This window comes from Streptomyces sp. SS8, assembly GCF_054072955.1.
In genome coordinates, this window is sequence record NZ_JBSVCZ010000005.1 from 57,366 (window position 1) to 115,036 (window position 57,671).

44 protein-coding genes and 1 tRNA gene (2 of these 45 cut by a window edge) are annotated in these 57,671 nt (G+C 72.5%); 27 read left to right on the forward strand and 18 right to left on the reverse strand.

The window, feature by feature from the left end; genetic code table 11:
* Both gltB and ACW69E_RS06825 read left to right on the forward strand, forming a co-directional pair.
* On the forward strand, positions 1 to 3,387 hold the 3' portion of the coding sequence (gltB, locus tag ACW69E_RS06820) for a glutamate synthase large subunit (RefSeq protein ID WP_457497281.1). The gene continues 1,182 nt to the left of window position 1, outside the view; the window shows 3,387 of its 4,569 coding nt (coding positions 1,183-4,569); the start codon falls outside the window, past its left edge; the stop codon is at positions 3,385 to 3,387.
* On the forward strand, positions 3,380 to 4,843 hold the full coding sequence (locus ACW69E_RS06825) for a glutamate synthase subunit beta (protein WP_457497282.1): 1,464 nt from the start codon (positions 3,380 to 3,382) through the stop codon (positions 4,841 to 4,843). The genes gltB and ACW69E_RS06825 overlap by 8 nt, the downstream gene beginning before the upstream one ends.
* Before the next feature lie 136 nt (positions 4,844 to 4,979).
* Here the strand turns inward: ACW69E_RS06825 and ACW69E_RS06830 are convergent, their stop codons facing one another.
* On the reverse strand, positions 4,980 to 5,450 hold the full coding sequence (locus ACW69E_RS06830; protein ID WP_457497283.1) for a PPOX class F420-dependent oxidoreductase: 471 nt from the start codon (positions 5,448 to 5,450) through the stop codon (positions 4,980 to 4,982).
* 124 nt (positions 5,451 to 5,574) lie between these two features.
* On the opposite strand from ACW69E_RS06830, the gene ACW69E_RS06835 reads away from it, so the two are divergent.
* Positions 5,575 to 5,880, forward strand: coding sequence for a chorismate mutase (locus ACW69E_RS06835; RefSeq protein WP_101257704.1), 306 nt, complete (start codon positions 5,575 to 5,577; stop codon positions 5,878 to 5,880).
* Positions 5,881 to 5,992: 112 nt separating this feature from the next.
* A complete protein-coding gene (pepN, locus tag ACW69E_RS06840) occupies positions 5,993 to 8,509 on the forward strand; it encodes an aminopeptidase N (RefSeq protein ID WP_457497284.1) in 2,517 nt (838 codons plus the stop codon).
* 55 nt (positions 8,510 to 8,564) lie between these two features.
* Here pepN and ACW69E_RS06845 read toward each other — a convergent pair whose 3' ends face one another.
* From ACW69E_RS06845 to ACW69E_RS06855, 3 genes are read right to left on the reverse strand one after another with little or no spacing between them, the layout of a single operon-like run.
* Positions 8,565 to 9,101 (reverse strand): hypothetical protein, encoded by a 537-nt coding sequence (locus ACW69E_RS06845; protein WP_457497285.1) that lies wholly within the window; start codon positions 9,099 to 9,101, stop codon positions 8,565 to 8,567.
* Positions 9,098 to 11,431, reverse strand: coding sequence for a hypothetical protein (locus ACW69E_RS06850; RefSeq protein ID WP_457497286.1), 2,334 nt, complete (start codon positions 11,429 to 11,431; stop codon positions 9,098 to 9,100). Before ACW69E_RS06850 ends, ACW69E_RS06845 begins: the two co-directional genes overlap by 4 nt.
* A gap of 25 nt (positions 11,432 to 11,456) precedes the next feature.
* Positions 11,457 to 11,912, reverse strand: a complete 456-nt coding sequence (locus ACW69E_RS06855) for a hypothetical protein (RefSeq protein ID WP_457497287.1) — start codon at positions 11,910 to 11,912, stop codon at positions 11,457 to 11,459.
* A 243-nt stretch (positions 11,913 to 12,155) separates the two neighbouring features.
* On the opposite strand from ACW69E_RS06855, the gene pyk reads away from it, so the two are divergent.
* Positions 12,156 to 13,589, forward strand: a complete 1,434-nt coding sequence (gene pyk, locus ACW69E_RS06860; protein ID WP_457497288.1) for a pyruvate kinase — start codon at positions 12,156 to 12,158, stop codon at positions 13,587 to 13,589.
* 95 nt (positions 13,590 to 13,684) lie between these two features.
* On the opposite strand, the gene ACW69E_RS06865 is transcribed toward pyk, so the two are convergent.
* Entirely contained in the window at positions 13,685 to 13,915 is a 231-nt protein-coding gene (locus ACW69E_RS06865; RefSeq protein ID WP_457497289.1) for a hypothetical protein, read from the reverse strand.
* 291 nt (positions 13,916 to 14,206) lie between these two features.
* Positions 14,207 to 14,281: transfer RNA gene (locus ACW69E_RS06870), tRNA-Leu, on the reverse strand.
* 123 nt (positions 14,282 to 14,404) lie between these two features.
* On the opposite strand from ACW69E_RS06870, the gene ACW69E_RS06875 reads away from it, so the two are divergent.
* From ACW69E_RS06875 to ACW69E_RS06900, 6 genes are all read left to right on the forward strand, one after another.
* Entirely contained in the window at positions 14,405 to 15,058 is a 654-nt protein-coding gene (locus ACW69E_RS06875) for an ANTAR domain-containing response regulator (RefSeq protein ID WP_457497424.1), read from the forward strand.
* Positions 15,059 to 15,472: 414 nt separating this feature from the next.
* Positions 15,473 to 16,633: a branched-chain amino acid ABC transporter substrate-binding protein gene (locus ACW69E_RS06880; protein ID WP_457497290.1), complete on the forward strand. Its 1,161-nt coding sequence runs from the start codon at positions 15,473 to 15,475 to the stop codon at positions 16,631 to 16,633.
* A 176-nt stretch (positions 16,634 to 16,809) separates the two neighbouring features.
* Positions 16,810 to 17,733 (forward strand): branched-chain amino acid ABC transporter permease, encoded by a 924-nt coding sequence (locus ACW69E_RS06885; RefSeq protein WP_093655306.1) that lies wholly within the window; start codon positions 16,810 to 16,812, stop codon positions 17,731 to 17,733.
* A complete protein-coding gene (locus tag ACW69E_RS06890) occupies positions 17,730 to 19,130 on the forward strand; it encodes a branched-chain amino acid ABC transporter permease (RefSeq protein ID WP_457497291.1) in 1,401 nt (466 codons plus the stop codon). Before ACW69E_RS06885 ends, ACW69E_RS06890 begins: the two co-directional genes overlap by 4 nt.
* Positions 19,127 to 20,116, forward strand: a complete 990-nt coding sequence (locus ACW69E_RS06895; RefSeq protein WP_457497292.1) for an ABC transporter ATP-binding protein — start codon at positions 19,127 to 19,129, stop codon at positions 20,114 to 20,116. Before ACW69E_RS06890 ends, ACW69E_RS06895 begins: the two co-directional genes overlap by 4 nt.
* Positions 20,113 to 20,877 carry an ABC transporter ATP-binding protein gene (locus ACW69E_RS06900; protein WP_457497293.1) on the forward strand — a complete coding sequence of 255 codons (765 nt, stop codon included), beginning with the start codon at positions 20,113 to 20,115 and terminating at the stop codon, positions 20,875 to 20,877. Before ACW69E_RS06895 ends, ACW69E_RS06900 begins: the two co-directional genes overlap by 4 nt.
* 75 nt (positions 20,878 to 20,952) lie before the next feature.
* On the opposite strand, the gene ACW69E_RS06905 is transcribed toward ACW69E_RS06900, so the two are convergent.
* From ACW69E_RS06905 to ACW69E_RS06915, 3 genes are all read right to left on the reverse strand, one after another.
* The gene (locus ACW69E_RS06905) at positions 20,953 to 21,843 is read right to left on the reverse strand and encodes a trypsin-like serine protease (protein WP_457497294.1); all 891 of its coding nucleotides are present in this window, start codon (positions 21,841 to 21,843) and stop codon (positions 20,953 to 20,955) included.
* Between the two features lie 111 nt (positions 21,844 to 21,954).
* Complete coding sequence (locus ACW69E_RS06910) at positions 21,955 to 22,428, reverse strand: PaaI family thioesterase (protein WP_457497295.1); 474 nt, start codon at positions 22,426 to 22,428, stop codon at positions 21,955 to 21,957.
* A gap of 79 nt (positions 22,429 to 22,507) precedes the next feature.
* Entirely contained in the window at positions 22,508 to 24,808 is a 2,301-nt protein-coding gene (locus ACW69E_RS06915; protein ID WP_457497296.1) for an FdhF/YdeP family oxidoreductase, read from the reverse strand.
* A 92-nt stretch (positions 24,809 to 24,900) separates the two neighbouring features.
* On the opposite strand from ACW69E_RS06915, the gene polA reads away from it, so the two are divergent.
* Both polA and ACW69E_RS06925 read left to right on the forward strand, forming a co-directional pair.
* Entirely contained in the window at positions 24,901 to 27,645 is a 2,745-nt protein-coding gene (polA, locus tag ACW69E_RS06920) for a DNA polymerase I (RefSeq protein ID WP_457497297.1), read from the forward strand.
* Between the two features lie 293 nt (positions 27,646 to 27,938).
* Positions 27,939 to 29,456 carry a lytic murein transglycosylase gene (locus ACW69E_RS06925; RefSeq protein ID WP_457497298.1) on the forward strand — a complete coding sequence of 506 codons (1,518 nt, stop codon included), beginning with the start codon at positions 27,939 to 27,941 and terminating at the stop codon, positions 29,454 to 29,456.
* Positions 29,457 to 29,497: 41 nt separating this feature from the next.
* Here the strand turns inward: ACW69E_RS06925 and hrpB are convergent, their stop codons facing one another.
* Both hrpB and ACW69E_RS06935 read right to left on the reverse strand, forming a co-directional pair.
* Entirely contained in the window at positions 29,498 to 32,047 is a 2,550-nt protein-coding gene (gene hrpB / locus ACW69E_RS06930; protein WP_457497299.1) for an ATP-dependent helicase HrpB, read from the reverse strand.
* Between the two features lie 58 nt (positions 32,048 to 32,105).
* Positions 32,106 to 32,927 (reverse strand): class I SAM-dependent methyltransferase, encoded by an 822-nt coding sequence (locus ACW69E_RS06935; RefSeq protein ID WP_457497300.1) that lies wholly within the window; start codon positions 32,925 to 32,927, stop codon positions 32,106 to 32,108.
* 425 nt (positions 32,928 to 33,352) lie between these two features.
* On the opposite strand from ACW69E_RS06935, the gene rpsA reads away from it, so the two are divergent.
* The 4 genes from rpsA to ACW69E_RS06955 all read left to right on the forward strand — a co-directional run bounded on the left by rpsA (position 33,353) and on the right by ACW69E_RS06955 (position 37,472).
* Entirely contained in the window at positions 33,353 to 34,861 is a 1,509-nt protein-coding gene (gene rpsA, locus ACW69E_RS06940) for a 30S ribosomal protein S1 (protein ID WP_457497301.1), read from the forward strand.
* Positions 34,862 to 35,135: 274 nt separating this feature from the next.
* Complete coding sequence (locus ACW69E_RS06945; RefSeq protein ID WP_457497302.1) at positions 35,136 to 36,122, forward strand: PAC2 family protein; 987 nt, start codon at positions 35,136 to 35,138, stop codon at positions 36,120 to 36,122.
* A gap of 116 nt (positions 36,123 to 36,238) precedes the next feature.
* A complete protein-coding gene (coaE, locus tag ACW69E_RS06950; protein ID WP_457497303.1) occupies positions 36,239 to 36,844 on the forward strand; it encodes a dephospho-CoA kinase in 606 nt (201 codons plus the stop codon).
* Positions 36,845 to 37,100: 256 nt separating this feature from the next.
* Complete coding sequence (locus tag ACW69E_RS06955) at positions 37,101 to 37,472, forward strand: tetratricopeptide repeat protein (RefSeq protein WP_457497304.1); 372 nt, start codon at positions 37,101 to 37,103, stop codon at positions 37,470 to 37,472.
* A gap of 110 nt (positions 37,473 to 37,582) precedes the next feature.
* On the opposite strand, the gene ACW69E_RS06960 is transcribed toward ACW69E_RS06955, so the two are convergent.
* Positions 37,583 to 38,371 (reverse strand): hypothetical protein, encoded by a 789-nt coding sequence (locus tag ACW69E_RS06960; protein ID WP_457497305.1) that lies wholly within the window; start codon positions 38,369 to 38,371, stop codon positions 37,583 to 37,585.
* A 176-nt stretch (positions 38,372 to 38,547) separates the two neighbouring features.
* Between ACW69E_RS06960 and ACW69E_RS06965 the strand changes: the two genes are divergently transcribed.
* The 3 genes from ACW69E_RS06965 (at position 38,548) to ACW69E_RS06975 (ending at position 41,541) form a co-directional block, all read left to right on the forward strand.
* The gene (locus tag ACW69E_RS06965; RefSeq protein ID WP_457497425.1) at positions 38,548 to 39,306 is read left to right on the forward strand and encodes an HNH endonuclease family protein; all 759 of its coding nucleotides are present in this window, start codon (positions 38,548 to 38,550) and stop codon (positions 39,304 to 39,306) included.
* Positions 39,307 to 39,421: 115 nt separating this feature from the next.
* The gene (locus tag ACW69E_RS06970; RefSeq protein WP_457497306.1) at positions 39,422 to 40,123 is read left to right on the forward strand and encodes a S1 family peptidase; all 702 of its coding nucleotides are present in this window, start codon (positions 39,422 to 39,424) and stop codon (positions 40,121 to 40,123) included.
* A 122-nt stretch (positions 40,124 to 40,245) separates the two neighbouring features.
* A complete protein-coding gene (locus ACW69E_RS06975; protein ID WP_457497307.1) occupies positions 40,246 to 41,541 on the forward strand; it encodes a hypothetical protein in 1,296 nt (431 codons plus the stop codon).
* Positions 41,542 to 41,551: 10 nt separating this feature from the next.
* Here the strand turns inward: ACW69E_RS06975 and ACW69E_RS06980 are convergent, their stop codons facing one another.
* Both ACW69E_RS06980 and ACW69E_RS06985 read right to left on the reverse strand, forming a co-directional pair.
* A complete protein-coding gene (locus ACW69E_RS06980) occupies positions 41,552 to 43,192 on the reverse strand; it encodes an IS200/IS605 family accessory protein TnpB-related protein (protein WP_457497308.1) in 1,641 nt (546 codons plus the stop codon).
* Positions 43,185 to 43,763, reverse strand: coding sequence for an IS607 family transposase (locus ACW69E_RS06985; RefSeq protein ID WP_457497309.1), 579 nt, complete (start codon positions 43,761 to 43,763; stop codon positions 43,185 to 43,187). Before ACW69E_RS06985 ends, ACW69E_RS06980 begins: the two co-directional genes overlap by 8 nt.
* 273 nt (positions 43,764 to 44,036) lie before the next feature.
* Between ACW69E_RS06985 and ACW69E_RS06990 the strand changes: the two genes are divergently transcribed.
* The 3 genes from ACW69E_RS06990 (at position 44,037) to ACW69E_RS07000 (ending at position 46,112) form a co-directional block, all read left to right on the forward strand.
* A complete protein-coding gene (locus ACW69E_RS06990) occupies positions 44,037 to 44,423 on the forward strand; it encodes a hypothetical protein (RefSeq protein ID WP_457497310.1) in 387 nt (128 codons plus the stop codon).
* A gap of 428 nt (positions 44,424 to 44,851) precedes the next feature.
* Complete coding sequence (locus tag ACW69E_RS06995; protein WP_457497426.1) at positions 44,852 to 45,310, forward strand: type II toxin-antitoxin system PemK/MazF family toxin; 459 nt, start codon at positions 44,852 to 44,854, stop codon at positions 45,308 to 45,310.
* Between the two features lie 85 nt (positions 45,311 to 45,395).
* Positions 45,396 to 46,112 carry a PIG-L deacetylase family protein gene (locus ACW69E_RS07000; RefSeq protein ID WP_457497427.1) on the forward strand — a complete coding sequence of 239 codons (717 nt, stop codon included), beginning with the start codon at positions 45,396 to 45,398 and terminating at the stop codon, positions 46,110 to 46,112.
* 48 nt (positions 46,113 to 46,160) lie between these two features.
* On the opposite strand, the gene ACW69E_RS07005 is transcribed toward ACW69E_RS07000, so the two are convergent.
* From ACW69E_RS07005 to ACW69E_RS07015, 3 genes are all read right to left on the reverse strand, one after another.
* Entirely contained in the window at positions 46,161 to 47,447 is a 1,287-nt protein-coding gene (locus ACW69E_RS07005; protein WP_457497428.1) for an MFS transporter, read from the reverse strand.
* Positions 47,448 to 47,660: 213 nt separating this feature from the next.
* Positions 47,661 to 48,221, reverse strand: a complete 561-nt coding sequence (locus ACW69E_RS07010) for a methylated-DNA--[protein]-cysteine S-methyltransferase (RefSeq protein ID WP_457497311.1) — start codon at positions 48,219 to 48,221, stop codon at positions 47,661 to 47,663.
* 102 nt (positions 48,222 to 48,323) lie between these two features.
* Complete coding sequence (locus tag ACW69E_RS07015; RefSeq protein WP_457497312.1) at positions 48,324 to 49,364, reverse strand: glycerophosphodiester phosphodiesterase; 1,041 nt, start codon at positions 49,362 to 49,364, stop codon at positions 48,324 to 48,326.
* A 226-nt stretch (positions 49,365 to 49,590) separates the two neighbouring features.
* On the opposite strand from ACW69E_RS07015, the gene uvrB reads away from it, so the two are divergent.
* The 4 genes from uvrB (at position 49,591) to ACW69E_RS07035 (ending at position 55,831) form a co-directional block, all read left to right on the forward strand.
* A complete protein-coding gene (gene uvrB / locus ACW69E_RS07020) occupies positions 49,591 to 51,747 on the forward strand; it encodes an excinuclease ABC subunit UvrB (RefSeq protein WP_457497313.1) in 2,157 nt (718 codons plus the stop codon).
* Between the two features lie 157 nt (positions 51,748 to 51,904).
* Entirely contained in the window at positions 51,905 to 52,483 is a 579-nt protein-coding gene (locus tag ACW69E_RS07025; RefSeq protein ID WP_093848354.1) for a TerD family protein, read from the forward strand.
* Between the two features lie 157 nt (positions 52,484 to 52,640).
* Positions 52,641 to 54,632, forward strand: a complete 1,992-nt coding sequence (locus ACW69E_RS07030; protein WP_457497314.1) for a TerD family protein — start codon at positions 52,641 to 52,643, stop codon at positions 54,630 to 54,632.
* Positions 54,633 to 54,844: 212 nt separating this feature from the next.
* A complete protein-coding gene (locus ACW69E_RS07035; protein WP_457497315.1) occupies positions 54,845 to 55,831 on the forward strand; it encodes a TerC family protein in 987 nt (328 codons plus the stop codon).
* Between the two features lie 63 nt (positions 55,832 to 55,894).
* On the opposite strand, the gene ACW69E_RS07040 is transcribed toward ACW69E_RS07035, so the two are convergent.
* Positions 55,895 to 57,671 carry the 3' portion of a phosphodiester glycosidase family protein gene (locus tag ACW69E_RS07040; protein WP_457497429.1) on the reverse strand. 1,493 nt of this gene lie beyond the right edge of the window, so 1,777 of the gene's 3,270 nt are visible here — the last part of the coding sequence; its start codon lies beyond the right edge, outside the window; its stop codon occupies positions 55,895 to 55,897.

Consider the following 57,671-nt stretch of genomic DNA (forward strand, 5'->3'; position numbering starts at 1 on the left):
GACAGGGTCGTCCGCAAGGGCCGCCTCCAGCCCGGCCGCATGTTCCTGGTGGACACCGCCGAGCACCGCATCATCGAGGACGACGAGATCAAGGCCTCCCTCGCCGCCGAGCACCCCTACCAGGAGTGGCTCGAGGCCGGGATCATCGAGATCGAGGACCTGCCCGAGCGCGAGCACATCGTCCACACCCACGCCTCGGTCACCCGCCGCCAGCAGACCTTCGGCTACACCGAGGAGGAGCTGCGCGTCCTGCTCGCCCCGATGGCCCGCACCGGCGCCGAGCCGATCGGCTCGATGGGCACCGACTCGCCCATCGCCGCGCTCTCCACACGCCCCAGGCTGATCTTCGACTACTTCACCCAGCTGTTCGCCCAGGTCACCAACCCGCCGCTGGACGCCATCCGCGAGGAACTGGTCACCTCGCTGATCTCCTCCCTCGGCCCCCAGGGCAACCTGCTGGAGCCCACCGCGGCCTCCTGCCGCAGCGTCACCCTGCCCTTCCCGGTGATCGACAACGACGAACTCGCCAAGCTCGTCCACATCAACGCCGACGGCGACATGCCGGGCATGAAGGCCGTCACCCTCTCCGGCCTCTACCGCGTCGGCGGCGGGGGAGCGGCCCTGGCCGAGCGGATCGACGAGATCTGCGCCGAGGCCGAGGCCGCCATCACCGACGGCGCCCGCCTGATCGTCCTGTCCGACCGCCACAGCGACGCCGAGCACGCCCCGATCCCGTCGCTGCTGCTCACCTCCGCCGTCCACCACCACCTCATCCGTACCAAGCAGCGCACCCAGGTGGGCCTGCTGGTCGAGGCCGGAGACGTCCGCGAGGTCCACCACGTCGCCCTGCTCATCGGCTACGGAGCCGCCGCGGTCAACCCCTACCTGGCCATGGAGACCGTCGAGGACCTCGTCCGCGCCGGCACCTTCCTGCCCGGCGACACCGACCCCGAGACCGCCATCCGCAACCTGATCAAGGCACTCGGCAAGGGCGTGCTGAAGGTCATGTCCAAGATGGGCATCTCCACCGTCGCCTCCTACCGCGGCGCCCAGGTCTTCGAGGCCGTCGGCCTGGAGCAGGACTTCGTCGACACCTACTTCCACGGCACCGCCACCAAGATCGGCGGCGCCGGCCTGGACGTCGTCGCCAAGGAGGTCGCCGCCCGCCACGCCAAGGCCTACCCGGCCTCCGGCATCGCACCGGCCCACCGCAACCTGGACATCGGCGGCGAGTACCAGTGGCGCCGCGAGGGCGAGCCGCACCTGTTCGACCCGGAGACGGTCTTCCGCCTCCAGCACGCCACCCGCACCCGCCGCTACGACATCTTCAAGCAGTACACCCGGCGCGTGGACGAGCAGTCCGAACGCCTGATGACACTGCGCGGCCTGTTCGGCCTGAAGTCCGAGCGCCCCTCGATCCCCGTCGAGGAGGTCGAGCCCGTCTCCGAGATCGTCAAGCGGTTCTCCACCGGCGCCATGTCCTACGGCTCCATCTCCCAGGAGGCCCACGAGACCCTCGCCATCGCCATGAACCGGCTGGGCGCCAAGTCCAACACCGGCGAGGGCGGCGAGGACCCCGAGCGGCTGTACGACCCGGCCCGCCGCTCCTCGATCAAGCAGGTCGCCTCCGGCCGCTTCGGAGTCACCTCCGAGTACCTGGTCAACTCCGACGACATCCAGATCAAGATGGCCCAGGGCGCCAAGCCCGGCGAGGGCGGCCAGCTGCCCGGCCACAAGGTCTACCCCTGGGTCGCCAGGACCCGGCACTCCACCCCCGGCGTCGGGCTCATCTCCCCGCCGCCGCACCACGACATCTACTCCATCGAGGACCTCGCCCAGCTCATCCACGACCTGAAGAACGCCAACCCCGCCGCCCGCATCCACGTGAAGCTGGTCTCCGAGGTCGGCGTCGGCACGGTCGCGGCGGGCGTGTCCAAGGCCCACGCCGACGTCGTGCTGATCTCCGGCCACGACGGAGGCACCGGCGCCTCCCCGCTGACCTCCCTCAAGCACGCGGGCGGCCCCTGGGAGCTGGGCCTGGCCGAGACCCAGCAGACCCTGCTGCTCAACGGCCTGCGCGACCGCATCGTCGTCCAGACCGACGGCCAGCTCAAGACCGGCCGCGACGTGGTCATCGCCGCCCTGCTGGGCGCTGAGGAGTACGGCTTCGCCACCGCCCCGCTGGTCGTCTCCGGCTGCGTGATGATGCGCGTGTGCCACCTGGACACCTGCCCCGTGGGCATCGCCACCCAGAACCCGGTGCTGCGCAGCCGCTACAGCGGCAAGGCCGACCACGTGGTGAACTTCTTCGAGTTCATCGCCGAGGAGGTCCGCGAGCTCCTGGCCGAACTCGGCTTCCGCAGCCTGGACGAGGCCATCGGCCACGCCGAGGTCCTCGACGTCAGCCGCGCGGTCGACCACTGGAAGGCCCAGGGACTCGACCTGGCCCCGCTGCTGCACGTCCCCGAACTGCCCGAGGGCGCCGCCCGCCACCAGATCGTCCCCCAGGACCACGGCCTGGCCAAGGCCCTGGACAACCAGCTGATCAAGCTCGCCGCCGACGCCCTGTCGGCCGACACCGCCGAGGACGCCCGCCCGGTGCGCGCCCAGGTGCCCATCCGCAACATCAACCGCACGGTCGGCACCATGCTCGGCCACGAGGTGACAAGGAGGTTCGGCGGCGCCGGCCTGCCCGACGACACCATCGACATCACCTTCACCGGCTCCGCCGGCCAGTCCTTCGGCGCCTTCCTGCCGCGCGGAATCACCCTCCGCCTGGAGGGCGACGCCAACGACTACGTCGGCAAGGGCCTCTCCGGCGGACGCGTCGTCGTCCGCCCCGACCGCGGCGCCTCCCACCTGGCCGAGTACTCCACCATCGCGGGCAACACCCTCGCCTACGGCGCCACCGGCGGCGAGATGTTCCTGCGCGGCAGCGTCGGCGAACGCTTCTGCGTCCGCAACTCCGGCGCGCTGGTGGTCTCCGAGGGCGTGGGCGACCACGGCTGCGAGTACATGACCGGCGGCACGGCCGTCGTCCTGGGCCGCACCGGCCGCAACTTCGGCGCCGGCATGTCCGGCGGCACCGCGTACGTCATCGACCTCGACGCCGACAACGTCAACCCCGACATCGCCGCGGCCGTCGAACCCCTCGACGACACCGACCGGCAGTGGCTGCACGACGCCGTGCGCCGCCACCACGAGGAGACCGGCTCCACCGTCGCGGAGAAGCTGCTCGCGGACTGGGAGACCGCCGCCGAACGCTTCAGCAAGATCATCCCCCGTACCTACAAGGCAGTGCTCGCCGCCAAGGACGCCGCCGAGCGAGCCGGACTCTCCCAGGCCGAGACCCACGAGAAGATGATGGAGGCGGCGACCAATGGCTGATCCCAAGGGCTTCCTCAACACCGACCGCGAGGTCGCCGAGACCCGCCCCGTACCCGAGCGGGTCAAGGACTGGAACGAGGTCTACGTCCCCGGCTCCCTGCTGCCGATCATCGGCAAGCAGGCCGGCCGGTGCATGGACTGCGGCATCCCCTTCTGCCACAACGGCTGCCCGCTGGGCAACCTCATCCCCGAGTGGAACGACTACGCCTGGCGCGGGGACTGGCAGGCCGCCGGCGAACGGCTGCACGCGACCAACAACTTCCCCGAGTTCACCGGGCGGCTGTGCCCGGCCCCGTGCGAGTCCGCCTGCGTACTGGGCATCAACCAGCCCCCGGTGACCATCAAGAACGTCGAGGTCACCATCATCGACAAGGCATGGGAGGCCGGCGGCGTCACCCCGCAGCCGCCCGAGCGCCTGTCGGGCAAGACCGTCGCCGTCATCGGCTCCGGACCCGCCGGCCTGGCCGCCGCCCAGCAGCTCACCCGCGCCGGACACACGGTCGCCGTCTACGAGCGCGCCGACCGCGTCGGCGGACTGCTGCGCTACGGCATCCCCGAGTTCAAGATGGAGAAGCGCCACATCAACCGCCGCATCGAGCAGATGCGCGCGGAGGGCACCAAGTTCCGCACCGGAGTGGAGGTCGGCCGCGACATCGACGCCGCCGACCTGCGCAAGCGCTACGACGCCGTCGTCATCGCAGCCGGCTCCACCACCGCCCGCGACCTGCCCGTCCCCGGCCGCGAACTGAACGGCGTCCACCAGGCGATGGAGTACCTGCCCCTGGCCAACAAGGTCCAGGAAGGCGACTACATCACCCCGCCGATCACCGCCGAGGGCAAGCACGTCGTCGTCATCGGCGGCGGCGACACCGGCGCCGACTGCGTCGGCACCGCCCACCGCCAGGGCGCGGCCTCCGTCACCCAGCTGGAGATCATGCCCCGGCCAGGCGACGAGCGCGACCCGGTCGGCCAGCCCTGGCCCACCTTCCCCATGCTCTACAAGGTCACCTCCGCCCACGAAGAAGGCGGCGAGAGGGTCTACTCCGTCTCCACCACCCACTTCGAGGGCGACGAGGACGGCAACGTCCAGGCCCTGCACCTGGTCGAGGTCGAGTTCATCGACGGCAGGCCGACGCCCAAGCCGGGCACCGAGAAGCGCATCCCGGCCCAGCTCGTCACCCTGGCCATGGGCTTCACCGGCATCGACAAGGACAACGGCCTGGTCGAGCAGTTCGGCCTGGAACTGGACCAGCGCGGCAACGTCGCCCGCGACGCCGACTACGCCACAGGCGTGGACGGCGTCTACGTCGCCGGCGACGCCGGCCGCGGCCAGTCCCTGATCGTGTGGGCCATCGCCGAAGGCCGCTCCGCGGCCAGGGCCGTGGACCGCTACCTGACCGGCGCCAGCTCCCTGCCGGCCCCGGTCAGGCCGACCGACCGCGCACTGACCGTCTGACCCACCCCGACCGTCCGTACGGCGCGGACCGGCCGGCCACCCCGGCCGACCGGTCCGCACCGCCACGGAGGCACACCCCGCGGCGCCGACCCCCTCCCCGACCGGGGGCCGGCGCCGCGGCATGTCCGAGCACGGATCAGCCGCCCTCCGCCAGACGCGCCGGGAAACCCCCCGTGGCCACCGGACCCCAGCGCACCGGAGTGATCCGCAGCAGCGACTTGCCCTGCCGCACCATCGCCTCGCGGTACTCGTCCCAGTCCGGATGCTCACCCGCGATCGCCCGGTAGTACTCCACCAGCGGCTCCACCGCCTCGGGCACGTCCAGCACCTCGGCGGTGCCGTCCACCTGCACCCACGGGCCGTCGAAGTCCTCCGACAGCACGATCACGCTCACGGCCGGATCACGGCGCGCGTTGCGCGCCTTGGCGCGCTCGGGATACGTCGACACCACGATCCGCCCCGCGCCGTCCACCCCGCACGACACCGGCGACCCCTGCGGAGAGCCGTCGGCACGGCGGGTCAGCAGCACCGCCCGGTGGCGGGGACGCACGAAGTCCAGCAGCTCGTCGAGTCCGACACGGGTGTTGGTGGCGATGGAAGGGCTCATGACCCGACCCTATGCCGCACCGCACGGAGCACCGCACCCCCGGCACGCCGCGGCTCGCGCGGCCCGTATCCGCCCACCGGAACGGGCACGGAGGCGAAGCCGGAAACGCATAGAGTCGGTGACCATGACGAACAGCGAGATCGACCCGTCGGTGCAGGCAGAGCTCACCCGGCTGCGCGACAGCATCGACAACATCGACGCCGCCGTGGTGCACATGCTCGCCGAGCGGTTCAAGTGCACCCAGCAGGTCGGCCGCCTCAAGGCCGAACACCGACTGCCCCCCGCCGACCCCGCCCGCGAGGCCCAGCAGATCGCCCGGCTCCGCTCCCTCGCCGAGAACGCCAAACTCGACCCGGCCTTCGCCGAGAAGCTGCTGAACTTCATCATCGCCGAGGTCATCCGCCACCACGAGACCATCGCCCGCTCCTGACCGCCGGCGGCCGCACGGCTTCGGCCACGAGGTTGCGGCCGGAAGACCCGGCGGAAGGCACGGCTGGGATACCCGGTGCGGCCCGCACGGCCGATACGGCAGCATGAGCGGCATGCCCGCACTGACCCGAGAAGAGGCGCGGAGCCGAGCCCGGCTCATCGACGTCCGGCACTACACCGTCGACCTGGACCTGACCCGGGGCGAAGAGACCTTCGGCTCCACCACCACCGTCCGCTTCACCACCCGCGAAGCGGGCGACACCTTCGTCGAGGTACGGCCCCACACCCTCCACCGGGCCGTCCTCGACGGACACGCACTCGACACCGCCTCCCTCGCCGACGGGCGCCTGCCGCTGACCGGCCTGAACGCGGGCGAACACGAACTGCGCATCGAGGCCGACATGGCCTACTCGCGCACCGGCGAGGGCATGCACCGCTTCACCGACCCCGCCGACGGCCGCACCTACCTCTACACCATGTGCTTCCAGACCGAAGCCCCCCGCGTCTTCGCCGCCTTCGACCAGCCCGACCTCAAGGCCCCCTTCACCGTCACCGCCACGGCCCCCGAGGAATGGACCGTCCTCGGCAACGGCACCGCCCACCGCGTCGAAGGAGAACCCGGCCGCTGGGAGTGCGCCACCACCCCACCGCTGAGCACCTACTTCATGGCACTGGCCGCCGGCCCCTGGCACTCGGTGCGCACAGAGCACGCCGGCATCCCCTTCGGCCTGCACGTACGCCAGTCCCTGGGCAGCCACCTCGACGACGACGCGCAGGAACTGCTCGACATCACCCGCGCCTGCTTCGACCGCTACCACCAGATCTTCGACGAGCCATACCCCTTCGACTCCTACGAGCAGGCCTTCGTCCCCGAGTTCAACGCCGGCGCCATGGAGAACCCCGGACTGGTCACCTTCCGCGACGAATACGTCCACCGCTCCGCCGTCACCGACACCCAGCTCCAGAACCGTGCCGTGACCATCGCCCACGAGATGGCCCACATGTGGTTCGGCGACCTGGTCACCCTGCGCTGGTGGGACGACATCTGGCTCAACGAGTCCTTCGCCGAGTACATGGGCTACCAGATCATCACCGAGGCCACCCGCTTCACCGGCACCTGGACCGAGTTCGCCGTCGACCGCAAATCCTGGGGCTACGACGCCGACCAGCGCCCCTCCACCCACCCCGTCGCCCCCGAACCCGAGGCGGTGCCCGACACCGCCACCGCCCTGCTCAACTTCGACGGCATCTCCTACGCCAAGGGCGCCTCCGCACTGCGCCAGCTGGTCACCTGGCTCGGCGAGAAGGCATTCCTCGCCGGCATCAACGACCACTTCGCCCGCCACCGCTTCGGCAACGCCACCCTCGCGGACTTCCTCGACTCCCTCGCCCGCGCCTCCGGCCGCGACGTCCACTCCTGGGCCGACCGCTGGCTGCGCACCACCGGCGTCGACACCCTCACCCCGCACATCACCGCCGACGGCCGCCACTGGCACCTGGAGACCGCCCACACCGGCAACCGCCCCCACCGCCTCACCGTCGGCCTCTACGACCTCGACGGCACCGGAGCGGCGAGCCGTCTGACACCCCGCGAACCACTCACCGCCGACATTCCCGCCGACAGCGGCCACACCCTCACCGCCGACGGCCCCCGCCCCGACCTCGTCCTCCTCAACGACCGCGACCTCACCTACGCCAAGGTCCGCCTGGACGCCGACTCCTGGCGTACCGTGCGGCGCGCCCTGACCCACCTGCCCGACCCGCTCACCCGCGCCACCGTCTGGAACGCCGCCCGCGACATGGTCCGTGACGGCCGGCTGCCGCCCGCCGACTACCTGGACACCGCACGCGCCCACCTGCCCCACGAGAAGGACGACGCCGTCGTCGCCGGCGTCCTGGACTTCGCCCGCCACGAGATCGCCGACCGCTACCTGCCGCCGGAGCAGCGCACCGCCGCCCTGGAGACCCTCACCGACCTCGCCCGCGCCCTGCTGGAGCACGGACCGGCCGGCGGCGGACGCGACGGGGGAGTCCGACTGACCGCCGTACGCGCCGCCATCGACAGCGCCACCACCCCCCGCGACCTCCACCACTGGTGGACCACCGGCACCCTCCCCGGCGGACACCCCCTCGACCACGAACTGCGCTGGCGGCTCCTGCACCGCCTCGCCGTTCTCGGCGCCGTGAACACCTCCGACATCGGCGCCGCCCACGACGCCGACCCCAGCGCCACCGGCACCGAGGGAGCCGCACGCTGCCGCGCGGCCCTGCCCGACCCCGCAGCCAAGGAAGCCGCCTGGCAGGCGGTGTTCGACGAGGCCGACACCCTCTCCAACTACCTGCTCAAAGCCACCTTCCAGGGCTTCTGGCACGCAGAGCAGCAGGACCTGCTGCGCGACTACGTCCCCCGCTACTTCGACCAGGCCCCCGCCCTCGCCGCCCGCCGCGGCCCCGCCATCGCCCAGGCACTGGGACGGCACGGCTTCCCCCGCCCCTTCACCGACCCCGGCACCCTGGACCTGGGGCAGCGGTGCCTGGCCGACGACTCCCTCACCCCCGCCCTGCACCGCTCCCTCGCCGACGAACTCGACGACCTCGCCCGCGCGTTGCGCGTACGCGCGGCGCACTGACGGGTTCGGCCGGGTGGGGCCGCAGCCAGGCGGCCCCACCCGCAACAGCCCTGTTTCACTCCACCTCATCGCAAGGAGTGCGTTTCATCAGAACTTCGCGGTACTCGATAAGGAACTCAAGCATGGCCTCTTCGTCGGCCGTGTTCTCGCTTGACTTGACCACGATGAAAAGATCTTGATTGTCTCTTTTGGGGGAACAGCGCATCACGCTGAGGCCACTGTCCTTTGAATACACATATTTTTCATCGGCCGTCTGATGGTCGGGCTTCACGTAGGCATGGACGGTGGCGAAGCGCCTGGTCGACCACCCATCCTCCCACCACTCCCGCTTCACCTCGAAGGCTACTTCTCCGTCTACCGAAGCGCTGCACACCTTCCTGAAGTCTTCGTCGCCCTCCTCGTTCAGTTCAATCTCCTCCCCTGGCGGCAAGAAAGGTGCTAGCTTGTCCGGCCTTACGTCTACGTCACACAGCATTTCGGGAATCTTGTATTCGCGACTCTTCCGCTCTTCTTCGCAAGCTGTTATCGACAAACACATGACCGCAGTCGCGGCAGAGACAACGCCAACGGCTCGGAGGGATGATATGTTCACGATGCATCACCGGAAGATCTCAAATTAGCCCCTTCGCTGTGGCTGCTTCCCGTCTGATCGCGAGCTGCCCTCTTTAGACCTTCAAGAGTGGCATCATTTACTTCCGGGTGATCTCGCGCTGCACGCGCAACGGCTGCCATGGCGGAATCAACCGCTGCGTCACGCCCGTTGGAGTAGTCCCGCATGCCGTTATCACCAATTTTGTTGGCGTCCTTCTCGGCACTCTTCACCACGCTCTCCGTGATGTCCTCTGCCAGCCAGTTGATGACCTCTCCCACCACCGGAACCCGCTCCGGGATGAGGGAAGTGCCCAGTTCAACGGTGCGGGTGGCCCACTTGCCCTTGTCGCCCGCGGCCTCGTTGAAGTCCTTGGCGGCCGCGGTGTTGTAGTCATGAACGGCGTCGGCACGGGCATCGCTCATGATGCCCGCCATCACGGCGCCGGGAGCGACCGCGCTGCTCACCCTCTGCTCCAGGGAGACCTTTGATCTTTCTTCCTCCGGTTTTTCCTGCTCGCTGGAAAACTCATCGAAGACCCTGTCCACCATCAGCGTCGTGTACGACTGCTGAGCGCTGGTGATCGTGGCGTACGCGTCCGGGTTCTGACCCACCTCGCCGAGGAAGGTCACCACGTGGCTGGTGTTGTCGAAGACCGCCGGTACACCGTTGACCGGGAAACTGTCCGATGCCGGGGAGTCCCCGTACATCGACCGCTGGAAGTCGCCGATGTACTCCGCCGTGATGTTGCCCAGGCTGTCCCGCAGCACATGGAGCGGTCCGGACTTAAGATCCTCGAACTTCTCGTCCTTCAGGTTCTCGTTGTGGCGGATCAGCTCGGGGTGCTCGCCGAAGTGCGCCACCAGGCGCTCGGTGAACTCCGCACGCTCGGAGGTGTGCTCGATCGGATCCGTCGACTGGCTGTCGTACGCGCGCCCGGTCGCCGCCGCCTCCAGCGCGTGCCCCAGCGCGTTCGGCCCGTGCTCGAGAACATCCTCCGATCCGGGCGCGCCCGGCTTCGCCAGGCTGTCCGGCGGCCACACGAAGTCCTCCTTGAGGAACTCGTCGAAGTACTGGTAACCCAGCTTGGCGCCCTTGTCGGCGGTGCCGTCCTCCCGGTACACCGTCGGATCACCCGTGAAGAACCTCTCCGCGGCCTCCGGGCTGTGCCCCAGCGCCTCCAGCACACTCGTCAGCGGGTCGTAACCGGCCCCGCCCCTGCCCGACGGGTTGTAGCCGAGATCCGCGTCGCCCATGCCCGCCGGCCTGTTCGACGTGAACCGCATGGGCTCGTCCTGGTGGAGCTGGGTGATGTGCTCCGCGATCGGAGTGAGGAAGTCCGCGTCGTAGTTCCCGTAGCGCATGATCCCGCCGAGAACCTGGTAGCCGTACGGCTGCGGGCCGAACGGGCCCGGCTCCAGATCGATCTGCCGGGTGCCGAGCCTGCGGAACTCCTCCCCCCAACTGGCGGGCAGGTGCGTCTTGTTGTCCGGGTCGGTGGCGGTGGCCAGCGCGATGCCCATGTTCCGCTGGAGATCCCGGGACAGCCCCAGCCGCTCCTCGTTCTCCTCCCCGTCCCCCAGGGTGCCGTCGATCGACATCCGGGCGTAGAACCGCAGGACCTCCTCGGGGCCGCCCAGCCCCTTGTAGAAGGCCGTGGAGAACTCCGGGTCCTCGGCGTTCGCGCCCACCAGACCGTTGAACTCGCGGTACTGGGCATCCGACATGTCCGGGCCCAGCTTCGCCAGCTCCACGGCGCGCTCGGCCTCGACCTCGTCCAGGGAGCTGTACTGGACGTGCCCGAAGTCGTGGGAATCGCCGCCGTGGACCCTCTTCAGCGCCCGCGCCGCCAGACCGTCGATCTCCTCGGCCCGCGCGATCAGCCGGTCGATCCGGTCCGCCAGGTCCCTGCCGGCCCGGCGCTGCTCCTCGGAGGGGGCGCTGTTGTCCGGCTGGCGGTCGAGGGAGAACCCCACCGTCCCGTCGCCGTTGTCCCTCACCCGGATGCCCTGCTCACGGCCTCCCTCGACCTCCTTGATCAGGTCGGCCTGGACGGACTTCAGATCCGTGTGCGCGTCCCTGAGAATGTTCCTGATGCTCCTGGCCTGGGCCTCCGCGTCGTCGAACTCCTTGGCCGTCTTGCGGACGAACGGCTTGGTGACGGTGGCGTTCTCGCCCTTCCAGTCGGCCTTCTCGGCTTTGGCGGCCATACCGGTGCGGGCCTCGTCCGCCAGCTCCCCCAGCTTGGTGACCACCGAATTCCAGTCCGAGACCGCATCCGACAGGCCGGAGAAGGAGACCCCGTACAGATCGGTGAAGGTCAACTTGGCCATGGTGCCGTTTCCCCGTTCCCCGTGCTTACTCGTAGTAGCGCTCGATCTCCGACACCGACATGGCCGAGCCGTCGCGGTGCCGCATCTGCGCCTCGATCTCCTTGTCCTGCTTGGTGTAGGACTTCGCGCTGTAGTCGAGGTGGTTGGAGATGTGCGCACAGGACTGCAGCAACGTCCTGAGCTGGGAGTCCCACACCCCGACGGTGAGGGCGAGTTCCTCGCCCAGTGCGAGGTTGGCGTTCTTCAGAGCGGTGGCGGCGCCGTCGCTGGACTCGCGGGCGAGGTCACCGTCCTTCCGCAACCGCCCGAACAGCATGTAGGCGTCGTGCCCGATGGCCCCCAACTCGTCCTGGGCGGCCGACAGATCATGCCCGCCACCCCCGCCGCCACCCGGGCCGGCCGCCTCGTTCAGCCGCGTCCCGGTGCCACCCCCCTCCGAGGCCCTCGCCACCAGAGCGGCCCACTCCTCGTCGAACGACACACGCCCTCCCCCGAGTCGGTCGATGCACTGTGTGACCAGACGATAACAGGCGGGAGCGGGCGCGGGCGGCGGCCCGAGCGCAGGCCCGCGCACGCCGTCATATGCCGCCGCGGAAAACGGAAATGCTCATCCGAGCAAGCTCGCGCCCATTTCACAAGTTGTTAACGGCCCTATATGGAACGGCCGTTGAACAGTTCCCTCCCCACAGTTCCCTACCCGCGGGTAAGTCATAGGCTCGCTGACATGCGCCGCGCGAAAATCGTCTGCACACTGGGCCCCGCCACCGACTCGTACGAGCAGATCAAAGCACTCGTCGAAGCCGGAATGGACATCGCCCGCCTCAACCTCAGCCACGGCGCCCACAGCGAGCACGAGGAGCGCTACCACCGCGTGCGCCGCGCCTCCGAGGAGACCGGCCGCAGCGTCGGCATCCTCGCCGACCTTCAGGGCCCGAAGATCCGGCTCGGACGATTCCGCGAAGGCCCCGTACTTCTCGAACGCGGTGACGAGTTCACCATCACCACCGAGGACGTCGAGGGCGACCGCGAACAGTGCGGCACCACCTACGAAGGACTCGCCGACGACGTCACACCCGGCGAACTCGTCCTCGTCGACGACGGCCGCGTCGCCCTCAGGGTCACCGCCGTCGACGGCCCCCGCATCCGCACCGAGGTCACCGAAGGCGGCATGGTCTCCGACCACAAGGGCCTCAACCTCCCCGGCGTCGCCGTCTCCGTGCCCGCCCTCTCCGACAAGGACATCGACGACCTGCGCTGGGCCCTGCGCACCGGCGTGGACCTCATAGCCCTCTCCTTCGTCCGCAGCGCGCGCGACATCGCCGACGTCCACCGCGTCATGAAGGAGGAGGACCGCCACCTCCCCGTCATCGCCAAGATCGAGAAACCCCAGGCGGTGGAGAACCTCCCCGAGATCGTCGACGCCTTCGACGGCCTCATGGTCGCCCGCGGCGACCTCGGTGTCGAGATGCCTCTGGAAGCCGTCCCCCTGGTACAGAAACGCGCCGTCGCCCTCGCCCGGCGCAACGCCAAACCGGTCATCGTCGCCACCCAGATGCTCGACTCGATGATCGACTCCTCCCGGCCCACCCGCGCCGAGGCCTCCGACGTCGCCAACGCCGTCATGGACGGCACCGACGCCGTGATGCTCTCCGGCGAGACCAGCGTCGGCAACCATCCGGTCGAGACGGTCAGGACCATGGGCCGCATCGTCGCCGCCGCCGAGGAGGACATGCTCTCCCAGGGCCTGCGTCCGCTCGCCGAGAGCGCCAAACCCCGTACCCAGGGCGGCGCCGTGGCCCGCGCCGCGGCCGAGATGGGCGACTTCCTCGGCGCGGAGTTCCTCGTCGCCCTCACCCAGTCCGGCGACACCGCCCGCCGCCTGTCCCGCTACCGCTCACCGATTCCCGTCCTCGCCTTCACCCCCGACCCGGCCACCCGCGCCCAGCTCAGCCTCACCTGGGGCGTGGAGACCTTCCTCGGACCCACCGCGCGCAGCACCGACGAGATGGTGGAGCAGGTCGACGAGCGGCTGCTGGAGACGGGGCGCTGCGCCAGGGGCGACAAGGTGATCGTCACCGCCGGCTCGCCGCCCGGTGTCTCCGGCACCACCAACATGGTCCGCGTCCACCGCATCGGCGACGGGCACCCCGCCCGCTGAACGGGCCCCGTGCGGCCCGACCGGCCGCCCCGAACCGGGAAGCCCCGGCCACCGCCTCGCGCCAGCGGCGGCCGGGGCTTCCCCCGTACCGGCCGTCAGCGCTTCGGCCCGATGTGCGCGTCCATCAGCGCCACGGACGCCCGGCGGGCGACGGAGACGTTGTACGCCCCGGTGGGGCGGCGTACGGCCCGCCACTCGACTCCCAGCCGGTCCAGGGTCTCGCCGTAGACGCGCACGATGTCCCCGGAGGTGTTGATGACGCGCCCCTGCGCCTGTACGAGGCAGGCGCTCCGGTCCGGCAGGACGGCGGTGATCGTCCCGCGCACGCGGTGATCAGCCCGGGCCAGGCGTCAGCACAGGCGATCCGGGGATAGTGGCCGTCGCGCCGGGGGTGCGCGCTGACGCAGCCGTCGCCCAGGTAGAGGCCGAGCGGGTAGGCGTAGGCGGGCCGGTCGGCGGGAAGGGACGGCTCGGATCCGCAGCGGAAGCGGTCCGTCTCCCGGGAGATGCCCGCGAGCGCGTACGAGAGACTGGCCCCAGGGGAGGATCGGAGGGGCATTCCCTCTGATCAGTGAATTTTTCCCGCTTTGCTTGCGACCTTGGAAGTAAAGGTAAAGTGCCCCGGGTCGGATTCGAACCGACACTGTATGGGTTTTGAATCCATTGCCTGCTGCCAATTGGGCTACCGGGGCCATATGAATCGAAGGCTGGGGCCTCCCGACGTAGGTACACCTTACAGGAACTAGGTAGGCTCTTGTGGTCCACCTGGCCGGAAAACGAGGAGCCCAGTGAGCACCGCGGACATCCCCGAGCCCATCAGCACCGACGGCGGCGCCGACAGCACGGCCGGCGCGGCCGGCGAGCGGGCGCATGTGCCTCCGGAGACGACGCGGGTCGTCATCGCGGAGGACGAGGCGCTGATCCGCCTGGACCTCAAGGAGATGCTGGAGGAGGAGGGCTACACCGTCGTCGGCGAGGCCGGGGACGGGCAGCGGGCCGTCGATCTGGCCCGGGAGCACCGGCCGGATCTGGTGATCATGGATGTGAAGATGCCCGTGCTCGACGGGATCTCGGCGGCCGAGAGGATCGCCGAGGAGTCGATCGCCCCGGTGCTGATGCTGACCGCCTTCTCGCAGCGCGAGCTGGTGGAGCGGGCGCGGGACGCGGGTGCGATGGCGTATCTGGTGAAGCCGTTCAGCAAGAGCGATGTGGTGCCCGCCATCGAGATGGCGGTGTCGCGGTTCAACGAGATGAAGGTGCTCAGCCGGGAGGTCGCCGACCTCGCGCAGCGGCTGGAGACGCGGAAGCTGGTGGACCGGGCCAAGGGGGTGCTGCAGACGCAGTACGGGCTGACCGAGCCGGCCGCGTTCCGGTGGATCCAGAAGACCTCGATGGACCGCCGGCTGTCGATGCGGCAGGTGGCCGAGGCCGTGATCCAGGACGCGGAGGAGAAGAAGCAGCAGCGGTGACGCCCGTGCGGGACCGCGCCCGGCGGCCCACCCGGCGGTCCCGCACGGGTGGGCCGCCGGGCGCGGTCCGGTTCCGGCCGGGGGTGTTGGCGGGGGACGGGGGGTTCGGGACCCTCGCGCGGGCAGCGTGAGGTCGCGGGCGGGGGCGGTGGCGGGCATTTGCGGTCCGTGGTACGGGAATTCACGAGTCCGACCCCTGATGATCTTTCCCTTTCTGTCCGTTCTTCGGTAAGGAGTGTTCTGTTTCCGGCGCATGGCGCAGGTCACAGGGAGATCACATCTGCCGCTCTCACCTATCTGGTCTGCTTCTGGGGCAATAGATTCCGGGCCACGCCGCACGTACGTACGTGCGGACCGCGACGCCGGAACGGTACGGCGATCGTCGTGATCTGAGCAGGCTCCAGGGGGTTCCACGTGCTCAACAAGACCATCGTCAAGCTGGCCATTCCCATGGCCGTCGGCGCGCTCGCGCTGACCGGTTGCGGCGGAGGGGACAGCGGCAGCGGCGACGCGTACAAGATCGCCTTCCAGGGCCCTCTCTCCGGCGACAACGTGCAGCTCGGCCAGAACATGGAGAACGGCATCAAGCTGGCGATCGACCAGGCGAACGCCGGGGGCGACCTCGGCTTCGAGGTCGAGTACGTGCCGGTCGACGACCAGGGCCTGCCGGACAAGGCGACGGCGGCCGCGCAGAAGGCGATCGACGACGAGGACGTCGTCGCGGTGATCGGTCCGGCCTTCTCGGGTCCGGCGGACACCGCCGCCGAGGTGTACGGGGCCGCGGGCCTGGTGGCGCTGTCGTCCTCGGCGACGCGCCCGGACCTGACGACCAAGGGTTACGAGACGTTCCTGCGCGCGGTGCCCAACGACAGCGCCCAGGGCGCCGGGATGGCCAAGTACCTGTCGGGCAAGGTCAAGGCCGAGAAGGTCGTGGTGGTCGACGACAAGACCGACTACGGCATAGGCCTGGCGGACGTCGCCGAGAAGGACCTGAAGGCCGCCGGTGTCGAGGTGGTGCGCCAGAGCGTGCCGCAGAAGACCCCGGACTACAGCGCCGCGGCGAAGAACGTCACCAAGAACAAGCCGGACGCGCTGATCTACGCGGGCTACTACCAGGACGCCGGCCCGTTCGCCAAGAAGCTCAAGGAGGCGGGCTTCAACGGTGTGGCGATGTCGGGTGACGGCACCAACGACGCGCAGTTCATCCAGCTGGCGGGCGACGCCTCGGACGGCTGGCTGCTGACCTGCCCGTGCACGGACGCCACCAAGGAGGACGCGACGAAGAAGTTCGCCGCGGACTACGAAAAGGAGTTCAAGCAGGCTCCGGGTACGTACTCGGCCGAGTCGTACGACGCCGCGATGATGATCATCGAGGAGATCAAGAAGCTCCACGAGGACGGCGGTGTCGAGCGCCAGGCGCTGGTGGACGCTCTGCGCGCGGCGAAGTACAAGGGTCTGACGAAGGAGTTCTCCTTCGACGACAAGGGTGAGTTCACCAACCAGACCATCTACCTGTACCAGGTCAAGGGCGAGGGCATCGAGTACCAGGGCAGCGTCGACGAGCTGGCCGGCTGAGCCGGCCGACGCTTCCGGCCGGCCGGCGCGGTGGGTTCGCTCCCGCGCCGGCCGGTGTGACACCCGGCGGACGCCGCCCCCGTGCCGGGCGCCCGCCTCCGTGATCCTCGCGCCGCCCGTTCCCCGAGTGCTGAACGCACGGCCGGGCGGCACATTCCCACAAGGAAGACAGTTCGATGTCCCTCAGTGAGTTCTGGGACTTCCTCGTCCTAGGGGTGGTGCTCGGCAGTCTCTACGCCGTCATCGCCATCGGCTACACGCTGGTGTACGGAGTGCTCCAGCTTCTGAACTTCGCGCACAGCGAGGTCTTCATGTTCGGCGGTTACGGGGGCCTGCTGGCCCTGACCGCCCTGATTCCCGAGTCGACGCCCTCCGGCATGGGCTCGGTCGCCTACGTCCTGATCGGCATGCTGGCGGGTGCCGCGCTGGGCGGTGCGGTGGCCTTCGGTCTGGAACGGGTGGCGTACCGGCCGTTGCGCAGGCATCACGCGCCGCGCCTGGTGTTCCTGATCACCGCGATCGGCGCCTCGTTCTTCCTGTACAACCTGGCGGGCAAGCTGTTCGGCCGCAATCCGCTGCCGATGCCGTCGATGTACGAGAACAAGAAGGTGCTGAGCGTCTTCGGAGCCGAGCTGACGATCACGCAGGTGCTGATCCTGGTGTCGGCGGTGGCGATGATGGTCGGCCTGGACTACGTGGTGAACCGCACGAAGATGGGTTCGGGTATCCGCGCGGTGGCGCAGGACCCGGAGGTCGCGTCGCTGATGGGCGTGGACATCGACAAGGTGGTGTCCCGGACGTTCGTGCTCGGCGGTCTGCTGGGCGGTGCGGCCGGCTTCCTGTTCGGCACCAACAGCCAGGTCTGGTACACGATGGGCTTCCTGCCCGGTATCACGGCCTTCGCGGCGGCGGTGCTGGGCGGTATCGGCAATGTGCGCGGCGCGATGCTGGGCGGCCTGGTGCTGGGTGTGGTGGAGACCATGACGGTGGGCCTGTGGGGTGACGACTGGCGTTACGTCGGGGCCTTCGTGGTGCTGGTGCTGGTGCTGATGGTCCGTCCGACCGGCATTCTCGGCGAGCGTGTGGGGAGGACGGCGTGAGCATCAAGACCTCGACCGCGAAAGGGGCCGGGCAGGACTCGCCGAAGAGCGCCACGGCGCCGCTGTCGGCGGCGGCCCGGCTGCGGAGGGTGCGCTGGTACCAGGAGCCGCGCTGGCGGCGGCTGGGGGCCCTGCTGGCGCTGGCGGTGACGCTCAGGCTGATGACGGGCGAGGAGGGCACCACCCGGGACCTGTTCCTGGCGCTGCGCGAGGACTTCACCGGTGTGGGTCTGTGGGTCTGGCTGGTGATCGCGGTGGCGGTCTGGGCGGTGCGGGAGTTCCTCGCCGACCAGACCTCCCGTGCGGTGAAGGGGACGAGGAAGGTCTCCGCCGGTCCGCTGGAGCGGGTCCGGCAGGTGTGGTCGGCCGACAAGCGGGTCCGTATGGGCGTGCTGACGGCCGTGCTGGCGCTGGTGGTGTTCGGGCCGCTGGGGGTCGAGCGGTACTGGCAGCAGGTGCTGGTGGACCAGATCGCGATCTTCGTGCTGCTGGCGATCGGCCTGAACGTGGTGATCGGCTGGGCGGGTCTGCTGGACCTGGGCTTCATCGCGTTCTTCGCGATCGGCGCGTACAGCGCGGCGTACTGGACGGGTTCGCTGCCGGTCCAGCCTCCGGTGGCGCTGAACAACTTCCTGGTGCTGCCGATCGCGGTGCTGACCTGTCTGGTGGCGGGGGTGATCCTGGGCGCTCCGACGCTGCGGCTGCGGGGCGACTACCTGGCGATCGTGACCCTGGGCTTCCACGAGATCGTCTACCTGGTGGCGAAGAACGCCGACGGGGTGACGGAGGGCGCGCGCGGTGTGAAGGTCGACCGGTTCAGTGTCGACCTGGGCTTCTTCTCCTACGAGTGGAAGCTGGATCCGATGCCGTACTACTGGCTGCTGGTCGGCTTCGTGGTGCTGGCCATCTTCCTGTTCCTGCGGCTGGAGCACTCCAAGGTGGGCCGGGCGTGGACGGCGATCCGCGAGGACGAGGTGGCCGCGGCGGCCACGGGTGTGCCCACGGTGCGCTACAAGCTGATGGCGTTCGCGATCGGTGCGTCGACCTCGGGTGTGGCGGGGGTGGCGTACGCGAGCAAGGTCGGGTACTTCAACCCGGAGAACTTCGCGATCCTGCTGTCGATCCTGGTGCTGGCCTATGTCATCTTCGGCGGCATGGGGTCGATCCCCGGGGTGCTGTTCGGTGCCGCGTTCCTGGTGTGGCTGCCGGAGTACCTGCGCGAGTGGGTGGATCCCAAGGACCGGTACATGTACCTGGGCGCTCTCCTCGTCATCATGATGATCTACCGGCCGCAGGGCGTGCTGCCCTCCCGTCGCCGCAAGCGTGAGCTGCAGATGGCGGAGGCGGGGATCGGCGGAGCCGACGCGACCGGCCCGGCGGAAGGCAGGCAGCCGTGACCACCGAGACGGTGAAGAAGGAGCAGGGGCCGGCGGGCGGTTCGGCCGGCGCCGGTGAGCTGGTGCTGGAGACGTCGGGCGTGACGCTGCGGTTCGGCGGCCTGACCAGTCTGGACAACGTCGAGCTGCGGATGCGGCGCGGTGAGGTGCTGGCGGTCATCGGGCCCAACGGCGCGGGCAAGACGTCGCTGTTCAACTCGCTGACGGGCGCGTACGTGCCGCAGGAGGGGCGGATCGTCTTCCGTCCGCGCAAGGGCGGTGAGCACTCGCTGCTGGGCGCCAAGCCGCATGTGGTCAGCCAGTGGGGTCTGGCGCGCACGTTCCAGAACATCAGGCTGTTCGGGGCGCTGACCGCGCTGGAGAACGTCAAGATCGCGGCGGAGACGCGGCTGAAGGCCGGCCCGGTGTCGATCATGCTGGGGCTGCCGAACGCGCGGAAGGCCGAGCGGGCCAGCGACCGCCGGGCGCACGAGGTGCTGTCGTACGTCGGCCTGCTGGGGAAGATGAACGAGCTGGCGGGGTCGCTGAGCTACGGCGACCAGCGGCGGCTGGAGATCGCGCGGGCGCTGGCGACGGACCCGGAGGTGCTGCTGCTGGACGAGCCGGCGGCGGGCACCAACCCGACGGAGAAGCTGGAGCTGGAGGAGCTGATCCGGCGGATCAACACCGAGCTGGGTGTGAGCGTGCTGCTGATCGAGCACGACATGCGGCTGGTGATGTCGGTGGCGGACCGGGTGATGGTGCTCAACTTCGGCAAGAAGATCGCCGAGGGGTCCCCGTCGCAGGTGCAGCAGGACCCGGCGGTGATCGAGGCGTATCTGGGCGCGGTGGCCGAGGAGGACGAGGCCGCGGTGGCCCAGGTGGTCGCCGAGGACGCCTCCGGCCCGGCCGGGCGGAAGGCCGGCACGCAGGAGGACGCCGGTGCCGGGACCGGGGCCGGGACCGGGGCCGAGGCAGCGCGGCGGGACACCGAGGAGCACGAGTGAGCGTCAGCACGGATCTGAAGAAGGAGCCGCAGGGCGGCGAGCCGGCCGCGCCGGTGGTGCTGGAGCTGCGCGATCTGCGGGTGTTCTACGGCGCCATCGAGGCGCTCAAGGGCGTCAATCTGACGGTCCGCCGCGGGGAGGTGGTCGCGCTGCTCGGCGCCAACGGCGCGGGCAAGACCACCACGCTGCGGACGGCGTCGGGGATGATCGCGCCGCGCGAGGGGCAGGTGCTGCTGCACGGGGAGCGGATCGACGGCATCAAGTCGCACGATCTGGTCCGGTTCGGCATCGGCCATGTTCCCGAGGGGCGCGGGGTGTTCCCGCGGATGACGGTCCGGGAGAACCTCCAGATGGGGGCGTACCGGTTCAAGTCGGTGGACAAGGCCGACATGGACCGGGTGTTCACGCTGTTCCCGCGGCTGGGGGAGCGCAAGAGCCAGCTGGGCGGGACGCTGTCGGGCGGTGAGCAGCAGATGCTCGCGATCGGCCGCGCCCTGATGGGCAAGCCGGAGGTGCTGCTGCTGGACGAGCCGTCGATGGGCCTGGCGCCGCTGATCGTTCAGCAGATCTTCGAGATCGTCAAGGAGATCAACGAGCAGGGCACCACGGTGCTGCTGGTGGAGCAGAACGCCGCGCAGGCGCTCCGGATGGCCGACCGCGGCTATGTGCTGGAGACCGGTGCGGTGGCCATGGAGGGTGAGGCGTCCGGGCTGCTGTCCGACCCGCGGGTGCGGGCGGCCTATCTGGGCGAGGGCGCCTGACGGTCCCCTGAACCGGGTACGGCGGCACCGCCGTTTCCGTCCCCGGTCCGGAGGCGGCCGGGGACGGTGTGCCGGTCAGGGCAGGTCGGTGTAGGGGGAGAGGAAGGCGCGGGCGCCGGGTGCGTCGAGGCGGTAGGCGACGTTCGTGGCGTAGCAGGGGGCGTCGCCGGTGATGGTGGTGCCGACCAGGAGGCGCTCCCCGTCGATCTCGGCGAAGTTGGGACCGCCGGAGTCGCCGTAGCAGGCACCGCCGTTGCCCTGCGGGGCGGTCATGGCCACGCGTATCCACGCCTTGTTGAGGGCGTTGAAGGAGGTGGGGGCCTTCATCCGGACGCCGCCGCCGGGGTGGGTGTGGCCGCCGGGGCCGCGCTGGGCCTCCTGGGTGCCGTAGCCGGCGACGGTGAAGCCGGCGCCGTCCAGTGCCCGGGGGCCCAGGGCGTCGAGCCGTCCGGCGGTGGGCAGGGTGGCCGGGGTGAAGTCCCAGCGTCCGGCCATCCGGTCGGCGGGGACCTCCACGACGGAGATGTCGCGGGTGTCGGTGGCGGGGCCGGGGTACTCCGGGTGGTTGTGCGCGGTGCCCTCGACGGCGACGGCCGCGGCGACGGCGGCCGGGTCGCCGGGGTGCTCCCGCGCGGCCGCGTCGAGGGCGGCCTCCACGTCCTGCTCCAGGGAGACGTGGAAGCGGGCGCCGGCCGGCCAGTCGGTGGTGCAGTGGGCGGCGGTGAGGAAGGTGTCGCGGTCGATCATGGTGCCCGAGCAGAACCAGTCGACGCGGTCGGGGGTGGCGGGGTCCTCGTCGTGATCGTAGGTGACGACCAGCGCCCCGACCTCGGTCCGCTCCGGGGCGGGGGAGGAGTTGTAGGTGCTGATGGCCGCCGCGGGAAGCGCGGCGGCCATGGCCAGAGCGACCGCGGCCGTGGTGGTGGCGGCGGCGCGCTTCCGGGATGTCAGGCGTGTGGCCCGCACGATCGGTGCCCTTTCTGCCCTGGCCGCCCCGGTGGCGGCCCGGACCGGTATCAAAGCGCACCGGCTGTGCTCAGCAGAACCCTGTGACCTGTGGTTTTTCGGTGAGGGTCGTCAGTTGCCGTATGCGCCGACGGGTGCGTCGCGCAGCAGGCAGGTGAGCCGGGCGCTGCACACGCGGCGGTCCCGCTCGTCGGTGACGGTGATCTCGTAGGTGGTGGTGGACCGGCCGCGGTGCACGGGGGTGGCGGTGCCGGTGACGGTGCCGGAGGTCAGCCCGCGGTGGTGGGTGCAGTTGAGGTCCACGCCGACGGCGAGCTTGGTGGGGCCGCCGTGGAGCATGGCGCCGACGGAGCCGAGCGTCTCGGCCAGGACGGCGGAGGCACCGCCGTGCAGCAGACCGTAGGGCTGGGTGTTGCCCTCGACGGGGAGGGTGCCGACGACCTTCTCGGGGGCGGCGTGGGTGATGACCAGTCCCATGCGCTCGCCGAGGCGGCCGGCGGAGAAGAGGGCGGGCAGGTCGATGCCGAGTCCGGCCCACTGGTCGAGGATCTCCTGGGGGAAGACGGTGCTGGTCGGCTCGCCCATGGGCGCGTGGCTCCGATCGTCGTGCCGGGGCCGGCGGGGCACGGCCGTGCGGCGGGTGATGGGTGTGCTCTACACCGTCTTACTTATCAGAGGGGCCGGCGGGCCCGGGGGCGGGGGTGAGGCGGATCACCACGGACTTGCTGGCGGGGGTGTTGCTGGTCTCGGCGGTGGCGTCGAGGGGGACCAGGACGTTGGTCTCGGGGAAGTAGGCGGCCGCGCAGCCGCGGGCGGTGGGGTAGTGGACGACGCGGAAGCCGGGCGCGGTGCGCTCGCGTCCGTCCTCCCACTCGCTGGTGAGGTCGGCGTAGGAGCCGTCCGCCAGGCCGAGCGCGGCGGCGTCGCCGGGGTGGACGAGGACCACGCGGCGGCCCCCCTTGATGCCGCGGTAGCGGTCGTCGAGGCCGTAGACGGTGGTGTTGTACTGGTCGTGGGAGCGCAGGGTCTGCAGCAGCAGGCGGCCGGGCGGCAGGTGCGGCCAGGTCAGCGGCGCGGCGGTGAAGTTGGCCTTTCCGGTGGCGGTGGGGAAGCGGCGCTCGTCGCGCGGGGCGTGGGGCAGGGTGAAGCCGCCGGGGCGGGCGGCGCGGGCGTTGAAGTCGGCGAAGCCGGGGACGGTGCGGGCGATGCGGTCGCGGATCGCGGCGTAGTCGGCCTCGAACTCCTCCCAGGGCACGGGGTGATCGGGGCCCAGGACGCGACGGGCCAGCCGGCAGACGACGGCGGGCTCGGACAGCAGGTGCTCGCTCGCGGGGGCGAGGCGCCCGCGGGAGGCGTGGACGACGCCCATGGAGTCCTCGACGGTGACGAACTGCTCACCCGAGGCCTGTACGTCGCGCTCGGTGCGGCCGAGGACGGGCAGGATCAGGGCGCGGGCGCCGGTGACGCAGTGGGAGCGGTTGAGCTTGGTGGACACGTGCACGGTCAGCCGGGCCCGCCGCATCGCGGCCTCGGTCACCTCGGTGTCGGGGGAGGCGGCGACGAAGTTGCCGCCGAGGGCGAAGAACACCTTCGCCCGCCCGTCGCGCAGGGCGCGGATGGAGTTCACCACGTCCAGGCCGTGCTCGCGCGGCATGGGGACGCCGAACTCCGCCTCCAGCGCGTCCAGCAGGGCGCCGGAGGGCTTCTCGACGATGCCCATGGTGCGATCGCCCTGGACGTTGCTGTGGCCGCGCACCGGGCAGACCCCGGCGCCGGGGCGGCCGACGGCGCCGCGCAGCAGCAGGAGGTTGACGATCTCGCGGATGGTGGGCACGGCGTGCCGGTGCTGGGTCAGGCCCATGGCCCAGCACACCACGGTGCGCTCCGAGGCCAGCACCAGTTCGGCGGCGCGGTCGATGTCGGCGGGGGCGAGCCCGGTGGCGCGCAGTACGTCGGCGGGGTCGGTGGCGCGGGCCGCGGCGGCGAACTCCTGGTAGCCGTGGGTGTGTTCGCGGACGAAGTCCTCGTCCACCCCGCCGTCGGCCTCCAGCACCCGGCGGCACAGCTCGCGGAAGAGGGCCTGGTCGCCGCCGATGCGGATCTGCAGGAACAGGTCGGTCAGCGGGGTGCCGGAGCCGGCCAGGCCGCGCAGGGTCTGGGGGTTGTCGAACCGCTCCAGGCCGGCCTCGGGCAGCGGGTTGACGGTGATGATCCGCGCGCCGCCCCGCTTGGCCCTCTCCAGCGCGGAGAGCATCCTGGGGTGGTTGGTGCCCGGGTTCTGCCCGGCGACGATGATCAGGTCGGCGCGGTGGAGGTCTTCCAGCAGCACGCTGCCCTTGCCGACGCCGAGGGTCTCGGTCAGCGCGGCGCCGGAGGACTCGTGGCACAGGTTGGAGCAGTCGGGCAGGTTGTTGGTGCCCAGGCAGCGGGCCAGGAGCTGGTAGAGGAAGGCGGCCTCGTTGCTCGTACGGCCGGAGGTGTAGAAGACGGCCTCGTCGGGCGAGTCAAGGGCGCGCAGTTCGCCGGCGACGATCTCGAGGGCCTCGTCCCAGCCGATCGGCTCGTAGCGGGCGGAGCCCTCGGCCAGGTACATCGGGTGGGTGAGGCGGCCCTGCTGCCCCAGCCAGTACCCGGAGCGCCCGGCCAGGCCGGACACGGGGTGCTCGGCGAAGAAGGCGGGGGTCACCCGCCGCAGCGTGGCCTCCTCGGCGACGGCCTTGGCGCCGTTCTCGCAGAACTCCGCGGTGTGCCGCCGCTCCGGCTCGGGCCAGGCGCAGCCGGGGCAGTCGAAGCCGTCCTCCTGGTTGACCCTCAGCAGGGTCAGCGCGGTGCGCCGCACCCCCATCTGCTCACCGGCCATGCGCAGGGAGCGGGCGACGGCCGGCAGCCCGGCGGCGCTCCGGCGCGGGGCGCCGACCCGGGGTGCGTCCTGGACGGGATCGGTGGCGGGCGGCCTGCGTCTCATGGCCGCAGATCCTGCCACGCTCCACCGGGACGCGACAGTGGCTCCAGGACGGTCCGTGATCCGGTGTCGGTGGTGCGTGGCAGGATCGGGGCGTGGCCAACAAAGCATCGAAAGCGACCGCAGCGAACTCCTCCGAATCGCGTGCGCCCCAGGACAGGCGCCTGCTCCTGCTGGACGGGCACTCCCTCGCCTACCGGGCGTTCTTCGCGTTGCCCGAGGAGAACTTCTCCACCACCACCGGGCAGCCGACGAACGCGATCTACGGCTTCGCCTCGATGCTGGCGAACACGCTGCGCGACGAGGACCCCACCCATCTGGCGGTCGCCTTCGACGTGTCGCGCACGACCTGGCGCACGAAGGAGTTCGCCGACTACAAGGCGAACCGCTCCAAGTCCCCGGACGGCTTCAAGGGACAGGTGGAGCTGATCGGCGAACTGCTGGACGCGATGGGCATCCGGCGGTTCGCGGTGGACGGCTTCGAGGCGGACGACATCATCGCCACCCTGGCCACGCAGGCGGTGGCCGAGGGCTTCCACGTCTCGATCGTCACCGGCGACCGCGACTCCTTCCAGCTGGTCAACGACGCGACGACGGTGCTGTACCCCACGCGGGGAGTGTCGGAGCTGACCCGCTTCACCCCCGGGAAGGTGGAGGAGAAGTACGGCCTGACCCCCGAGCAGTACCCGGACTTCGCGGCCCTGCGCGGCGACCCGTCGGACAACCTGCCCGGCATCCCCGGGGTGGGCGAGAAGACCGCCGCGAAGTGGATCAGGCAGTTCGGCTCCCTCTCCGAGCTGCTGGAGCGGGCCGACGAGGTCAAGGGCAAGGTCGGGGAGAAGCTGCGCGACCACCTCGACAGCGTCCGGCTCAACCGGCGGCTGACGGCGCTGGTGTGCGACGTGGAGCTGCCGGCCGGCCCGGCGGACCTGGCGCGGGCGCCGTACGACCGGGGGGCGCTGGATGTGGTGCTGGACGCGCTGGAGTTCCGCAACACCGGCTTCCGCGACCGGCTGTACGCGGTCGACCCGGGTGCGGCCGGCCAGGAGGCGGCGGCCCCGGCGGACGGAGTGGAGGTCGACGGGGTGGTCGCCGGCGCGGGCGAGCTGGCCCCCTGGCTGGCCGAGCACGCCGCCCCGGGCACCGGTCCGCTGGGCGTGGCCACCGTCGACAGCTGGAAGCTGGGCTCGGGGAGCGTCGGCGAGGTCGCCCTGGCGACCGGGCAGGGCCCGGCGGTGTGGTTCGACCCCGCCCAGCTGGACGAGGCCGACGAGCGGGCGTTCGCGGAGTGGATCGCCGACGGGGAGCGGTCCAAGGTCATGCATGACGCCAAGGCGGTGATGCGGGTCTTCGCCGAGCACGGCTGGAGCGTCGCCGGCGTCACGATGGACACCGCGCTGGCCGCCTATCTGGTGCAGCCGGGACGCCGCTCGTTCGCCCTGGAGGCGCTGTCGGTGGAGTTCCTGGGCCGGGAGCCGGCCCGGCCCGCCGAGAGCAGCGGGCAGCTGGCGCTGGGCGCGGACGAGGAGGCCGAGGCGGACGCGCTGATGGCCCGGGCCCGCACCACCTTGGACCTGGGCGAGGCGCTGGCCGGGCGGCTGACGGAGGTCGGCGCGTCCGGCCTGCTCCAGGACATCGAGCTGCCGACCTCGGGCCTGCTGGCGCGGATGGAGCGGGCGGGCATCGCCGCGGACCGCGAGTGGCTGGGCCGTATGGAGCAGCAGTTCGCCGCGGCCGTCCAGCAGGCGGTGCGCGAGGCGCACACCGCGGTGGGCCACGAGTTCAACCTCGGCTCGCCCAAGCAGCTGCAGGAGGTGCTCTTCGGCGAGCTGGGCCTGCCGAAGACGAAGCGGACCAAGACCGGATACACCACGGACGCCGACGCGCTGACCTGGCTGGCGACGCAGACCGAGCACGAGCTGCCGGTGATCATGCTGCGCTACCGCGAGCAGTCCAAACTGCGCACCACCGTCGAGGGCCTGATCAAGACGATCGCCGCCGACGGACGCATCCACACCACGTTCAACCAGACGGTCGCGGCCACCGGCCGGCTGTCCTCGACCGACCCCAATCTGCAGAACATCCCGGTGCGCACCGACGAGGGCCGGGCCATCCGACGGGGCTTCGTGGTCGGCCAGGGGTACGAGTCGCTGCTGACGGCCGACTACAGCCAGATCGAGCTGCGGGTGATGGCGCACCTGTCGGAGGACGAGGGCCTGATCGAGGCGTTCACCTCCGGCGAGGACCTGCACACCACCGCCGCCTCCCAGGTCTTCGAGGTCCCCAAGGACCGGGTGGACCCGGAGATGCGCCGCAAGATCAAGGCCATGTCGTACGGGCTGGCCTACGGGCTGTCGGCCTTCGGCCTGTCGCAGCAGCTCGGCATCACCGCCGACGAGGCGCGCAGGCTGATGGACGCCTACTTCGAGCGCTTCGGCGGGGTGCGCGACTACCTGCACCGGGTGGTGGAGGACGCCCGGGCCACCGGCTACACCCACACCATCCTGGGCCGCCGCCGCTACCTGCCCGACCTCAACAGCGACAACCGCCAGCGCCGCGAGATGGCCGAGCGGATGGCGCTCAACGCCCCGATCCAGGGCACCGCCGCGGACATCGTGAAGATCGCGATGCTGAAGGTGGACCGGGCGCTGGGCGAGGCGGAGCTGCGCTCGCGCATGCTGCTCCAGGTGCACGACGAGATCGTGCTGGAGATCGCCCCGGGCGAGCGGGAGGCGGTAGAGGAGCTGGTGCGCCGGGAGATGTCCGGCGCCGTCCACCTGAGGGCGCCGCTGGACGTCTCCGTGGGCTCCGGCGAGAACTGGGAGGACGCCGCCCACTGAGGCGGTCGCGCGGAAGGCCGTGTGCCGCCCGGGGGGCCGGACGGCGGCCCGGACGGCACACGGCGGTGAACATCCGGTGGAACGGCCGTGTGCGTTGCCGCGTCCTCTTCGGGTGTGGTGGATCGGGTGCCGAACTTGCCGTAGTGTCCCGCTCGTTACCCCTCGTGGAGAGGCGGTGCGGCCGGAGCGCGGACATACGGCGGGTGCCGGGCGAACCGGACACGCACAGGGCGTGCACAACCGTACGGAGCGTCTGAGGGGCGCCGTATCCGACAGGAGCGGCGCGGCAGCGCGTGACAACAGCGTGGAGGGTCTGGCAGATGGCGGCTCGGCGGCTCGTGGGCAGGGTCCGAAGGGGCGTTACCAGCACCGCGGTGGTGGCGGCGGCGATGGCCGCGCTCACCGCGTCCCAGGGGCCCGGCCTGGAACTGGTGCAGCCCGGCGGCAGGGAGGCGGCCGGCTCCCCGGAGTCCCCCGACCTTCCCGCGGACGGCAACTCCCCCTACCACACGGAGTTTCCTCCGCTGGTCAAGCCGGACAAGCCGGGATCCTCCAGTGACCTGCCGGATGTCACCGGTCCCGCCGAGTCCGGCATACCCGCCACCGTTCTGGCCGCCTACAAGAGGGCGGAGCGGACCCTGGGCGAGGAGCGGCCCGGCTGCAACCTTCCCTGGCAACTCCTGGCCGCGATAGGCAAGGTGGAGTCCGGGCAGGCGCGCGGCGGAGCCGTGGACGCCCAGGGCACCACCCACAGGCCGATCCTGGGGCCCGCGCTCAACGGCGTGGGTTTCGCACACATCTCGGACACCGACGGCGGCGCGTACGACGGCGACACCCGCTACGACCGGGCCGTCGGGCCGATGCAGTTCATCCCGTCCACCTGGGCCGGCTGGGGTGCGGACGGCAACGGCGACGGACGCAAGGACCCGAACAACATCTACGACGCCGCCCTCGCCGCCGGGCGCTACCTGTGCGCGGGCGGCAGGAACCTGTCGGACCCGGCCGATCTGGAACGGGCCATCCTCAGCTACAACCAGTCGCGGGAGTACCTGCGGACGGTGCTGTCCTGGCTGGACTTCTACCGCAAGGGCGTCCACGAGGTGCCCGACGGCGAGGGAACGCTGCCCGACAGCCCCGGCGCGGGCAACGAGTCGAAGCCCGCGCGGCCGGGCGGCGAGCCCGCCGGCGACTCCACCGGGCGTCCGGGCGACAAGGCCGACGGCCGCAAGGGCGGCGACGGCGGTGGCGACGGTGGGAAGGACAAGAGCAGGAAGCCCTCGCCGAAGCCCCCCGTCTCCGAGGGCGGTACGGTCAAGCCTGTCCCGCCCGGGGACTCCGGGGAGCCCGGGGAGGAGCCCGAGAAGCCGGACGCGCCGGAGGAGCCGGACAACCCGGAGGAGCCCGAGAAGCCGGACACGCCGGAGGAGCCGGACGACCCGGAGGAGCCCGGGGAGGAGCCGGACAACCCCGAGGAGCCGGGCGAGGACCCGCAGTGCCCGGTGGACCCGGAGGCCCCCGAGGAGCCGGAGGACTCGGAGGAGCCCGGCGAGAGCGCCGAGGAGCCCGCGGGCTCGCCCTCCCCGGCCCCGGCCGGGCAGCCGGGTGAGGACTCCGGTGGACCGGAGGGCTCCGAGGACCCGGAGGACCCGGAGAACCCGGAGGAGTCCGAGGAGGACCCGCAGGACCCCTGCGGGGACGAGGACCCGGAGGAGCCCGGGGAGGGCGAGGACGGCAGCGGTCAGCAGGGCGGCGGGGAGCAGACCCCCGCCCCGGCCGCCGGCGCCACCGTCCAGGCCCGCCAGGAGGACTGAACCGGCGGCGGGGTCCGGTGCCGACCGGGCCCCGCCGCCGCTCAGCTCCCCCGCCCGGAAGCCCTCCGTGCCGCGGCGGTCGTACGCCCGGTCGGCCGGGCGGTCGCCGGATCCTCGGGCCAGGGGTGTCTGGGGTAGCGGCCGCGCAGCTCGGCCCGCACCGAGCGGTAGCCCTCGCGCCAGAACGACGCCAGATCCGCGGTCACGGCCGCCGGCCGCCCCGCGGGCGACAGCAGATGAACCAGCAGCGGCACCCGGCCGTCCGCCAGGCGGGGCGCCTCCTGCCAGCCGAACAGCTCCTGGAGCTTGACCGCGAGCACCGGCCGCTCCCCGCCGTAGTCCACCCGTATCCGCGAGCCCGAGGGCACCTCGATCCGCTCCGGCGCCAGTTCGTCCAGCCGGGCGGCGTCCCCCGAGGCCCAGGGCAGCAGCGCGTTCAGCAGCCGGCCGGCGTCCGCGCGCTCCAGATCGGCCCGCCGCCGTGCCGGGCCCAGCACCCCGTCCAGCCACTCGTCCGCCCGCGCCAGCAGCGCCTCGTCCGACACGTCCGGCCACGGCTCGCCCAGCTCCCGGTGGAGGAAGGCCAGCCGCTGCCGCAGGGACACGGCCTCCCGCGTCCAGCGCAGCAGTCCCACGCCCTCGCGCCGCAGCCCCTCCAGCAGGGCCGCCCGCACCGCCGCGGGGCCGGGGTCCGGCAGGGGACGGGAGGACAGCTCGATCGAGCCCAGCCGTTCCACGCGCCGGGCCACCACGTCGCGCCGCCCGGCGGACCAGCCGACCTCCTCGGCCTCCGTGTACAGCGCCCCCGCCGCCTCCCGCGCCGTCTCCTCGTCGACCGCCGCGGCCAGCCGTATCCGCGCGGAGGCGGCCCCCGCGGGCCGGTCCGCGACGGCGACCGCCAGCCAGGGGGCGTCGCGCAGCCCGGAACCCGGTGCGAGTTCGGCGCGGGTGCCGGAGGCCATCAGGTACGCCCGTTCGCCGCGCGAGCGCGCCACCCGCTCGGGGAAGGCCAGCGCCACCACCAGGGCGGCGGCCGCGTCGTCGGCCGCTTCGGCGGAGCCCTGCCCGCCGGGCCCGCCCGGCAGGGCGCCCTCCAGCCGGCGCGCCTCCCGGTGCCAGCGGGCGTGGTAGGCGTCCCGGCCCCGGCGCGCGGCACGCCACACCGCCGCCACCTCGTCGCCGTACTCCCGGGGCGGTTCCTCGCTCAGCAGCGCAACCACCTCGGCCGCCCGCCGCGCCCCCACCAGGGGAGCGGCGTCCAGCAGGGCGCGCGCCAGCCGGGGGTGCAGGCCCAGTGAGGCCATCGCCCTCCCGCGTTCCGTGGCCCGGCCCCGTGCGTCCACGGCGCCGATCGCCCGCAGCGCCTCGCGGGCCGCCGCCATCGCGCCCTGCGGGGGCGTGTCGGGCAGTGCCAGCCCGCGCACGTCCGGATCACCCCAGCAGGCCGCGCGCAGCGCGAAGGCGGTGAGGTCGGCGACGGCGATCTCGGGGGAGGGGAAGCGCGGCAGCCGCTCGTGCCCGGCCTCCGGCCAGCAGCGGTAGACCACCCCCGGCGCCTCGCGCCCGGCCCGTCCCGCGCGCTGCCGGGCCGAGGCCCGCGAGGCCCGCACCGTCGCCAGCGAGCTCAGTCCCCGGGCATGGTCGGTGCGCGGTTCGCGGGACAGCCCGGCGTCCACCACCACCCGCACCCCCGGCACCGTCAGGCTGGACTCGGCCACCGCCGTGGCCAGCACCACCCGCCGCCGCCCGGCCGGACCCGCCAGTACCGCGTCCTGGACGGCGGCCGGGGCCCGCCCGTGCACCTGGAGCACCTCGGCGCCGGCGCCGCCGTCCAGCAGGGCGGCCACCCGGGCGATCTCCCCGGTCCCCGGCAGGAAGCACAGCACGTCGCCCTCCTCCTCCCGCAGGGCCCGGCGCACCGTGTCCGCGACGTGCTCCAGCAGAGCCGGGTCGACCCATGTGCCGTGGGCGGGGCGCACCGGGCGGGCCAAAGGCGCCCACACCACCCGCACCGGATGGGAGGCGCCGGGCGCCTCCACCACGGGCGCGTCCAGCAGCCGGGCCCAGGCGTCGGCGTCGGTGGTGGCCGAGGCTGCGACCAGGCGCAGCTCCGGCCGCAGCGCGGCGCGTACGTCCAGCAGGAAGGCGGCGGCGGTGTCCGCGTCCAGATGCCTCTCGTGGCACTCGTCCAGCACCACCGTGTCCACCCCGGGCAGTTCCGGGTCCCGCTGGAGCCGCTGGAGCAGCACCCCGGTGGTCACCACCTCCACCAGGCACCCGGGCCCCACCGTCCGCTCCCCGCGCACGGTGAACCCGACCTTCGCCCCGACGGATTCGCCCAGCAGCCAGGCCATCCGCCGCGCCGCGGCGCGCACCGCGATCCGGCGCGGTTCGGCGACCAGCACGCGCCGCGCCGGGGCCTCCTCCAGCGGACCGGCGAGCCCGGCCAGGGCGAGCGGCACCAAGGTGGTCTTGCCGGTGCCCGGCGGGGCGCACAGCACGGCCGCCCCGCGTGTTTCGAGGGCGTCCTCCAGTGCGGGCAGGACGGTGCGTACGGGAAGTCGGCTCAGGGCGTCGGTCCGCAGGGGCATGCCCCCATCCTCGCAGCGCCCTGAGGACGCTGTGAGGAGCCCCGAGGAGCCATGAGGATCACCGGTCCCGCTCGCAGACGAAGATCGCGGTGCCCGGGATCAGCCGGCCGCGCAGCGGCGACCAGCCTCCCCACTCCTGCCGGTTCCACTCGGGCCACTCCGGCTCCACCAGGTCCACCAGGCGGAACCCGGCGGCGACGAGGTCGCGCACGCGGTCGCCGAGGGTGCGGTGGTGCTCGACGTAGACGGCGCGCCCCCGCTCGTCCTGCTCCACGTAGGGCGTGCGGTCGAAGTAGGAGGCGGTGACCGTCAGCCCCTCCGCCCCCGGTTCGTCGGGGAAGGCCCAGCGGACCGGGTGCGTCACGGAGAACACCCACCGGCCGCCCGGCCGCAGTACGCGGCGCACCTCGCGCAGCACCCGCACCGGGTCGGCGACGAAGGGCAGCGCCCCGTACGCGGAGCAGGCCAGGTCGAAGGAGCCGTCGGCGAAGGGCAGTGCCCCGGCGTCGGCCTGCACCAGTGGGAACGCCGGGGCGGCGCCGTCGATGCGCAGCGCGTGCCGGAGCTGGCGGTGCGAGATGTCCAGGGCCACCGGGCGCGCCCCGCGCGCGGCCAGCCAGCGCGAGCACTGTGCCGCCCCCGCGCCGACCTCCAGCACCGGGCGGCCGGCCAGCCCCTCGGCCGGGCCCAGCAGACCAGCCTCCTCCTCGTCCAGGCCCTCCGGGCCCCACACGAAGCGGTCGTCGCCGAGGAAGCCGCCGTGCTCGCGCTGGTACTCGTCGGCGTTCCGGTCCCACCAGCCGCGGCTGGCCCGGCTGCTCTCGGCGGCGTCCGCGTCGCGGCGGGCGGCCTCCGGCTCTGGTCCACTGTCCTGGTTCATCTCGCCCGTCGTCGTAGTCTTCGGTTCCGGCGCGCGGCCGGGGAGGGGGCGCCGAAGAGGTGCCGTGCGGGTGCCCGGAGCCCCGGCATCCGGGCGTCGGCGGGCCCCGCGAGGAGCGGGAACGGGACGCGTGGCCGGCGACTTGTGCCGGATTTGGGAGCAAAGTCCCGTGTGTCCTCGTTCGCGCATTGACCCCGCCCGGCTGCCCCCGTATGCTACAAGTTGCGCTGCGGGCCTGCGCGCCTCGGACGGAGCAGGTCGCGCTCGCATCTGTTGTATGTCCCCTCGGTTGTCGAGGTGCTCGTGGTTTCCTCGGAGATCTTCGGTGAAGCACCTCTCAGGCTGTCCGGCTTCGGCAGTGCGATACGGGCTCTCGGCGTAGCAGTACCTACGACTTCAATGTCCGTACCGGAGCCCTTTTCCACATGACGAGCAGCACCGAGACCACCGTGACCACCCCGCAGGTTGCGGTTAACGACATCGGTTCCGAGGAAGCCTTCCTCGCCGCGATCGACGAGACGATCAAGTACTTCAACGACGGCGACATCGTCGACGGCGTCATCGTGAAGGTCGACCGGGACGAGGTCCTGCTCGACATCGGCTACAAGACCGAAGGCGTCATCCCTTCCCGAGAGCTGTCGATCAAGCACGATGTCGACCCGAACGAGGTCGTCGCCGTCGGTGACGAGATCGAGGCCCTGGTCCTCCAGAAGGAGGACAAGGAGGGCCGCCTGATCCTCTCGAAGAAGCGTGCCCAGTACGAGCGGGCCTGGGGCACCATCGAGAAGATCAAGGAAGAGGACGGCATCGTCACCGGTACCGTCATCGAGGTCGTCAAGGGTGGTCTCATCCTCGACATCGGCCTCCGTGGCTTCCTGCCGGCCTCCCTGGTCGAGATGCGTCGCGTCCGCGACCTCCAGCCGTACGTCGGCAAGGAGCTCGAGGCCAAGATCATCGAGCTGGACAAGAACCGCAACAACGTGGTCCTCTCCCGCCGCGCCTGGCTGGAGCAGACCCAGTCCGAGGTTCGCCAGACCTTCCTCACCACCCTCCAGAAGGGCCAGGTGCGGTCCGGCGTCGTCTCCTCGATCGTCAACTTCGGCGCCTTCGTGGACCTGGGCGGCGTGGACGGTCTGGTCCACGTCTCCGAGCTGTCCTGGAAGCACATCGACCACCCGTCCGAGGTCGTCGAGGTCGGCCAGGAGGTCACGGTCGAGGTCCTGGACGTCGACATGGACCGCGAGCGCGTCTCCCTGTCGCTCAAGGCGACCCAGGAAGACCCGTGGCAGCAGTTCGCCCGGACCCACCAGATCGGCCAGGTCGTGCCCGGCAAGGTCACCAAGCTGGTGCCGTTCGGCGCGTTCGTCCGGGTCGACGAGGGCATCGAGGGCCTGGTCCACATCTCCGAGCTGGCCGAGCGCCACGTGGAGATCCCGGAGCAGGTCGTCCAGGTCAACGACGAGATCTTCGTCAAGGTCATCGACATCGACCTGGAGCGCCGCCGCATCAGCCTCTCGCTGAAGCAGGCCAACGAGTCCTTCGGCGCCGACCCGATGGCGGTCGAGTTCGACCCGACCCTGTACGGCATGGCCGCGTCCTACGACGACCAGGGCAACTACATCTACCCCGAGGGCTTCGACCCGGAGGCCAACGACTGGCTGCCGGGTTACGAGAAGCAGCGCGAGGAGTGGGAGCGCCAGTACGCCGAGGCGCAGCAGCGCTTCGAGCAGCACCAGGCGCAGGTCCTCAAGTCCCGCGAGGCCGACGCCCAGGCCGAGGCCGAGGGTGCCGGCGGCGGTGCCCCGCAGGGCGGCGGCACCGGCGGCGGTGGCGGCGGCTCGTACTCCTCGGAGTCGGACGACAACTCCGGCGCCCTGGCGTCGGACGAGGCCCTGGCGGCCCTCCGCGAGAAGCTCGCGGGCGGCCAGAGCTGACCCGTCGGGCCACCGCGGCCGGCAGGCCGGCGCGCGGTAACCCGAGGTAGCGCGACAAGGCATGGCCCCCTCCCCGCCCGGGGAGGGGGCCATGCGGCGTTCCCGCCTCCGCATCGGCCCCCGCAGGGGTGCCGGGCGGCCCCCCGGTGCCGGGGCCGTGCCGAAGATGGCACGATGCGTTGCCGAAGAGGCCTTCCGGTCACCCGGCCAGGGGAATGCGCACACGGCGGCGGATGTTGCCGACAGACGGAAGCGACACGGAGGAGCGGCGAAGGTGCTGGACCCGCAGGGTTTGTACGCATGGGATCCGACCGGCCTGGCGGAGGCCGAGGCGGTCATCGGTGAGCCGGGCAGTGCAGGGCTCGTCATGCTCTACCACTTCGAGGGCTTCATCGACGCCGGCGAGACCGGCGGGCAGATCGTCCAGGGGCTGCTGGACGGCGGCCCGCGCACGACCGTCGCCCGCTTCGACGTGGACCGCCTCGTCGACTACCGCGCCCGCCGGCCGGTGATGACCTTCCGGCGCGACCACTGGGCGTCCTACGACACCCCCCGGCTGGACCTGCGGCTGCTGCGGGACGCCACCGGCACCCCCTTCCTGCTGCTGGCCGGACCCGAGCCGGACGTCGAGTGGGAGCGGTTCACGGCCGCCGTGCGCGAGATCGTCGACAGGCTCGGCGTGCGGCTGTCCGTCGGTTTCCACGGCATCCCCATGGGCGTGCCCCACACCCGCCCCGTCGGCCTCACCCCGCACGGCAACCGCCTGGACCTCACCCCCGTGCGGCAGACGCCCTTCGACGAGGCACAGGTCCCCGGCAGCGCCGCCTCGCTGCTGGAGCTGAGGCTGGCCGAGTCCGGCCACGACGTGCTGGGCTTCGCCGCGCACGTCCCGCACTACGTGGCCCGCTCCACCTACCCCGAGGCCGCCCTGACCGTGGTCGAGACGATCACCGCGGCCACCGGGCTGGTGCTGCCGGAGATCACCCGGTCGCTGCGCACGGACGCGCACCGCGTACGGGAGGAGATCGAGCGGCAGCTCGCCGAGGGGGACGGCGAACTGGTCGCGGTCGTCCGCGGCCTGGAGCAGCAGTACGACGCCGTGGCAGGGGCCGAGACCCGCGGCAGCCTGGTCGCCGAGCCCGTCGAACTGCCCTCGGCCGAGGAGCTGGGAGAGGTCTTCGAGCGTTTCCTGGCCGAGCGCGAGAGCGGAGGCGGGACCGGGGACGGGGACTCCGGGGAGGCCGGCGGCCCCCTGTCCTGACCGGGCCACGCCCCGCTTGGATAGGGTGACGGCAGCCGCCGCGGACGAACCCGTGTGCGGTACGCGGCCCCGGCGCGGGGCGCGGTGCGGGCACGGACACATATGGAGGCGCGGCCATGCTCTCCGTGGGGCTGACGGGCGGAATCGGCGCGGGCAAGAGCGAGGTCTCGCGGCTGCTCGACTCGTACGGCGCCGTGATCGTCGACGCCGACCGGATCGCCCGCGAGGTCGTCGAGCCGGGCACCGAGGGGCTAGCCGCGGTGGTCGCCGAGTTCGGCGAGGAGGTCCTCGCCCCGGACGGCACCCTGGACCGGCCGAAGCTCGGCTCGATCGTCTTCGGCGACCCCGGGAGGCTGAAGGCGCTCAACGCGATCGTCCACCCGCTTGTCGGGGCGCGCTCGGCCGAACTCCAGCGCGCGGCCGGCGAGGACGCGGTGGTCGTGCACGACGTACCGCTGCTGACGGAGAACGGCCTGGCGCCCCTGTACGACCTGGTGGTCGTCGTCGACGCCTCCCCGGACACCCAGCTCGACCGGCTGGTGCGGCTGCGCGGCATGGACGAGGAGGACGCCCGGGGCCGGATGGCCGCCCAGGCGACACGCGAGCAGCGCCTGGCGGTCGCGGACATCGTCATCGACAACGACGGCCCCCTGGAGAAGCTGGAGCCCCAGGTCGCCGAGGTCTGGCGGCGGCTGAGGGAACGCGCCGACCGGTGGGCCTGAGGCCGCCCGGACCGGGCGCGGCGGGTTGTCCGCGGCCGCCGCGGTGTGCTTGACAGCCCCTCGCGCCGGGAAGGATCCCCGTACAGGGCAGCGGGAATATGCCCGCGCGGCGGGTGCGTTGCCGTGGCGGTACACCAAGGCGCCGCGGGACGTTCCCGGGCCTTCCGCGACGCCCCCGTAAGCACCCCCGTACCCGAAGGACCCGTGATCCCGCGGCCAGTGCGGTGCGGCCGATCCCGGTCGAGGAGGCGTCGACGTGCCCGAGACCACGCCCGAGACCCATGTCATCCAGTACCGCGCCGCGGAGCAGCTGCTGGCCGCCCGCGATCCCAGGGGCGCGCTGAAGCTCCTGGAGTCCGTCGTCGAGGCCTTCCCGGAGAAGACCTCCGTCCGGCTGCTGCGTGCCCGCGCGTTCTTCCTCGGCGCCCAGCTGCGCGCCGCCGAGGAGGAGTTCCAGATCGTCCTGGAGCGCGAGCCGGACAACTCCTTCGCGCACTTCGCGCTCGGCCGCACCCTGGAGCGCGCGGGCCGCGACGAGGAGGCGCTGCGCCACTTCCGCCTGGCGGCGGCGCTGGACCCCCGGCCGGACTTCTGGGAGGCGGCCCGCTTCGGCGACCGCGCCGCCTGACCGCCCCCCGGCCCCGGCCCGGCGCCCGTCCGCGCGGCTTCCTCCCGTGAAGCCGCACGAGCCGCCCGCCGCGCCCGTTCCCGGTGTCGCGGTGGGCGGCTCGCGTCCTGTCACCGGTCCGCGCCCCGGGGCATCCCCAGCCCCAGCGAGCCGGTCATGAAGAAGGCCCCCTCCACCCAGCGGCCCACCCAGCCGTCCGGCGCCGGGGCGTGCGGGAGCTGAGCGTCGGAGGCGGCGACGTCCACCTCGACCCCGCCGAGCGTTCGCACCCTCAGGCGGTGGAAGACCCCGCCGCCGATCTCGCTCTCGACGCGCTCGGCGGCCACCACACCGCCCGCGAACAGGGCCTGCGCCGCGGGCGCCCACTCCCGGCCCGAGTCCTCGGGGCGGAAAAGCCCGGAGGGGATGAGGTACTCCGGCGCGAAACGCGGCTCGCGCCCCCGCTGCGCCGCGTCGTACGCCGCCCGGTCCGCGTACACGCCGATCCGCTCGGCGAGCGCGCTCAGCCGCACGAACCCCTCGGTGGGCGCGCCGCCCCGCTCCCTTCCCAGCGCGCGCAGCTCCGCGCGGTCGGTCAGCTCCACCGGCAGCGGGCACAGTGTCCGGCCGTCCTCGCCGTCCAGCAGCTCCAGGTGCGCGACCCCGTCCGGGGCCAGGGCGATGCCGCGTACCGGTACCGGCGCCCCCCGGGGGACCAGGGCGGGCAGTACGTGTGTCAGCGAGCCCTCGCCGTCGATCTCCAGTTCGACGCGGGCGCCGCCCGCGCCGGTCCACACCACCCGCACCGCACCCCCGCCGACGGGCTCCGCACTGCCGAGGGCGTACAGTCGCCGCAGCAGTTCGCCGTACTCCTGCCTGCTGCCCGCCTCGAGGCCGATGGCTTCGAAGTGACTGGTCATGGCGCACCCCCGTGGGATCGATCGGCTTCGACAGCCACCCACCGTCCTCCGTCCGGCCGGGGGCGGCAATCGGATTTCGCCCCGGGCACCGGGGAAGGATGGACGGTGGACCGGCCCCGTCCGCAGCGGCGGGCCCGCCGCCCGTACCCGCCCCGACCCCTGGACAACCCGTGCCGATACCAGTCCTCCGCCCGGTCTCCGCCACCGCCCTCGTGCTGAGCGCCGCCCTGTCCCTGACGGCGTGTGAGTCGATCGACCTCGAATCCCCCTCCCCGGGGACGGAGTCCGGCTCGTCCGCCGGACGCGCCGTCAGCCCGCTGGAGAACGAGGAGGGTACCGAGCCCGGGCTGGCACCGGTGGCCTCCGCGGCGGACCGCGAGAGGGCCCGCGAGATCGTGTCGGAACTGGCGACCAAGGGGCGCGGGCCCAGGACGGGGTACGACCGGGACGAGTTCGGCTACGCGTGGATGGACACCGCCGACGGGGTGCCGCTGGCGCGCAACGGCTGCGACACCCGCAACGACCTGCTCGCCCGTGACGGCCAGGAGTTGCGCTTCCGCTCCGGCTCCGACTGCGTGGTCGTCGCCATGACGCTGGCCGACCCCTACACGGGCAAGGAGATCGACTGGAAGAAGCAGGACGCCGCCGAGGTGCAGATCGACCATGTGGTGCCGCTGTCCTACGCCTGGCAGATGGGCGCCTCCCGGTGGCCGGAGGACAAGCGCAAGCGGCTCGCCAACGATCCGCTGAACCTGCTGCCGGTCGAGGGCCGCGCCAACTCGGCCAAGGGTGACTCCGGTCCGGCCTCCTGGCTGCCGCCGAACAAGCCGGTCCGCTGCGCCTACGCGGTGCGCTTCGCGCAGGTGGCCCTGGAGTACGAGATGCCGGTCACCGAACCGGACAAGAAGACGATGCTGCGGCAGTGCGGGGGCTGAGACCGCCCGGCGCGGGGCGGACGGCCGGGCCGGGCGGTCTGGCGCAGGGGGCAGCTCCTCCCCACCATCGGTGTACCGGCGCCATCCGCCGGCACCGTCCCCACCGGGAGGAACCATGAGACGCCCGCCCGCCCCCGTCCCCGCGACCGTCCTGGCGTTACTGGCCGCTCTGGCCGCCGTGCTCCTCGGCGCGCCCACGGCCGCCGCCGCCCCCGTCCCGGCCGCCTCCACCACGCCGACCGCCATACGCGGCGGCGATGTGCTGTACGGCGGCGACGGCCGCCGATGCACGGTGGCCTTCAACGCCCGCCGCGACGGCGCGTACCACGGCCTCGTCGCCGGCCACTGCGCGGGTGGGGTCTCCACCTGGTACGCCGACGCGGCGCGGACCGTGCCGGTCGGCACCACCGTGGGCAGCAGCTTCCCCGGTGACGACCACGGGGTCGTCCGCTACACCAACACCTCCCTGTCCTACCCCGGCGAGGTGAGCCTGGGCGGCGGGGCCGTCCGGGACATCACCGGGGCCGCCTCCCCGCGCGTGGGCCAGGCCGTCTGCCACGTGGGCCGGACCAGCGGGCTGCGCTGCGGCACGGTCACCGCGGTCAACCTCACGGTCAACTACGGCGGCGGCGCCGTCCACGGACTGTTCAGGTCGAACGCCTGCTCGGAGCCGGGCGACGCCGGAGGCCCCGCGTTCTCCGGCACCACGGCCCTCGGCGTCATCGTGGGCGGCAGCGGAAACTGCGCCTACGGCGGCACCACGTACTACCAGCCGGTCACCGAGGTCCTGGCCGCGTACGGCCTGAGTCTGTACTGAGGCACTGAGGCCCACGGGAGCCCGGACGGGAGGGGCCGGGCTCCCCCAGGCGCACTTGGCAGGGGAGACGACGCCTTCTAGCTTGACGGTGTCCATTCAAATCGGAGGTGCCGTCACAAGCGGTGCCCCCGACTGCCGAGGAGGACCGCATGTTCGGCTGGAGAAGACCCGGAGCCCGTCGGATCACCGGCATCACCACCGCAGTGCTGACCCTGGCGGGGGCGCTGTCCCTGGCCGCCCCGGCGGGGGCCGCCGCCGGCGACCGGCAGGGCGCCGGACCGGAGGCGGCCGTGGCCGAACGCCTCGCCGAACGCGGGCGTGCCGGGGCCGAAGCCGCGTCGGCGCACGACACTACGCGCGTCAACGTCACCCGTGACGCGGGAGGATGGGCCTTCGGCACGGCCGTGCTGGCGACCGAGCCCGGCTCGGAGCGGATGCCCAGGGGCTGGCTGTTCCTGGCCGAGCGACGGGGCGGGGCATGGCGGGTCGCCCTGGAGGGAGAGGAGCGTTTCGCCGAGCTGTCCCGGCGCTCCCCGCTGGTCGAACCCCGGGAGAAACCCCTGTTCGCCGGGCTCGACGGCAGACAGGACAGGCAGGACGGACAGGGCGGTCGGAACAAGGCTCCTGGAGACGGCGGCCCGGGCGACGGCGAGGCCGTCGCGTACGGCGCGGGCGACTACCGCACCGGCATGGCGCTGCCGACGACCGTCGGCGCCAACACGGTCATGACCAGCGGCCCCCACGGCTGGAGTGGCAGCGCGGCGCCGTGGAGCTCGCTGGACTTCGCCGGGGGCGACGAGGTGGTGCGCGCCGCCCGGCAGGGCACGGCCTACACCATGTGCCGGGGCTGGATACGGGTCGTCCACGACCGCGGCTACGCCACCGACTACTACCACCTGTGGAACAACATCAGCACCGACGGCGGCTGGGTCGGCGCCGGCGCGTTTCTGGGCTACACGGGCACGGACGTCACCTGCGGAGGCGCCGCGTACGGCCGCCACGTCCACTTCGGCCTGATCCAGAACGGCTCGTACATCCCGATCGCGGGCCACAACCTGGGCAAGTGGGTGATCTACAACGGCTCCGCCGCCTACCAGGGCTCGGCGATGCACGGAAGCGTACGGGTGGGCGCCGGCGGGACGCTGTACAACTACGGCGCGCTGGGCCTGAACCAGGCCGTGATCGACGCCAACGGGGGCGGTTACGTCAACAGGCGCACCGGTCCCGGCACCGGCTACGCGGTCGCGGGCTCGGCCGCGGACGGAGCCACGGTCACCGTCTCCTGCTCCGCCTCCGGCACCTCGCACACCGGCCGCTACGGCACCACGAGCCTGTGGAACAGACTGAGCGACGGCACCTGGATCAGCGACGCCTATGTGTGGTCGGGCGTCAACGGTCCGGTCAGCGGCTGGTGCTGAGACACCGTTCCTAAGCAGTGTCCAGGAGTGACATCTGATGCCGGCTCCCGGAACTGCACGCATCCCGAACGGTGTTGGATGCGCTGGGTTCCCGCGTTCGCTGTTCCCCGATCCGGCGACGTGCATCGTGTGCACGCTCCGTGACGGGTGGGCGGGTTCCCTCACGCCCTCCGGCTCCCGGTCCGGCCTGGGCGGTCCGATGCCCACGACGATCACTCCGGTCGTCGTGGGGCGGTGCCGTCCGTCGCCGGACCGGGTGCCCGAGGGCGCGTCGCCCGATCGCGATGCCGGCGGCATCGTGACGGGACATCTTCCTGTTCTTCGAGGTGAGGGGCTTGGCCCAGTGCTGAGCTCCCCACATCGACGTGTAAGCCGGATCGACGGCCACGATCGACAGGCCGTGCTCGGCGGCCATCGAGACGAGCCGGGCCTTGAGCCTGCCGGTGGGGATGCCGCAGATGAGTTGCCGGAACCGCTTGCGGCGCCCGTGCTTCTCGCGGGTCTTCTCGGCGGTGAAGTCCAGGTTCTCCAGCCCGATGGTCTTCACCCCGCACCGGCCGGCCCAGTGCAGCAGCCGGCTGATGGCGTGCCGGATCTGGGCGTCTCGGTGGCCGGCCGAGCCGGTGAGGTCGTAGAAGAACCGGCGCGGGTTGCCGATCGGGTTGCCGTGTGGGTCGAGGTGGTAGGCGGCGAGGTGGTCGGCGTTGGTGTCCACACCGATCATGCCCTGAGCGCGGGCGGTGTCCAGCGGAACCGTCCTGACCGCGGGCCGGGTCCACGAGGTGGTCAGGTACCAGCGTCCGCGTTCCACGTCCAGGTGGATGCGGTAGGCCACCGCCTTGTTCTCACTGATGCGGTCGCGCCACTCCCCGCCTCGGTGGGCGAAGGCGACGCGGGAGGCGAGGACGTACCGGCCGTTGCGGGCGTTCGCCAGGTGGGCCAGCGGTGCGGGCAGCTTGAGGGAGACCTCGCCCTCCGGGGTGACGCGGATGGTCTCGTTCCCGTACCGCTTGCCGGACTCGCCGCCGGCGGCGAGGAACCAGCGCTCGGCCTCCCACCGCTTGCGCCACGCGGTCTCGGTGAGCTGGGCGGCTTCGAGGTTGTGACGGTTGCCCAGCAGGCGTCGGCCGCCGCGCACGACGTGCACGACACCGGCCTCACGCTCCGCACGAGCCACATCGAGGCGGTGTTCCAAGGCAGCCAGGCGCCGGGACTTGTGGAACCACTCGCCCCTGGACCGGTATCCGCCGGGGGCTCGCCTGGTGCCCCTCTCCCCGATGGGCTGGGACAGGCGGTGCGTCAGGGTGCGCACACCGGCCTCGAGACCGTGGATGTGGGCGAGCCGGCAGCGCCGGGAGAGCGCCCACTGATCGTGGGTGGCCTTCGTGATCGCCCCGGCCCACCGCGAGGACGAGGAGGCCGTCAGGCCCTGCTTGCGGGCCGCCCACGTGTCCGTAATGTGGTCCAGGCCATCGGCGCACCGGGTCTTGAGGTCTTGGGAGGCCAGGCGCCCCAGGTGTCCGCCGACGAGTCGCAGCACCTTGTCGTCTTCGGTGGTGAGGTGCTTGAGGCGGTCGCGTATCGCCACCCCGGACGGCCCCGGCGCGACGAACGGCGCCTCGATCGGTCGCGGCTTCTTGGGTTCACTCACCGGCGGCCGCCGCCTCCAGGGCCTTGCGGGCGCGGTTCTTCGCGGAGCGACGCCCGTACAGGCGGGCGCAGAACGACGTCAGCACCTCCACCATGTCGCGCACGAGGTCGTCTTCGGCTTCGCCCCCGTCCAGGACCACCAGGCGGCGGCCGGAGGCGGACAGCGCGGCTTCGATCAGTTCGACGTTCATCCGGCCGAGGCGGTCTTTGTGCTCGACCACGACCGTGGTCACCCTCGCATCCGCCAGGAGCCGCTTCGCCTTCGGCCGGCCGCCGTTCATGCCCGACCCGATCTCGGACTCGATACGGACGACCTTGTGGCCGGCCTTCGCCGCCCACGCCGACAACCGGGCGGTCTGCCGCTCCAGATCCGGCTTCTGATCATGGGAGGAGACGCGGGCGTACAGGCCCGCGCCACCGGTCACGGTGGGTGAGGTGTTCGCGTCGATGTTCACCAGGATCGTGCGAGGCCCCACGCGTTCCGCGGGGACCGGCAACGTGCCCTCACGGAACCAGCGGTACGCCGTGCGGGGCGCAATGCCCTGTGCGCGTGCCCATTCCGTCAGGTTCATACGCAGGAACGTATGTCACTCGTGACGCCTGGAGAGCACTCATGGACACTTATTCGAGAGCTGTTCGCAACCCCGCCCGCCGCACCGCCGGAGCGCGGTGCGGCGCGGACGCCCGGCCGCGGTCGTAGACGGCGTACGCCGACAGGGGCCCGGTCGGGGAGACGAACTGACCGACTTTCCCGCGTAGGCGGCCGTATTCACGCACACCGCCGTCGTCACGGTGATCGCGGGGGTACCGTGCGTCGCCGAACGAACGGACTGGAGGCGGGGGTCGTGAGCACGACACGGCGAACGGTCGCGGCCGCACTGGTGGCGACCGGTGTGCTGCTGGGCGGATGCGGTCAGACGGACGGCACCGGGGGGCCGGACGGCGCAGCCGCCGGGGAGGCCGGCGCCGGCGGCCGGTCCCTCCCCGCGGAACTGGTGGGCAGTTGGAGCACCGAGCGGTCCGCCAACTTCGACACGACCGTCTTCAGCTTCTACGAGGACGGCTTCTTCACCCAGGAGGCCGGGACGAGCATGGTCACGGGCCGCTACGAAGTCAGGGACGGCACGCTCGTGACCTTCCCCGAGGAGGGGAAACCGAAGGAGTACACCTGGCGGATGGGGGAGGGCGGCTGCCTGCATCTCGACGGAGTCCGCCACTGCCCCTACTCCTGAGCCCGCGGCCGGTGCGGCTCCCGCGGCCGGCGGTCTCAGTGGGACGCGGGCGGCGGTGGGGGCGGCAGGTGGCCGCACAACCGCGGGCAGACGACCGTCCGTCCGGGCGCCGCGCCGGCCCCGGCGGGCGGGCGGACGGCGTGCTCCTTCCGGGCCGCCGGACGGCACCGCGCCCGCGGGGGGCGCCGGTGGAGGGACCCGTTGAAACAGCAGAGCCGGTGCGGGGACCGGGACAGAAAGCGGGAGGAAGGCAACACGCTCACACCGTATCGGCCCCGGCCCGTTTCCGGGCCCGCCGTGTGAGTACCGGCACACCGGCCCTGCCGCGCACGGGACTTCCGCCGCGGCGGCCGGGCCCCCGGCCGCCGCGGCCGGCGGACCGCGCGGCGGGGGAGCGGCGGCGGTGCCGATAGCGTGAGCCCATGGCGATGGACGAGGTGAGGGCGGCCGACGGGTTCGGGGACGCTCCGGGGAGCGCGGGGCCGACCGCGACGACGCAGGCGCGGGCGGACGAGGTGGGCGCCGTCCGGATGGTCTATGCACCCGATCCGGACGGCGACCCCGACCCCGGCGAGGTCGTCTGGACCTGGGTGCCCTACGAGGAGATGGACGGACGGGGCAAGGACCGGCCCGTCCTGGTCGTGGCGCGCGAGACGACCGGCACCCTGCTGGCCGTCCAGCTCTCCAGCAGGCGGCGGGACGGCGAGCACGACTGGGTGCCGCTCGGCTCCGGCCCCTGGGACCGCTCCGGGCGGGACTCGTGGGCGGACCTGGACCGGGTGCTGCGCGTCCACCCGCGGGGGATGCGGCGCGAGGCGTGCGCGCTGGACCGGGCGAGGTTCAACCGGGTCGCACACAGCCTCCAGCGGCGGTACGGCTGGCGCTGACCCGGCCGCATACTGGCCCGGTACGGCACAACCGGCTCACAGCGCTGCCGCGAAGGAGGCCACCGTGGACGGTCGGCTCAGCCCCATGCCCGAGGACTGGAACCGCGCGCTCGCGATCGTCGCGCACCCCGACGACCTGGAGTACGGCGCCGCCGCCGCGATCGCCCGGTGGACCGCCGCCGGGCGGGAGGTGGCCTATCTGATGGCCACCCGGGGCGAGGCCGGGATCGACACCATGGAGCCCGAGCGGGCGGCACGGGTGCGGGAGGCGGAGCAGCGGGCGAGCGCGGCCGTGGTCGGAGTGGAGGAGGTGGAGTTCCTGGACCACCGGGACGGGGTCGTCGAGGAGGGCGTCGCCCTGCGCCGCGACCTGACCGCCGCGATCCGCCGCCACCGGCCCGAACTGCTCATCACCCTCAACCACCACGAGACCTGGGGCGGCGTCAACTGGAACACCCCCGACCACCGGGCCGTCGGCCGCGCGGTGCTGGACGCGGCCGGGGACGCGGGCAACCGCTGGATCTTCACCGACCTGGCGGACCGGGGCCTGGAGCCGTGGGACGGGGTGCGCTGGGTGGCGGTCGCGGGATCGCCGCGGCCGACGCACGCCGTGGAGGTGGCGCGGGAGGACGTGGACCGGGCCGTCGCCTCCCTCGCCGAGCACCGCGCCTACATCGGGGCGCTCAGCGACAAGGAGCCCGCCGAGTACGCCCGCGAGTTCGTCACCGGCGTGATGGACATGCTCGCCGAACAGACCGGCGGGCGGCGGGCCGTGGCCTTCCAGGTGTACCCCAGGGGGTGACCGCGGGGCCCGGCCCGCGCGCCGCGGTGGTGCGGCGGGCCCGGGGCGTCACCGGCCGTCCGGGGCCGGCGGGCGGAGCCTCAGGCGCAGGGCGAGTGCGACGACCGGCAGGAGCAGGGCCGCCCCCATCGCGTTGAGCCAGCCGTAGCCCGCCTGCGCGACGACCAGGCCGGCGAGCGCGCCGCCCGCTCCGGCCGCGGCGTTCATGGACAGGTCGGACAGCCCCTGGACGGCCGCGCGGGCGCTGTGCGGCACCGAGTCGGTGAGCAGCGTGGAACCGCCCACCAGCCCCGCCGACCAGCCCAGCCCGAGGAGGAACAGGCCCGTGGCGCTCAGGACGTGGTCGCCGTCCGCCGTACCGGCGACCAGCGCCGCGCACGCCAGCACCGCGACGCCGGCCAGGATGACGGAGATCCGGCCGATCCGGTCGCACAGCCAGCCCATCAGCGGGGAGAAGGCGTACATGCCCGCGATGTGGATGCTGATGACCAGACCGATCAGCTCGATGCCGGCGCCGTGGTGGCCGAGGTCGACCGGGGTCATCACCATGATCGAGACCATGGTGGCGTGGGAGGCCGCGACGGCCACCAGGGCCAGCCGGGCCCGCGGCGAGGCCGCCACGGCACGGAGCCCGGCGCGCAGCGAGCGGCTCTCGGCGGACTCCGGCGCGTGCCCGTCGGCGGCGGCCAGGGCGCGGGCGGTGAGCAGGGGGTCCGGCCGCAGCAGGACGAACACCAGCGCCGCGGCCAGCAGGAAGACGCCCGCGCCCCACAGGAACGGGCCCGCCGCCTCGGGGATGCCCAGTCCCTCGACGCTCCGCCCGGCCGGGGCGGCGATGTTCGGACCGAGGACGGCGCCGACGGTGGTGGCCCACACCACCGTGGAGATGGCCCGTCCGCGGTGGGCGGGCTCGGCCAGGTCGGCGGCGGCGAAGCGGGCCTGGAGGTTGGCGGCGGAGCCCGCGCCGAAGGCCGCCGTGCCCAGCAGCAGGAGGGGGAAACTGCCCAGGACGGCGGCGAGCACCACCACGCCCCCGCCCGCCGCTCCGACCAGATAGCCCAGGGTGAGGCCCGCGCGGCGGCCGCGCGCGGCGGTCAGGGCGGCGAACGGCAGGGACAGCACGGCCGTGCCCAGGACCGACGACGTCATCGCCAGACCGGCCAGCCCTTCGGAACCGCTGACGTCCTCGGCCAGCACGGCGGCCAGCGCGATGCCCGTGGCCACACCCAGCCCGCCCAGGATCTGGCCCGCCACGAGTACGGCGGTGGTACGGCGGCGCAGCGCGGCCAGGTCGGCCGCGCGGGGGACCGCGGCGGTGCCGCGGGGGCCGGGTATGCCGGGGAGGCCGTCAGCGGCGTCGGCGGTTTGGGAGGTGTCCTTCACGAAAGGGCAGTCTGCCAGCCGGAGGCGGCCGGGGGAGGCCCGCGGGGACACACGGGAAGCGAGGTTCGCCACAGGGGGAACCGGGGCGGGAGCCTCCGCTCCGGACCCCGGACCCCGGACCCCGGATCGCGGACCCGGCCCGGTGCGGGAAGACCGTGGGACGGCTCAGAACAGGGGCGCCGGAAGGATCCCCTCCAGCGCGAGCAACGTCCGCTTGGTCTCCAGTCCGCCGCCGAATCCGCCCAGCCCGCCGCCGCTCTCCACCACCCGGTGGCACGGAACCACGACCGGCAGCGGGTTGGAGCCCATGGCGACGCCCACCGCGCGTGCCGCGCCCGGCTCGCCGACGCGGTCGGCCAGGGTCTGGTAGCCGACGGTGCTGCCGTAGGGCACGGAGCCGGCCAGTGCCCGCAGCACCCGCTCGTTGAACCCGGAGGTCAGAGACCAGTCCAGGGGCAGGGAGAACTCCCGCAGACCGCCGCTGAAGTACGCCTCCAGCTCCCGGGCCGCTTCGGTCAGGACCGGATCGTCCCCGCCGGGGGCCGGCTCGGCGCCCAGCCGTGCGGCCAGCCGGGCCAGGCACCGGCGCACCGTCCGCTCCCCGGCGTGGAAGACGACGGTCACCAGCCCCCGTCCGGTCGCCGCGAGCAGCAGCGGGCCGACCGGGGTGTCCCGTACGGTCCAGGCCGTGGCCGTGGCCGCGCTTCCGGCCGGTGTCTCGGTCATGGGGCGAGTCTACGGAAACGGCCCCCGCCGCGGGCCGGTGTGCGGACGCGGCCCGCGGCGGGTCCTGCTGCGGGCCCGGCGTTGGGCCCGGCGGTGGGCCGGTCAGGCGGCGGGGAAGGCGACCCCCGCTTCACGCACCGCCTCCCGCGCTTCCTCCATCGCCTCCTCCAGTTCCTCTCCCGGCTCCTCCTCCCGGGACTCCTGCCGCGCTTCCTCGCGGGCCGCCTCCGGCGAGTCCTCCCGCCCGCCGTCCCGGGCGGCGTCCCCGGCACCGGACCGGGTGGCGTCCCGGACGACGTCCGGGTAGTTGGAGATGATCCCGTCCACGCCCATGGCCGCGACCCGGCGGGCCGCCTCCGCGCTGTTCACCGTCCAGGTGAAGACCTCCAGCGGCTTGCCGTGGGGGCCCTTCAGGGCCTGGACCCGCCGCACGTACTCCCCGGTCAGGGTGGTGTGGGGCGGGTTGATCTGGTCGCTGAACCGCGCGTACAGCGGCAGCTCCTCCACGGCGGGGGTGCCCAGGAAGCCGGTCCTGACGGCCGGCGCCTGCTCGTGCACGGCCCGCACCGAGTCGGCCCCGAAGCTCTGGATGATCAGCTTGCTCCGTACGTGCCGCCGGTCCAGCCAGCCCTCGCCGCGCAGTTCGCCCAGGATGTCGGCCTCGATACCCGGGTAGAGCTCGGGCCGCTTGATCTCCAGCAGCAGGTTCTGGCCGGTACGGTCCAGATGCCGCAGGTACTGCTCCAGGGTGGGCACCCGCTCGCCCGCGTACAGCGGGTCGAACCAGCTTCCCGCGTCCAGCTGCGCGATCTCGGCGGCGGTGAAGTCCGCCACCCTCCAGGGCGCGCGGTCGGGGAAGACCTCCTCGACGTCCGTGGTGCGGCTCAGGGTGGCGTCGTGCATCACGACGAGTTCGCCGTCCCTGGTGCGCTGCACGTCGTTCTCCACCCACTTGACGCCCAGGGCACGGGCGGCGTCGACGGCGGCCAGGGTGTTCTCGGGCGCGTAACCGGAGGCGCCGCGGTGCGCGACGGGGACGGGGGCCTCCGCCATCGGTGCGGCCTGGGCGGGGACGGCTGACAGGACGAGCGCGCAGAGGCCGGCGAGTGAACCGGTGACGGTGGCAGCGGGGCGTAGGGGCACGGGGGACTCCTCACGTCTTCGGTGCACTGACCCCAGAAGCATTCCGGCATCGGCGGCCGGTTACATGGGCGGGAAGTGGACAGAACCTGAACGCTTCAGGGAAACCCCTCGCCGGTGGCCGGACGCGGCCGTGCTCCGGCCGTGCTCCGGGCGTACTCCGGCCGCGTTCCGGGCGGGGTCCGGAAGCCGTCCCCGGTTGTCAGTCGGGGGACGTAACGTGGTGGACATGCGGCCCCAGACCCAGATCGAACGCAGGACGGCGCCCTTCGAGGTCGTCAGTCCCTACCAGCCCAGCGGCGACCAGCCGGCGGCCATCGACGAGCTGGCCAGGCGCGTCACGGCAGGCGAGAAGGACGTCGTCCTGCTGGGCGCGACCGGCACCGGCAAGTCGGCGACCACCGCGTGGATGATCGAGAGGCTCCAGCGGCCGACTCTGGTGATGGCGCCGAACAAGACGCTCGCGGCCCAGCTCGCCAACGAGTTCCGCGAGCTCCTGCCGAACAACGCCGTCGAGTACTTCGTGTCGTACTACGACTACTACCAGCCCGAGGCCTACGTTCCGCAGACGGACACCTACATCGAGAAGGACTCCTCCATCAACGAGGAGGTCGAGCGGCTGCGCCACAGCGCGACGAACTCGCTGCTCACCCGGCGCGACGTCGTCGTGGTCGCCTCCGTCTCGTGCATCTACGGCCTGGGCACACCGCAGGAGTACGTCGACCGGATGGTGCCGCTGAGGGTCGGCGAGGAGTTCGACCGGGACGCGCTGCTGCGCCGCTTCGTCGACATCCAGTACACCCGCAACGACATGGCGTTCACCCGCGGCACCTTCCGGGTGCGCGGCGACACGGTCGAGATCTTCCCCGTCTACGAGGAGCTGGCCGTCCGCATCGAGATGTTCGGTGACGAGATCGAGGCCCTCTCCACGCTCCACCCCCTCACCGGCGAGGTCGTCTCCGAGGACCGGGAGCTGTTCGTCTTCCCCGCCTCCCACTACGTCGCGGGCCCCGAGCGCATGGAGCGGGCCATCGCGGGGATCGAGGCGGAGCTGGAGGAGACCCTGGCCCGCATGGAGAAGCAGGGCAAGCTTCTGGAGGCGCAGCGGCTGCGGATGCGGACGACGTACGACATCGAGATGATGCGGCAGATCGGCACCTGCTCCGGCATCGAGAACTACTCGCTGCACATCGACGGCCGCGGGAAGGGCTCCCCGCCGCACACCCTGCTCGACTACTTCCCCGACGACTTCCTGCTGGTCATCGACGAGTCCCACGTCACCGTCCCGCAGATCGGCGCCATGTACGAGGGCGACGCCTCGCGGAAGCGGACCCTGGTCGACCACGGCTTCCGGCTGCCGTCCGCGATGGACAACCGCCCGCTGAAGTGGGAGGAGTTCCTGGAGCGCATCGGGCAGACGGTCTACCTGTCGGCCACCCCGGGGCAGTACGAGCTGTCGCGCTCGGACGGCGTGGTGGAGCAGATCATCCGCCCCACCGGCCTGGTCGACCCGGAGGTCGTGGTCAAGCCCACCGAGGGCCAGATCGACGACCTGGTGCACGAGATCCGCACCCGCACCGAGAGGGACGAGCGCGTCCTGGTCACCACGCTGACCAAGAAGATGGCCGAGGACCTGACCGACTACTTCCTGGAGCTGGGCATCCAGGTCCGCTACCTGCACAGCGACGTGGACACCCTGCGCCGGGTGGAGCTGCTGCGCGAGCTGCGCGCCGGCGAGTACGACGTGCTGGTCGGCATCAACCTGCTGCGTGAGGGCCTGGACCTGCCGGAGGTCTCGCTGGTGGCCATCCTCGACGCCGACAAGGAGGGCTTCCTGCGCTCGGGCACCTCCCTGATCCAGACCATCGGCCGCGCGGCGCGCAACGTCTCGGGCCAGGTGCACATGTACGCCGACAAGATCACCCCGTCGATGGCCAAGGCCATCGACGAGACCAACCGGCGCCGGGCCAAGCAGATCGCCTACAACGAGGCGAACGGCATCGACCCGCAGCCCCTGCGCAAGAAGATCGGCGACATCGTGGCGACGATCGCCCGCGAGGAGGTCGACACCCGGGAGCTGCTGGACAGCGGCTACCGCAAGGCCGGTGCGGGAGAGGAGCGCCGGGCCAAGGCCCCGGTGCCCGACCTCGGCCGCGCGGCGGGCGCGGACGGGGACCGCGCACGGGGCGGGGCGGGCAAGGGCCGGCCCACCGACCGGCCCACCGACCGGCCCGCCGCCGAACTCGCCGAACTCATCGAGGAGATGACCGAGCGTATGCGGGCCGCTGCGGCCGAGCTGAAGTTCGAGGTGGCCGCCCGGCTGCGCGACGAGGTCGGCGAACTGAAGAAGGAACTGAGGCAGATGAAGGAGGCGGGCCTGCGGTGACGTGAGGGCGATGCGGGGCGGCGGAGCGCGGGCGAGTGTTGCAGGAACGACACAAAGCCCACCCGTCCCGTCCGCGCCGCCGACGGCGGTGCGTAGGGTTCGTGGCAGTCGCCTCATGCGGCGGCCGATCGCAATGGCTGGAAAGAGGGGAACGCACGTGACGGTCAACTTGTCCAAGGGGCAGGCGGTCAGCCTGCAGAAGTCCGACGGGGGCACCCTGACCGCGGTGCGGATGGGGCTCGGCTGGCAGGCGGCTCCCCGCCGGGGTCTGTTCGGCCGCCGCACCCAGGAGATCGACCTGGACGCCTCGGCCGTGCTCTTCGCCGGGCAGCAGCCCGTGGACGTCGTCTTCTTCCGCCATCTGGTGAGCGACGACGGCTCCGTGCGGCACACCGGCGACAACCTCGTCGGCGGCGCCGGGCAGGGAGGCGACGACGAGGCGATCCTGGTGGACCTCCAGCGGGTCCCGGTCCACATCGACCAGATCGTCTTCACCGTGAACTCCTTCACCGGCCAGACCTTCGCCGAGGTGCAGAACGCCTTCTGCCGGCTGGTGGACGAGACGAACGGTCAGGAACTGGCTCGCTACACCCTCACCGGCGGGGGCCGGCACACCGCGCAGATCATGGCTAAGGTCCACCGCCAGGGCGAGGGCTGGCAGATGACCGCCCTGGGCACCGAGGCCAACGGCCGCACCTTCCAGGACCTGATGCCCTCGATCACCCCCCTGCTGTAGGAGGGGCGAGCGGCCGCGGGGAGGCCACGGGGGGTGAGGGGTTCGCGGTGCCGCGTCCGTCCGGGTTCCGTCCGGGGCCGGGCCGGGAGTCCCCGGCGGGGTGAGGCACCGGCCCGCGGCGGAGCACAGCGGAACACACGCAGGAGGGGGCGCGGCGATGGCGGCCGAACTGGTCCGGGGACAGAACCACCCACTGCCCGGGAGCCGTCTGGAGGTCCGGGTGTCGGCGGGAGGGCCGGTCGTCGCCGGGGCGACGCTGGGCGACGAGGCCGGACGGCTGCGCGAGCCGGGCTGGGTCGCCCACCCCGGCTCTCCCCGGCTGCCCGGACTGGAGGTCTCCCGGCAGGCCGCCGCCGACCACCGGATCGCGGTGGACCTGGAAGCGCTCCCGAAGGCCGTACACCGGGTCAGCGTGCTGCTCGCCCTGCCCGCCGGGGCCGGCGGGCCGCTCTCCTTCGGGGCGCTGGCCGCCCCCGTCGTGGCCGTCACCGGCCCGGACGGCACCGAGGTCGCCGGTTACACCGTCACCGGGCTCGGCGCCGAGTCCGCCGTCGTCGCGGTGGAGCTCTACCGCCGGCAGGGCGCCTGGAAGGTACGCGCGGTCGGCCAGGGCTACGCGGGCGGGCTCGCGGCCATGCTGGAGGACCAGGGACTGCCCCGGGCGCGCGAGGTGGCCGCCGCCGTGGAGGAGGCCGTCGCCCCGGGCGCGGCCCGTGCCGCGGCGCCGCCGGCCCGCACCGGGGGCGGGGGGCGGGGCCTGCGTACCGCGCCGGCCGGCAGGCCGGACACCGCACCGGAGACGCTCCCGGACACGTCGCCGGAAGCCGCCACGGCGCTCCGGCCCGCTCCCGCGGGGCCGTCCGCACCGCCCGCGTCCGCCGCCCCGGGGCCGGTGGACTACCGTCACCCCCGCCGCGCGCCCCGTACGGCGGCCGGGCCGCCGCCCTCCGCGGCGCCCTCCGCACCGGCGGAGTCCTCCGCACCGGCGGGGTCCTCCGCCCGGCCCGGAACGCCGGACCGGCCCGTGGCGGGCGACGGACCGGGATGGAGCATGGAGGAGCGGCTCCACAACCAGATCTGGGGCATGTTCGAGGACCTGGCCCGTACCACCGCCGCCTACCGCGGCGCGGTCGACTTCGCCGACTCGCGCATGGAGCGGGAACTGGACGAGGTGCTGGCCGACCCGCGCTCCAGGCTCGGCCCGGGCGCGGACGCCGCCCGCGCCCGGGCCGGGGAGCGCCGCGCCGAGCTCGTCGGCCGGGCCCGGGCCGCCCTCGAGCGCGATCTCGCCCAGCTCACCGCCGAGTCCGAGGTCGTCGAGCCGGCCCTGCCGCCCGCCTTCGCCCGCTGGGACAGCCCCGTCTGGGACGCCTACCGGGTGCCCGCCCAGGCGCCGATGGCAGTGCGCCTGGGCGACCTCGGCCTTCCCGAGCACAGCGGCCTGCGCATCCCCATGCTGGTGCGGCTGCCCCTGGAACGGGGGCTGTGGATCGATGCCGGGCGCACCTCTTCGGCCGCCTCCCTCACGGCCGACCCGCACCGAAGGCGCCGCCTGGCCGGCGAGCTCGCCACCGCCGTCGCCGGCCGGCTGCTCGCCGTCCACCCGGCCGGCGATCTCACCGTGCACGTGCTCGACCCCACCGGCGCCGCGGCGTCCGCCCTGGCCCCGCTGACGGAGTCCGGCGCGCTGCGCGAGCCGCCCGTCACGGGCCCGCGGGGCGTCGCCCCGGTGCTCGCCGGGCTGACCCGCCGCGTCGAGCTGGTGCGGATGGCGGTGCGCACCCGCGCCACCGACGCGCTTCCGCCGGACGTGGATCTGGCCGGGCAGTTGCTGATCGTCCACGACTTCCCGCACGGTTTCGACGACCACGCCGTCAACCGGCTGCGCTACCTCGCGGACGAGGGGCCGTCCGCCGGGGTCCATCTGATGATGGTCGCCGACCGGGAGGAGGCGCGGGAGTACGGACCCGTGCTCGACCCGCTGTGGCGGTCACTGCTGCGGATCACCCCCGTGCCCGACGACCACCTCGCCGACCCCTGGGTCGGCCACGCGTGGACGTACGAGCCGCCGCTGGTGCCGGCCGGCAGCACGGTCCTGTCCAGGGTGCTGGGGCAGGTGGCCGAGACCCGCCGGCGGCACGGGCGCTGACGGGGCTGACGGGGGCCGAGCCGCGGCCGCCCCCTTCTGCTTTGCCTTTTCTTGGCTCTGCTTTACCCTTCCTTGAGCGGAGGGGAGTACTCCCGTATGCGGTGTTCCCGTCAGTACGGGCCGGGTGTGACCGGCCCCGGGGCACCGGCCCGCGGCCCGGCCGGGCTCAGGGCGGAGGAGACCTCCGGCAACCGGAGCCGGAGGATTCCTGCATGGACGTTTCCACGACCACCTGGGCGCTGACGATCGTCGGCCTGTGCGCCCTCATCGCCGTCGACTTCTTCATCGGCGGACGCAAACCGCACGAGGTCTCCATGAAGGAGGCCGGTACCTGGACGATCGTCTGGGTCGTCCTGGCGATCCTCTTCGGCGTCGGCCTGTACGCCGCCGGGGAGAGCCGGGCGGCGGGCGAGTTCGCCGCGGGCTACATCACCGAGAAGTCGCTCAGCGTCGACAACCTCTTCGTCTTCGTCCTGATCATGGCGAAGTTCGCGGTGCCCACCATCTACCAGCAGCGCGTACTGATGGTCGGCGTGCTCATGGCCCTGGTGATGCGCGCGATCTTCATCGCGGCCGGCGCCGCGCTGATCTCCACCTTCTCCTGGATCTTCTTCATCTTCGGCGGCTTCCTCATCTGGACGGCCTGGAAGCTGGTGCGCGAGGCCCGCGCCGAGGCCGAGGGCCACGAGGAGGAGGCGTACGAGGAGAACCGCCTGCTGAAGATGGTCGAACGGCGCTTCCCCTCGACCTCCCAGTACCACGGCACCAAGCTGTTCGTCGTCGAGAACGGCAGGCGGCTGATGACGCCGATGCTGATAGTCATGCTGGCCATCGGCAGCACGGACCTGCTGTTCGCCCTGGACTCCATCCCGGCGATCTTCGGCCTGACCCAGGACCCGTACATCGTCTTCACCGCCAACGCCTTCGCCCTGATGGGCCTGCGCCAGCTCTACTTCCTCATCGGCGGACTGCTCAAGAAGCTGGTGCACCTGTCCTACGGGCTGTCGATCATCCTCGGCTTCATCGGAGTCAAGCTGGTGCTGCACGCCCTCCACGAGCAGGGCGTGCACGTCCCGGAGATCTCCACCCCGGTGTCGCTGGCCGTCATCTGCGGTGTTCTGGTCGTCACCACGATCACCAGCCTGCGCGCCTCCCGGAAGCTGGTGCGCGAGGAGGAGCAGGCCGCGCCGCGCGACTGAGCCGTCCCGCCCCGAAGCGGCGGTACGGCCGGGCCCGCGCCCCGGCCGTACCGCCGCCGCGCGTCACCGCACCACCGTGACCCGCCGCTGAATCCGCTCGCCGTTCACGGTCACCGCCACGGTCACCGTCCCCGGCCGCAGCCCACTCAGGGTGCCCGCCACCGGATCGAGGAGGGCGACGCAGCCCGCCCGTGCCCGCGCCCGCTCCGCGTTCCCGGTGCACAGGCCCCGCGAGCCGGTCCAGTCCGCGCTCAGGGGCCAGTCCACCGGCACCGTACGCGCGCCGCTCCCCTCGCCCTGGACGACCGTCGCGGTGACCCTCCCGGGCGCGCCGCCCGCCGCCACGGAACCGGGCGCGGTCAGGGAGAGCCCGTCCACATGGGCACGGGTCTGGACCGAGATCCAGTCCCGGCCGGAGCCCTTGTCGACTCCGACCAGCGACCAGCCGCTGAAGCCGCCCTCGCCGGCGGGCGCGGCAGGCGCCTTGCCCGCGTTGCCGTTGACCAGATACGGCACGCCGTCCACCCGGGAGGCGTGGAAGACGCCGACGTGCGACCCGACGAACGCCGCCCCCTTGCCGGTGCGGCGGCGGAACTCGCCGAGCCAGTCCTCCAGGAGGTCCGCCTCCAGCCGGTCGGTCAGCCGGCTGCCGCGCTGCGGGGTCGGATCACGCGGCGGTACGTGCGCCAGCACCACGACCGAGCCGATCCCCTCGTCGCGGGCGGCGGCGTCCAGCCGCTCCCGCAGCATCCGGATCTGCTCCCAGCCGCCGCCGCGCAGGGTCAGTGAGGAGGTGTCGAGGGTGATGAAACGCGTGCCCTCGTGGTCGAAGGAGCGGTGGGCGTCGCCGAACTCCGCCCGGAAGCCGTCGATGGAACCGCCCATCACCTCGTGGTTGCCCGGCACGTAGTACCAGGGCACCTCCCCGCCCAGCTCCTCCTCGAGCACCCGGCGGGCGAAGGCGAGGTCCCCGGGCGAGCCCTCGTCCACCCAGTCCCCGTTCACCACGGCGAAGTCGGGCCGGGCCGCCCTCACCTCCCGCAGGGTGCGCCGGGCCTTGCGCACCGCTTCGCCGTCCGGGTCGCGGGCGACGAACTGGGCGTCGGAGACCACCGCGAACCGCCAGTCGCGCCCGGCCGTGTCCGCGGCCGTCGAGATCAACGGGTCCCGGTGGGGGGCGGCGGCGGGCAGGTCCACGTCCGGCGGGGTCCGGGCGGTCAGTTCGTCCAGGACGACCTCGCCGCGGTACAGCTCGCCGGGCCGGGTCTCGGCCAGATAGAACCGCCGCACCTTCAGCGGATGGGCGACGCCCTCGGGTACCTCGAAGGCGATTTGCCGCCAACCGGTCCAGGTGACGTGCGGGCCGCGCAGTATCTGCGAGGTGCCCTCGGCGTCGGTGAGGTGGAGCGAGGGCCAGGCGCCGTTGCCGTCGCCCTTCAGCCACAGGGTGAAGCTCTGCGGCTGGCCGGGGACGGGAATCTGCTCCGGGGGACCGGCGTAGGCGGCGCGGGTGGCGGTGGACTGAGTGAAGTCGTACTCCATCCGCAGCCCGGTGCCCTCGTGCCCGGCGGGGTCGGCGGCCAGTGAACCGGAGGCGCGTGCGGCGCTGAAGGTCCACCTTCCGGCGTCGTCGAAGCGCGCCACGTCGCGGTCCGTCAGGCCGACGGTGACGGCCAGGACCGTCTTCCTCCCCGCGACGGTCGCCCGGACCAGCCCGGAGGCGGACTCGGCTGCGTCGGTGGCGGCGACGGTGAAGCCGCCGCGCGCCGGGTCGGGGTCGATGCGGAACAGCGAGCGGTCGTAGTCGAGCGCCACGTCCGAGGGATCGACGGGGGCGCTG

Bases quoted from the DNA above. Each gene is read 5' to 3' on its own strand.
- ACW69E_RS06825 (WP_457497282.1), top strand. From the start codon at position 3,380: ATGGCTGATCCCAAGGGCTTCCTCAACACCGACCGCGAGGTCGCCGAG.
- ACW69E_RS06830 (WP_457497283.1), bottom strand. From the start codon at position 5,450: ATGAGCCCTTCCATCGCCACCAACACCCGTGTCGGACTCGACGAGCTG.
- ACW69E_RS06835 (WP_101257704.1), top strand. From the start codon at position 5,575: ATGACGAACAGCGAGATCGACCCGTCGGTGCAGGCAGAGCTCACCCGG.
- pepN (WP_457497284.1), top strand. From the start codon at position 5,993: ATGCCCGCACTGACCCGAGAAGAGGCGCGGAGCCGAGCCCGGCTCATC.
- ACW69E_RS06850 (WP_457497286.1), bottom strand. From the start codon at position 11,431: ATGGCCAAGTTGACCTTCACCGATCTGTACGGGGTCTCCTTCTCCGGC.
- pyk (WP_457497288.1), top strand. From the start codon at position 12,156: ATGCGCCGCGCGAAAATCGTCTGCACACTGGGCCCCGCCACCGACTCG.
- ACW69E_RS06885 (WP_093655306.1), top strand. From the start codon at position 16,810: ATGTCCCTCAGTGAGTTCTGGGACTTCCTCGTCCTAGGGGTGGTGCTC.
- ACW69E_RS06910 (WP_457497295.1), bottom strand. From the start codon at position 22,428: ATGGGCGAGCCGACCAGCACCGTCTTCCCCCAGGAGATCCTCGACCAG.
- ACW69E_RS06915 (WP_457497296.1), bottom strand. From the start codon at position 24,808: ATGAGACGCAGGCCGCCCGCCACCGATCCCGTCCAGGACGCACCCCGG.
- hrpB (WP_457497299.1), bottom strand. From the start codon at position 32,047: ATGCCCCTGCGGACCGACGCCCTGAGCCGACTTCCCGTACGCACCGTC.
- ACW69E_RS06935 (WP_457497300.1), bottom strand. From the start codon at position 32,927: ATGAACCAGGACAGTGGACCAGAGCCGGAGGCCGCCCGCCGCGACGCG.
- rpsA (WP_457497301.1), top strand. From the start codon at position 33,353: ATGACGAGCAGCACCGAGACCACCGTGACCACCCCGCAGGTTGCGGTT.
- coaE (WP_457497303.1), top strand. From the start codon at position 36,239: ATGCTCTCCGTGGGGCTGACGGGCGGAATCGGCGCGGGCAAGAGCGAG.
- ACW69E_RS06960 (WP_457497305.1), bottom strand. From the start codon at position 38,371: ATGACCAGTCACTTCGAAGCCATCGGCCTCGAGGCGGGCAGCAGGCAG.
- ACW69E_RS06970 (WP_457497306.1), top strand. From the start codon at position 39,422: ATGAGACGCCCGCCCGCCCCCGTCCCCGCGACCGTCCTGGCGTTACTG.
- ACW69E_RS06985 (WP_457497309.1), bottom strand. From the start codon at position 43,763: ATGAACCTGACGGAATGGGCACGCGCACAGGGCATTGCGCCCCGCACG.
- ACW69E_RS06995 (WP_457497426.1), top strand. From the start codon at position 44,852: ATGGACGAGGTGAGGGCGGCCGACGGGTTCGGGGACGCTCCGGGGAGC.
- ACW69E_RS07000 (WP_457497427.1), top strand. From the start codon at position 45,396: ATGCCCGAGGACTGGAACCGCGCGCTCGCGATCGTCGCGCACCCCGAC.
- ACW69E_RS07010 (WP_457497311.1), bottom strand. From the start codon at position 48,221: ATGACCGAGACACCGGCCGGAAGCGCGGCCACGGCCACGGCCTGGACC.
- uvrB (WP_457497313.1), top strand. From the start codon at position 49,591: ATGCGGCCCCAGACCCAGATCGAACGCAGGACGGCGCCCTTCGAGGTC.
- ACW69E_RS07030 (WP_457497314.1), top strand. From the start codon at position 52,641: ATGGCGGCCGAACTGGTCCGGGGACAGAACCACCCACTGCCCGGGAGC.
- ACW69E_RS07035 (WP_457497315.1), top strand. From the start codon at position 54,845: ATGGACGTTTCCACGACCACCTGGGCGCTGACGATCGTCGGCCTGTGC.